The 57,279-nt window shown below is 39.2% G+C and carries 54 protein-coding genes, 7 tRNA genes, 1 pseudogene and 1 other annotated feature (2 of these 63 only partly in view); of the genes and pseudogenes, 29 read left to right on the forward strand and 33 right to left on the reverse strand.

Features of this window, described 5'->3' with window-relative positions; all coding sequences use genetic code 11:
• From hisD to L5B83_RS05790, 4 genes are all read right to left on the reverse strand, one after another.
• Window positions 1–539, reverse strand: partial view of a histidinol dehydrogenase gene (gene hisD / locus L5B83_RS05775; protein WP_265777846.1) — the 5' portion only. The gene continues 757 nt to the left of window position 1, outside the view; 539 of the gene's 1,296 nt are visible here — the first part of the coding sequence; it begins with the start codon at window positions 537–539; its stop codon lies off the left edge, out of view.
• Between the two features lie 37 nt (window positions 540–576).
• Window positions 577–1,476 carry an ATP phosphoribosyltransferase gene (hisG, locus tag L5B83_RS05780; RefSeq protein WP_250351553.1) on the reverse strand — a complete coding sequence of 300 codons (900 nt, stop codon included), beginning with the start codon at window positions 1,474–1,476 and terminating at the stop codon, window positions 577–579.
• 30 nt (window positions 1,477–1,506) lie between these two features.
• Window positions 1,507–1,635, reverse strand: a sequence feature (His leader region).
• Between the two features lie 71 nt (window positions 1,636–1,706).
• Window positions 1,707–2,471 (reverse strand): class I SAM-dependent methyltransferase, encoded by a 765-nt coding sequence (locus tag L5B83_RS05785; protein ID WP_250364053.1) that lies wholly within the window; start codon window positions 2,469–2,471, stop codon window positions 1,707–1,709.
• Between the two features lie 74 nt (window positions 2,472–2,545).
• The gene (locus L5B83_RS05790) at window positions 2,546–3,790 is read right to left on the reverse strand and encodes an aromatic amino acid transporter (RefSeq protein WP_250364054.1); all 1,245 of its coding nucleotides are present in this window, start codon (window positions 3,788–3,790) and stop codon (window positions 2,546–2,548) included.
• Window positions 3,791–3,950: 160 nt separating this feature from the next.
• On the opposite strand from L5B83_RS05790, the gene ppa reads away from it, so the two are divergent.
• From ppa to L5B83_RS05830, 8 genes are all read left to right on the forward strand, one after another.
• Entirely contained in the window at window positions 3,951–4,478 is a 528-nt protein-coding gene (gene ppa, locus L5B83_RS05795) for an inorganic diphosphatase (RefSeq protein ID WP_250351556.1), read from the forward strand.
• A gap of 73 nt (window positions 4,479–4,551) precedes the next feature.
• Window positions 4,552–5,322, forward strand: coding sequence for a M48 family metallopeptidase (locus L5B83_RS05800; RefSeq protein WP_265777847.1), 771 nt, complete (start codon window positions 4,552–4,554; stop codon window positions 5,320–5,322).
• A gap of 358 nt (window positions 5,323–5,680) precedes the next feature.
• Window positions 5,681–6,904 carry an ROK family transcriptional regulator gene (locus tag L5B83_RS05805; protein ID WP_265777848.1) on the forward strand — a complete coding sequence of 408 codons (1,224 nt, stop codon included), beginning with the start codon at window positions 5,681–5,683 and terminating at the stop codon, window positions 6,902–6,904.
• 145 nt (window positions 6,905–7,049) lie between these two features.
• A tRNA-Met gene (locus tag L5B83_RS05810) sits at window positions 7,050–7,126 on the forward strand.
• Window positions 7,127–7,131: 5 nt separating this feature from the next.
• A tRNA-Leu gene (locus L5B83_RS05815) sits at window positions 7,132–7,216 on the forward strand.
• A 27-nt stretch (window positions 7,217–7,243) separates the two neighbouring features.
• A tRNA-Gln gene (locus L5B83_RS05820) sits at window positions 7,244–7,318 on the forward strand.
• A gap of 45 nt (window positions 7,319–7,363) precedes the next feature.
• Window positions 7,364–7,435 (forward strand) — tRNA-Gln (locus tag L5B83_RS05825).
• Window positions 7,436–7,727: 292 nt separating this feature from the next.
• Entirely contained in the window at window positions 7,728–8,990 is a 1,263-nt protein-coding gene (locus L5B83_RS05830) for an NRAMP family divalent metal transporter (protein ID WP_265777849.1), read from the forward strand.
• 269 nt (window positions 8,991–9,259) lie between these two features.
• Here the strand turns inward: L5B83_RS05830 and L5B83_RS05835 are convergent, their stop codons facing one another.
• On the reverse strand, window positions 9,260–10,396 hold the full coding sequence (locus L5B83_RS05835; RefSeq protein WP_265777850.1) for a glycerate kinase: 1,137 nt from the start codon (window positions 10,394–10,396) through the stop codon (window positions 9,260–9,262).
• A gap of 170 nt (window positions 10,397–10,566) precedes the next feature.
• Between L5B83_RS05835 and rpsO the strand changes: the two genes are divergently transcribed.
• Window positions 10,567–10,836, forward strand: coding sequence for a 30S ribosomal protein S15 (gene rpsO / locus L5B83_RS05840; RefSeq protein ID WP_250349684.1), 270 nt, complete (start codon window positions 10,567–10,569; stop codon window positions 10,834–10,836).
• Between the two features lie 296 nt (window positions 10,837–11,132).
• On the opposite strand, the gene apbC is transcribed toward rpsO, so the two are convergent.
• On the reverse strand, window positions 11,133–12,257 hold the full coding sequence (gene apbC / locus L5B83_RS05845; protein ID WP_265778388.1) for an iron-sulfur cluster carrier protein ApbC: 1,125 nt from the start codon (window positions 12,255–12,257) through the stop codon (window positions 11,133–11,135).
• A 179-nt stretch (window positions 12,258–12,436) separates the two neighbouring features.
• Here apbC and metG point away from each other — a divergent pair, with 179 nt between their 5' ends.
• Entirely contained in the window at window positions 12,437–14,488 is a 2,052-nt protein-coding gene (gene metG / locus L5B83_RS05850) for a methionine--tRNA ligase (protein ID WP_265777851.1), read from the forward strand.
• 53 nt (window positions 14,489–14,541) lie between these two features.
• On the opposite strand, the gene mnmC is transcribed toward metG, so the two are convergent.
• Window positions 14,542–16,593 (reverse strand): bifunctional tRNA (5-methylaminomethyl-2-thiouridine)(34)-methyltransferase MnmD/FAD-dependent 5-carboxymethylaminomethyl-2-thiouridine(34) oxidoreductase MnmC, encoded by a 2,052-nt coding sequence (mnmC, locus tag L5B83_RS05855; protein WP_265777852.1) that lies wholly within the window; start codon window positions 16,591–16,593, stop codon window positions 14,542–14,544.
• Between the two features lie 157 nt (window positions 16,594–16,750).
• On the opposite strand from mnmC, the gene fabB reads away from it, so the two are divergent.
• The gene (fabB, locus tag L5B83_RS05860; RefSeq protein WP_250349687.1) at window positions 16,751–17,971 is read left to right on the forward strand and encodes a beta-ketoacyl-ACP synthase I; all 1,221 of its coding nucleotides are present in this window, start codon (window positions 16,751–16,753) and stop codon (window positions 17,969–17,971) included.
• Between the two features lie 78 nt (window positions 17,972–18,049).
• On the opposite strand, the gene L5B83_RS05865 is transcribed toward fabB, so the two are convergent.
• From L5B83_RS05865 to L5B83_RS12420, 3 genes and pseudogenes are all read right to left on the reverse strand, one after another.
• Window positions 18,050–18,742 (reverse strand): HEPN domain-containing protein, encoded by a 693-nt coding sequence (locus L5B83_RS05865; protein ID WP_265777853.1) that lies wholly within the window; start codon window positions 18,740–18,742, stop codon window positions 18,050–18,052.
• Window positions 18,743–18,748: 6 nt separating this feature from the next.
• Window positions 18,749–19,957: an IS256 family transposase gene (locus L5B83_RS05870; protein ID WP_265777854.1), complete on the reverse strand. Its 1,209-nt coding sequence runs from the start codon at window positions 19,955–19,957 to the stop codon at window positions 18,749–18,751.
• Window positions 19,958–20,271: 314 nt separating this feature from the next.
• Window positions 20,272–20,445, reverse strand: a pseudogene (locus tag L5B83_RS12420) (IS5/IS1182 family transposase); the annotation flags it as partial.
• Window positions 20,446–20,532: 87 nt separating this feature from the next.
• Between L5B83_RS12420 and L5B83_RS05875 the strand changes: the two are divergent.
• From L5B83_RS05875 to L5B83_RS05885, 3 genes are all read left to right on the forward strand, one after another.
• Window positions 20,533–21,090, forward strand: coding sequence for a hypothetical protein (locus L5B83_RS05875; protein ID WP_265777855.1), 558 nt, complete (start codon window positions 20,533–20,535; stop codon window positions 21,088–21,090).
• A 110-nt stretch (window positions 21,091–21,200) separates the two neighbouring features.
• The gene (locus tag L5B83_RS05880) at window positions 21,201–22,409 is read left to right on the forward strand and encodes an IS256 family transposase (RefSeq protein WP_265777856.1); all 1,209 of its coding nucleotides are present in this window, start codon (window positions 21,201–21,203) and stop codon (window positions 22,407–22,409) included.
• Between the two features lie 429 nt (window positions 22,410–22,838).
• On the forward strand, window positions 22,839–23,189 hold the full coding sequence (locus L5B83_RS05885; RefSeq protein WP_250349696.1) for a helix-turn-helix domain-containing protein: 351 nt from the start codon (window positions 22,839–22,841) through the stop codon (window positions 23,187–23,189).
• 26 nt (window positions 23,190–23,215) lie between these two features.
• On the opposite strand, the gene priC is transcribed toward L5B83_RS05885, so the two are convergent.
• From priC to L5B83_RS05910, 5 genes are all read right to left on the reverse strand, one after another.
• Window positions 23,216–23,776, reverse strand: a complete 561-nt coding sequence (priC, locus tag L5B83_RS05890) for a primosomal replication protein PriC (protein WP_265777857.1) — start codon at window positions 23,774–23,776, stop codon at window positions 23,216–23,218.
• A 107-nt stretch (window positions 23,777–23,883) separates the two neighbouring features.
• Window positions 23,884–25,242 carry a Na+/H+ antiporter family protein gene (locus L5B83_RS05895; protein WP_265777858.1) on the reverse strand — a complete coding sequence of 453 codons (1,359 nt, stop codon included), beginning with the start codon at window positions 25,240–25,242 and terminating at the stop codon, window positions 23,884–23,886.
• A 53-nt stretch (window positions 25,243–25,295) separates the two neighbouring features.
• Entirely contained in the window at window positions 25,296–25,949 is a 654-nt protein-coding gene (gene rnt, locus L5B83_RS05900; RefSeq protein WP_250351661.1) for a ribonuclease T, read from the reverse strand.
• A 77-nt stretch (window positions 25,950–26,026) separates the two neighbouring features.
• Window positions 26,027–26,434 (reverse strand): lactoylglutathione lyase, encoded by a 408-nt coding sequence (gloA, locus tag L5B83_RS05905; protein ID WP_250349699.1) that lies wholly within the window; start codon window positions 26,432–26,434, stop codon window positions 26,027–26,029.
• A 70-nt stretch (window positions 26,435–26,504) separates the two neighbouring features.
• Window positions 26,505–27,206 carry a YggS family pyridoxal phosphate-dependent enzyme gene (locus L5B83_RS05910; RefSeq protein ID WP_265777859.1) on the reverse strand — a complete coding sequence of 234 codons (702 nt, stop codon included), beginning with the start codon at window positions 27,204–27,206 and terminating at the stop codon, window positions 26,505–26,507.
• A 290-nt stretch (window positions 27,207–27,496) separates the two neighbouring features.
• Here L5B83_RS05910 and thrA point away from each other — a divergent pair, with 290 nt between their 5' ends.
• From thrA to cpdA, 9 genes are all read left to right on the forward strand, one after another.
• Entirely contained in the window at window positions 27,497–29,944 is a 2,448-nt protein-coding gene (gene thrA, locus L5B83_RS05915; RefSeq protein WP_265777860.1) for a bifunctional aspartate kinase/homoserine dehydrogenase I, read from the forward strand.
• Between the two features lie 9 nt (window positions 29,945–29,953).
• Window positions 29,954–30,898 (forward strand): homoserine kinase, encoded by a 945-nt coding sequence (gene thrB / locus L5B83_RS05920; RefSeq protein ID WP_250363424.1) that lies wholly within the window; start codon window positions 29,954–29,956, stop codon window positions 30,896–30,898.
• A 174-nt stretch (window positions 30,899–31,072) separates the two neighbouring features.
• Window positions 31,073–32,347, forward strand: coding sequence for a threonine synthase (gene thrC, locus L5B83_RS05925; RefSeq protein ID WP_265777861.1), 1,275 nt, complete (start codon window positions 31,073–31,075; stop codon window positions 32,345–32,347).
• A gap of 179 nt (window positions 32,348–32,526) precedes the next feature.
• Window positions 32,527–32,874: an ArsC family reductase gene (locus L5B83_RS05930; RefSeq protein ID WP_265777862.1), complete on the forward strand. Its 348-nt coding sequence runs from the start codon at window positions 32,527–32,529 to the stop codon at window positions 32,872–32,874.
• Window positions 32,875–32,887: 13 nt separating this feature from the next.
• Entirely contained in the window at window positions 32,888–34,024 is a 1,137-nt protein-coding gene (gene dapE, locus L5B83_RS05935) for a succinyl-diaminopimelate desuccinylase (RefSeq protein WP_265777863.1), read from the forward strand.
• 9 nt (window positions 34,025–34,033) lie between these two features.
• A complete protein-coding gene (locus L5B83_RS05940) occupies window positions 34,034–34,720 on the forward strand; it encodes a M15 family metallopeptidase (protein ID WP_265777864.1) in 687 nt (228 codons plus the stop codon).
• A 10-nt stretch (window positions 34,721–34,730) separates the two neighbouring features.
• Window positions 34,731–35,138 carry a phosphate-starvation-inducible protein PsiE gene (psiE, locus tag L5B83_RS05945; RefSeq protein ID WP_250363416.1) on the forward strand — a complete coding sequence of 136 codons (408 nt, stop codon included), beginning with the start codon at window positions 34,731–34,733 and terminating at the stop codon, window positions 35,136–35,138.
• A 120-nt stretch (window positions 35,139–35,258) separates the two neighbouring features.
• Window positions 35,259–35,888: an ADP-ribose diphosphatase gene (nudF, locus tag L5B83_RS05950; protein WP_265777865.1), complete on the forward strand. Its 630-nt coding sequence runs from the start codon at window positions 35,259–35,261 to the stop codon at window positions 35,886–35,888.
• A gap of 143 nt (window positions 35,889–36,031) precedes the next feature.
• Complete coding sequence (gene cpdA, locus L5B83_RS05955) at window positions 36,032–36,862, forward strand: 3',5'-cyclic-AMP phosphodiesterase (protein WP_250349709.1); 831 nt, start codon at window positions 36,032–36,034, stop codon at window positions 36,860–36,862.
• Window positions 36,863–36,933: 71 nt separating this feature from the next.
• Here cpdA and phoR read toward each other — a convergent pair whose 3' ends face one another.
• From phoR to L5B83_RS05990, 7 genes are all read right to left on the reverse strand, one after another.
• Window positions 36,934–38,208: a phosphate regulon sensor histidine kinase PhoR gene (gene phoR / locus L5B83_RS05960; RefSeq protein WP_265777866.1), complete on the reverse strand. Its 1,275-nt coding sequence runs from the start codon at window positions 38,206–38,208 to the stop codon at window positions 36,934–36,936.
• 2 nt (window positions 38,209–38,210) lie between these two features.
• Complete coding sequence (gene phoB, locus L5B83_RS05965; RefSeq protein WP_265777867.1) at window positions 38,211–38,900, reverse strand: phosphate regulon transcriptional regulator PhoB; 690 nt, start codon at window positions 38,898–38,900, stop codon at window positions 38,211–38,213.
• A 39-nt stretch (window positions 38,901–38,939) separates the two neighbouring features.
• The gene (gene pstB / locus L5B83_RS05970) at window positions 38,940–39,707 is read right to left on the reverse strand and encodes a phosphate ABC transporter ATP-binding protein PstB (RefSeq protein WP_265777868.1); all 768 of its coding nucleotides are present in this window, start codon (window positions 39,705–39,707) and stop codon (window positions 38,940–38,942) included.
• A gap of 9 nt (window positions 39,708–39,716) precedes the next feature.
• Window positions 39,717–40,568 carry a phosphate ABC transporter permease PstA gene (gene pstA / locus L5B83_RS05975; RefSeq protein WP_265777869.1) on the reverse strand — a complete coding sequence of 284 codons (852 nt, stop codon included), beginning with the start codon at window positions 40,566–40,568 and terminating at the stop codon, window positions 39,717–39,719.
• A gap of 2 nt (window positions 40,569–40,570) precedes the next feature.
• Window positions 40,571–41,521, reverse strand: coding sequence for a phosphate ABC transporter permease subunit PstC (gene pstC / locus L5B83_RS05980; RefSeq protein WP_265777870.1), 951 nt, complete (start codon window positions 41,519–41,521; stop codon window positions 40,571–40,573).
• Between the two features lie 73 nt (window positions 41,522–41,594).
• Window positions 41,595–42,635, reverse strand: a complete 1,041-nt coding sequence (gene pstS / locus L5B83_RS05985) for a phosphate ABC transporter substrate-binding protein PstS (RefSeq protein WP_265777871.1) — start codon at window positions 42,633–42,635, stop codon at window positions 41,595–41,597.
• A 125-nt stretch (window positions 42,636–42,760) separates the two neighbouring features.
• On the reverse strand, window positions 42,761–43,933 hold the full coding sequence (locus L5B83_RS05990; RefSeq protein ID WP_265777872.1) for an FAD-dependent monooxygenase: 1,173 nt from the start codon (window positions 43,931–43,933) through the stop codon (window positions 42,761–42,763).
• A gap of 200 nt (window positions 43,934–44,133) precedes the next feature.
• Between L5B83_RS05990 and miaB the strand changes: the two genes are divergently transcribed.
• Complete coding sequence (gene miaB / locus L5B83_RS05995; RefSeq protein ID WP_265777873.1) at window positions 44,134–45,558, forward strand: tRNA (N6-isopentenyl adenosine(37)-C2)-methylthiotransferase MiaB; 1,425 nt, start codon at window positions 44,134–44,136, stop codon at window positions 45,556–45,558.
• Between the two features lie 119 nt (window positions 45,559–45,677).
• Here the strand turns inward: miaB and L5B83_RS06000 are convergent, their stop codons facing one another.
• The 6 genes from L5B83_RS06000 to L5B83_RS06025 all read right to left on the reverse strand — a co-directional run bounded on the left by L5B83_RS06000 (window position 45,678) and on the right by L5B83_RS06025 (window position 49,697).
• Window positions 45,678–46,625, reverse strand: coding sequence for a ribose-phosphate pyrophosphokinase (locus tag L5B83_RS06000; protein ID WP_250349712.1), 948 nt, complete (start codon window positions 46,623–46,625; stop codon window positions 45,678–45,680).
• A 51-nt stretch (window positions 46,626–46,676) separates the two neighbouring features.
• A complete protein-coding gene (gene ispE, locus L5B83_RS06005) occupies window positions 46,677–47,570 on the reverse strand; it encodes a 4-(cytidine 5'-diphospho)-2-C-methyl-D-erythritol kinase (protein WP_265777874.1) in 894 nt (297 codons plus the stop codon).
• Window positions 47,570–48,199, reverse strand: a complete 630-nt coding sequence (gene lolB / locus L5B83_RS06010) for a lipoprotein insertase outer membrane protein LolB (protein ID WP_265762700.1) — start codon at window positions 48,197–48,199, stop codon at window positions 47,570–47,572. Before lolB ends, ispE begins: the two co-directional genes overlap by 1 nt.
• Before the next feature lie 140 nt (window positions 48,200–48,339).
• Window positions 48,340–49,053, reverse strand: a complete 714-nt coding sequence (gene arcA / locus L5B83_RS06015) for a two-component system response regulator ArcA (protein ID WP_250363410.1) — start codon at window positions 49,051–49,053, stop codon at window positions 48,340–48,342.
• A 224-nt stretch (window positions 49,054–49,277) separates the two neighbouring features.
• Window positions 49,278–49,421, reverse strand: coding sequence for a type B 50S ribosomal protein L36 (ykgO, locus tag L5B83_RS06020; RefSeq protein WP_017806982.1), 144 nt, complete (start codon window positions 49,419–49,421; stop codon window positions 49,278–49,280).
• A 9-nt stretch (window positions 49,422–49,430) separates the two neighbouring features.
• Window positions 49,431–49,697, reverse strand: coding sequence for a type B 50S ribosomal protein L31 (locus L5B83_RS06025; RefSeq protein ID WP_103852717.1), 267 nt, complete (start codon window positions 49,695–49,697; stop codon window positions 49,431–49,433).
• A 239-nt stretch (window positions 49,698–49,936) separates the two neighbouring features.
• On the opposite strand from L5B83_RS06025, the gene L5B83_RS06030 reads away from it, so the two are divergent.
• A complete protein-coding gene (locus L5B83_RS06030) occupies window positions 49,937–51,652 on the forward strand; it encodes a protein-disulfide reductase DsbD (protein WP_265777875.1) in 1,716 nt (571 codons plus the stop codon).
• Window positions 51,653–51,769: 117 nt separating this feature from the next.
• Here the strand turns inward: L5B83_RS06030 and trxA are convergent, their stop codons facing one another.
• The 3 genes from trxA to L5B83_RS06045 all read right to left on the reverse strand — a co-directional run bounded on the left by trxA (window position 51,770) and on the right by L5B83_RS06045 (window position 54,325).
• A complete protein-coding gene (gene trxA, locus L5B83_RS06035) occupies window positions 51,770–52,093 on the reverse strand; it encodes a thioredoxin (RefSeq protein ID WP_250349717.1) in 324 nt (107 codons plus the stop codon).
• 108 nt (window positions 52,094–52,201) lie between these two features.
• The gene (locus tag L5B83_RS06040) at window positions 52,202–53,197 is read right to left on the reverse strand and encodes a 2-hydroxyacid dehydrogenase (protein ID WP_265777876.1); all 996 of its coding nucleotides are present in this window, start codon (window positions 53,195–53,197) and stop codon (window positions 52,202–52,204) included.
• A 15-nt stretch (window positions 53,198–53,212) separates the two neighbouring features.
• Window positions 53,213–54,325 (reverse strand): methionine biosynthesis PLP-dependent protein, encoded by a 1,113-nt coding sequence (locus L5B83_RS06045; protein WP_265777877.1) that lies wholly within the window; start codon window positions 54,323–54,325, stop codon window positions 53,213–53,215.
• 324 nt (window positions 54,326–54,649) lie between these two features.
• Between L5B83_RS06045 and L5B83_RS06050 the strand changes: the two genes are divergently transcribed.
• The 4 genes from L5B83_RS06050 to L5B83_RS06065 all read left to right on the forward strand — a co-directional run bounded on the left by L5B83_RS06050 (window position 54,650) and on the right by L5B83_RS06065 (window position 56,163).
• A tRNA-Gly gene (locus tag L5B83_RS06050) sits at window positions 54,650–54,725 on the forward strand.
• An 11-nt stretch (window positions 54,726–54,736) separates the two neighbouring features.
• Window positions 54,737–54,810: transfer RNA gene (locus L5B83_RS06055), tRNA-Cys, on the forward strand.
• 29 nt (window positions 54,811–54,839) lie between these two features.
• Window positions 54,840–54,926, forward strand: a tRNA-Leu gene (locus L5B83_RS06060).
• 82 nt (window positions 54,927–55,008) lie between these two features.
• The gene (locus tag L5B83_RS06065; protein WP_265777878.1) at window positions 55,009–56,163 is read left to right on the forward strand and encodes a 3-phenylpropionate MFS transporter; all 1,155 of its coding nucleotides are present in this window, start codon (window positions 55,009–55,011) and stop codon (window positions 56,161–56,163) included.
• 39 nt (window positions 56,164–56,202) lie between these two features.
• On the opposite strand, the gene L5B83_RS06070 is transcribed toward L5B83_RS06065, so the two are convergent.
• Window positions 56,203–56,949: an SDR family oxidoreductase gene (locus tag L5B83_RS06070; protein WP_265777879.1), complete on the reverse strand. Its 747-nt coding sequence runs from the start codon at window positions 56,947–56,949 to the stop codon at window positions 56,203–56,205.
• Window positions 56,950–56,962: 13 nt separating this feature from the next.
• On the reverse strand, window positions 56,963–57,279 hold the end of the coding sequence (gene mtgA / locus L5B83_RS06075) for a monofunctional biosynthetic peptidoglycan transglycosylase (RefSeq protein WP_250350015.1). It continues 403 nt past the right edge of the window; 317 of the gene's 720 nt are visible here — the last part of the coding sequence; its start codon lies off the right edge, out of view; it ends in the stop codon at window positions 56,963–56,965.

The following is a 57,279-nucleotide window of genomic DNA, read 5'->3' on the forward strand; positions in this document are numbered from 1 at the left end:
GGGTAAATGGTATCAATGCCACATAGGCTTGCCGTATAAAGAATTTCATCTGCAATAGGCGGCGGGCTACAAAGTACAATTTTTTTACAACCTGCAATTTTAGCAGGGATTGCGAGCATCAATACGGTCGAAAAAAGTGGTGCCGATCCCCCCGGGATATATAGCCCTACACGGTTAATTGGGCGAGTAACCACCTGACAACGCACGCCAGCTTGTGTTTCGATATCCACAGGTTGCGGAATTTGTGCTTGGTGGAAGCGTTCAATATTACGTTTAGCATTTTGAATGGCTGTTTTTAATTCCTGAGTGAGGCGTTGAGAGGCGGCATCAATTTCCTGTGGAGAAATCGTCAGACGGGTTAATTTCACCTTATCAAATTTTTCACCTAGCTCAAATAATGCTTGGTCGCCATTGCTTTGCACCTGCTCACGAATAGCCTCAACGGCCTCTTGAATGGACTGTGCGGCAGAAATCGCTGGTCGCATTAATGCGTCTTTTCGCGCTTGTTGTGTTAAATTTTTCCAAATTAGTGTTTGCATAATTTTTCCTTAAAACGTTTTAAATTCTGACCGCACTTTACGCGAGCATTTTTTCAATAGGTAATACTAATACCGAACTGGCGCCCTGTGCTTTGAGTTCTTCCATCGTTTCCCAGAATAAGGTTTCTTGGCTTACTGCGTGTAATGCAACGCGGCTTTCATCGTGCGCAAGTGGTAAAATTGTGGGATTTTCCACACCGGGAAGCAGATTAATAATCTGTTCCAATTGTGCTTTGGGGGCGTGAAGCATAATATATTTTGATTCTCCAGCTTGTTGTATGCCTTGAATCCGCGTTAATAATTTATCTACTAAGGCTTGTTTTTCGGCAGATAACGCCTCTTGACGTTGAATTAAACACGCAGTTGAACGATAAATGACTTCCACTTCTTTTAATCCATTTGCTTCTAAGGTTGCTCCCGAAGAAACAAGGTCGCAGATAGCATCAGCCAATCCTGCGGAAGGGGCAACTTCAACGGAGCCGTTTAATAAGGTGCTTTTGAAAGGAACACCTTGTTCATTCATATAACGTTTTAATAAATTAGGGTAGGAGGTTGCGATGCGAGAATCGGCAAAGTCTTGCACGCCATTATAGGAACGATCTCGTTCAATGGCTAAAGATAAACGGCAACCGCCGAAATCAAGTGTGCGTAATTTTTTATAACTTACGTTTTCGCCTGTTGCGATACGACCAAGCTCCTCTTCTTCAAGGACATTCTCCCCGATAATGCCAAGATCAACCACGCCATCAAAAACCAACCCCGGAATATCATCATCACGCACCCGTAAAATTTCAATGGGCATATTTTCCGCGTAAGCAATCAGACGTTGTTCATTCCAATTAATTTTTACCCCACATTGTTTCAATAACTCAGCACAATCTTTACTAAGACGGCCTTTTTTTTGTAAAGCAATACGTAAACGTGTTGTGTTAGCCATAATTTTTCCTTCTAAATCAAAATTTAAGTATAAAAAAACCTCTCGAAATTAACTTCCGAGAGGTTTATGTGTTTTGGTATCAGCAATACTCACTCGGAAGCTTATCTTCCAAGCAATCGCCATCGCCCGAAAGATTATTCAGGGTGATGGTGATGATGAGTATTACGATTAAAATTCATTTTATTTTGCTCCAAAAATTGCTTAGCCATTACTCTACGCAAAAAAAATTTTTATGCAAGCAAATTTTTTATTTTTTTCGCTTTGATAAAAAGCAGCACGGGGCGATGTTGTAGATCTTTAAATTCTTGTTGCCATTCGGGTTGTTCAGCGAGCATTGGTTCTACCATTTTTTCTATTTGAAACCCGCCATTGATAAGATCATTAATAATGCTTGAAAGTGTTCGATGGTAGGTTTTAAATGGTTGTTTAAACCAGTTTCGTTGCCGTTCACCTTCATCGCGATAATAATTAAGTCGATAAGCCACTTGTTGTTTATGCTGATCTTTTTCCCAACGCTCTCCCCCTTGATAGCAAGTAACAATCGGATGTTCTTGAGAGAAAATCAGCCAGCCATTAGGTTTAAGTTTTGCCTGAATATGGGCTAATAACTGGGGAAAATCTTGTATATAGTGAAATGCAAAAGAACTCGTAATGACATCAAAATTTCCATCAGGTAATTCATTAAGTTGCTCCATTGCCAGTTGATGCAAAGCAAAGTGCGGTCGTTTTTCAGCGAGATTTTTTGCTGCTTGCTGTAACATCGCTTGAGATAAATCCATTCCGACCACAAATGCTGCACCTTGTTGCAAATAAAGTTGTAAATGCTCTCCCATTCCGCAACCGAGATCGAGCAATTTTTTCCCCGTTAAATCAGGCAGTAAACTTAACATTGTGGGTTTTTCCACAATTTCATTTAAACTAGATGGGTTCTGGCGTAATTTTTGGTAAAGCTCAAAAAAGCCTTCTTTATCGTAAACAGAGGTTTTCATTATCATCTTAACGGTAAAAAAATTAGCACGGTTATCCGTGCTAATTGTGTCTATTTTCTGTTATTTTAAGGGATTTTCAACTATCTTCCAAATACTGGTAACCAGCCAACTAAATCAGCGAGTTGAACAAGAATATTAATTAATCCAAATAAGATAACAAAATAAATCATCGCTGAACCACCATACACTTGGTAAGTTTGATTTGGATATCTAGCCCGACTTGCTTTAGCCAATAATGCAGGCGTAATGACCGCCCAAATTGTTGCTGCTAATCCTGCGTAACCAATGGCGATAACAAAACCGTATGGGAAAAGTAAGCTTAAAATCAACGGTGGTAAGAAGGTGATTAATGCGGTTTTGCTTCTGCCTACACTACTGTTGTCGAATTTAAATAAATCCGCAATGTAATCAAATAAGCCGAGAGTTACCCCAAGGAACGAGCTAGCAATCGCCATATAGGCAAAAAAGCGTAACATTAAGCCGACAAAATCCGTTTGAATTTGACTATTTAAGGCTTCCAGTAGCACCGCAATATCGCCCCCTTTTTGGATAACCGGGATAAATTCATTACGTGGTAAATTGCCTTGAATAGCAAGTTGCCATAGCATATAGATGATTAAGGCAATGAATGTACCGTAAACAATCGATTTTGTCACTTTGCTGCTGTTGCGATCATAATATTTCACAAGGCTTGGCACGTTTTGGTGAAAACCGAACGAAACTAAGCAAACTGGCAAGGCAGCAAGGGCGAAAGGCAAGTATTGGCTATCCCCTGTGCTATCAAGCAGAATATCGGTGTTTACCATACCTAATAAATTGGTAACCGAAAGGAAAAATGCCACCACCATTCCAGCAATTAAAATGGTACTAAAACGATCCACCGCTTTTGTTGAGAACCATACGAAAAAGGCGAGAACCGCACAGAAAATCAGTGAGCCAGAAATGCGTCCAATTTCCACCGCACTTTGTTCGCTACTCAGTAATTGATTAAGAAAACTTTCTGTTAAACCGCCACCAGAAGTAATATATGCATAGGTGAGAATATAGAGAACAAATGCAACGGAAAGCCCATTTAGCACATTCCAGCCTTTACCAAGCAAGTCTTTTACAATGGTGTCAAAACTTGCACCAGTAGGATAATGTAAGTTTGCTTCAAGTAGCATTAAGCCTGATGTGGTCATACAAAACCAAGTGTAGCAGAGGATCAAAATTGAACCGATAAACCACACGCCAGAGGTGGCAATAGGGTTTGCGAGCATACCCGCACCAATTGTACCGCCTGCGATAATCATCGCACCACCAAATAAGGAAGTATTTTTTTTCATAAATTCACCTATAAGTTTTATATTGGTATTAGTGAACTATTATAATAGTGCAAAATAAAAACACAATGCCAAAATTGCCCATTTAGCTTGGCAAAAGTAAAAAAATCAAGCTATAATTCAAGCGTTTTATTACCATTCATTAACTAGAAGGAAAGAGCAAATGGGCTTAGAAAGTGTTCCAGCAGGAAAAGAACTTCCTGATGATATTTATGTTGTGATTGAGATTCCAGCAAACTCAGATCCAATCAAATATGAAGTGGATAAAGAAACGGGTACCTTATTTGTTGATCGTTTTATGGCGACAGCAATGTTCTACCCAGCAAACTATGGCTATATTAACCACACCTTATCGTTAGATGGCGATCCTGTTGATGTATTAGTACCAACCCCTTATCCCTTACAACCGGGTTCAGTGATTCGTTGTCGTCCAGTGGGCGTATTAAAAATGACCGATGAATCGGGTCAAGATGCTAAAGTTATTGCAGTACCACATACAAAATTAAGCAAAGAATACGATCACATTAAAGATGTTGGTGATTTACCGGCATTGCTAAAAGCACAGATTCAACATTTCTTTGAAAGCTACAAAGCCTTAGAAGCCGGGAAATGGGTGAAAGTTGATGGTTGGGAAGATGCTGCGGCTGCACGTAAAGAAATTTTAGACTCTTTTGAGCGTGCAAAAAAATAATTCTTAACTTGTTCTTTTTAAATACCGCGTTACCTAATGCGGTATTTTTCTATGTTTAACCTAAGGAGTGAATATGTTAAAAACAATGAAAAAAATCACCGCACTTTGCATTTTTACCCTAATGCTTAATGCTTGTGCCGATTCTGCAAGTGTTAATCAACAAGCGGCGACAAGTTACCTACAAACGGTAAATGAAGCAAAACAAAAAGGGGTTGTAGATACAAGTTCAACAACATCAAAACGCATTCATCAAGTATTTAATAAAATGTACCCTTATGCCAATCGTGAAAATAATACGGGGCAGCCATTTAATTGGCAAATTACCGTAATTAAATCAAATGAACTCAATGCGTGGGCGATGCCGGGCGGTAAAATGGCATTTTATACAGGGCTTGTGGATAAATTACACTTAAATGATGATGAAATTGCCACCGTAATGGGGCACGAAATGGCACACGCACTGAAAGAACACGGCAAAAAGAAAGTGAATATGGGAACATTCACGAATGTGGTCGCACAGGTTGCGCATATTGCACTTTCCACACAAATTGGTTCAGAAGGAAGTGGGTTAATTATCGGTATCACCAAAGATTGGGCATTAGATAAGCCTTATTCTCGTAGTGCAGAAACGGAAGCGGATGAAGTGGGACTATTTTTAATGGCAAAAGCAGGTTATAACCCAGAGGCAGCACCAAAATTATGGGAAAAAATGCAGACAGCTTCTTCAGGAAATAGCGGTGTATTCGCGGCGCTTTCTTCCACTCACCCGAGTGATAAAGATCGCCAAGCCAATTTACTTCGTTTAATGCCTGAGGCTGTGGCAATTTATAAAGGTCGTCAATAAACTATCGCTGTTGAAAAGAGTAAATAGCCACTGATATTCAACATCACCTTTATTCTATTCAACTTAAATGCAATAAAAGTGCGGTTGAAAAATCGCTCTTTTTTATAGATAGGTCAATTTTATAAAAAGTTAGGGGGATATCAGTGGGGGGATGTGCAGAAATATGCTTCAACTGCATTCAAATTTCATCTCATTTAGCAAGTTTCATCAAATCATACTATAAATATCTAGCTATTTAAAATCATTCTTAAGAAGATTATAGGCTACCTTTTTATTTAGCCTGTTTTCTCAGCTAGGCATTTTGTTCAATTCATTTTAAAATACCCCCATTATCGGTTTTATGATGTAGGAAAAGAGAATGTGGGATCATCATCAAATTGCAAATGTTGATTTTGTTAAACAAATGAATAGTGCAGTGGTTTATAAATTAATTGATCAACAAGGACCAATTTCTCGTATTCAAATTTCAGAATTAAGCCAGCTTGCACCAGCCAGTGTGACAAAAATTACGCGAAATTTACTCGCGCGCGGTTTGATTAAAGAAGTTGAGCAACAAGAATCAACAGGGGGACGCCGAGCAACGTCGATTATTGCGGAATATAAGGCATTTCGAGCCATTCTAATCCGGTTGGGGCAAGAGCATATTACCTTTGCAATAATGGATCTTTCTACAAAATTATTAAAGAAAACCGTGATTGATTTGCCAGAGATGAATAGTGCCGCTGAAATCGAAGCATTTTTATGTACTCACTTAAAGCAATTCATTGAAGCCAATCAGCATCGCCGTAGTGAATTTATTGCAATTGGTGTTACTGTATCAGGCTTTGTTGATAGCAAAACAAACGCGATTGAACATTTATCTTATCTTAAGTTAGATGAACCTTGGTTATTAGCGCAAAAAATAGCACGGGAATTTCAATTGATGACCTTTATTGGGCATGATGTGCGTAGCCTTGCTTTAGCAGAACATTATTTCGGTGTAACAAAAGATTGCTATGATTCTTTATTACTACGTATTCATCGTGGTGTTGGTGCTGGCATTGTGATTAATCACGAAGTATTCCTTGGTTATAAAAATAATGTGGGGGAAATTGGGCATATTCAGGTTGATCCTTTAGGTAAACGCTGTTTGTGTGGCAATGTAGGTTGTTTGGAAACCGTGGTCAGTAATGCGGCAATTGAAGAAAAAATGCAACGTTTACTTGAAGATGGTTATCAAAGCAAATGGATTTCTTTAGAAAGTCATGATATTGAAGCGATTTGTAAGGCGGTGAATAAACAAGATACCGTGGCAGTAGAGTTGATTGAACACGTAGGTATCCAAATTGGACGCGTACTTGCGATGAGTGTGAATATGTTTAACCCTGAAAAAATCGTGATTTCAGGAGAAATCACGCAAGCTAAGGATGTGCTGTTTTCCGCTATTCGCCGCACCTTGGATAATTTGGCATTGCCTGCTTTTGTGAAAAATACACCACTGGTGGCTTCTGAACTACAAAATGAAGATGTTATCGGCGCATTTGCGCTGATTAAACAAGCCTTATTCGATGGTAGATTGCTCCAACATCTATTAGCAGAGTAAAGTGCGGTTGCTTTTACGCCGATTTGTATAATCTCTATGCGAATGAGAAAGAATTTAGAAAAAAGCGTAAAAAAAGAGTTGACGAAGGGGAGTCAGATCAGCATAATTAGCCCCGCAAAGCCGATGAGGTGAATGCAAAATGTTTGGCTATGTAGCTCAGTTGGTTAGAGCACAACACTCATAATGTTGGGGTCACAGGTTCGAATCCCGTCATAGCCACCATATTTGCGGGACTGGCGAAATTGGTAGACGCACCAGATTTAGGTTCTGGCGCCGCGAGGTGTGTGGGTTCAAGTCCCTCGTCCCGCACCATTCATTAGCTTGCAGTTCTTTAGTAGGTGGGGTATCGCCAAGCGGTAAGGCACCGGGTTTTGATCTCGGCATCCCTAGGTTCGAATCCTAGTACCCCAGCCATACTATCTGATTTCTTATCAAAAATTCTAATTATAGAATTCCTAATGGGGTATCGCCAAGCGGTAAGGCACCGGGTTTTGATCTCGGCATCCCTAGGTTCGAATCCTAGTACCCCAGTCATCATTATTCATTTTCTATTTCATTTTTAGTTTTTAATAGAAACAGATTTACCTATACTTTTCTGATGTAAGCTTAAGAATTAAATATCTTACTATTAAATTATATTGGAGTTTTATTCTGTTTTTTATCGTTTTTATAGTGTTAAATATCTGAAATTTATTCTATTTGTCTTTTTTAATCTTTTTCTCAGTTTTTTATACTAAAAATGAGTCTTTTACTTTCGTCCTTGCTGTGTTATTGTGTGCATCCATCATTGTTGTAGATGACGTAATAAAAAGGAATATAACAAATGACAACGACTTCAAATTTCAATGCTTCTACGTGGCGTTCTAAATTTTCGGCTTTAGGTCCCGGTATTTTAATGGCTTCCGCTGCGGTTGGGGGATCGCATCTTATTGCGTCAACGCAAGCTGGGGCGATTTATGGCTGGCAATTAGCGATTATTATTCTTCTTGCAAATTTATTCAAATACCCTTTTTTCCGTTTTGGTACTCAGTACACTTTAAGTACAGGGAAAACCTTGCTAGAGGGTTATAAAGAAAAAGGATATTTTTATTTATTAATTTTTTTCTTGCTTAATGTTTTTGCGACAGCGATTAATACAGCTGGAGTAGGCATTGTAACTGCAGCGATTTTAAGTTTTATTTTACCTAAAGAATGGGGATTAAGTATTTCTCAGGTGAGTACGGTTATTATTGTGCTAACTTGGGGTATTTTATTGCTTGGTAAATACCGCTTTTTAGATCGTTTATCGAAATGGATTATGATTGCATTGACTACGGCAACTGTAACAGCAGTAATTATTGCCGTTTTCAAGGAAAAAGTCATTGCGCCAGACTTTATTGAGCCATCCCCTTGGAATATGCTTTCGCTTGGTTTTATTGTTGCCTTAATGGGCTGGATGCCAGCACCTATTGAAATTTCTGCAATTAACTCAATGTGGGTTGTGGCCAAAAGACGTTTTACCCATATAAATTATAAAGATGGACTGTTTGATTTTAATGTAGGCTTTATTGGTACCGCTATTCTAGCAATGGTATTTTTAGCATTAGGGGCGCTCATTCAGTATGGTTCTGGAGAAGCCGTGGAACAAGCTGGTGTGAAATATATTGCGCAATTAATTAAAATGTATGCTTATGCTATTGGAGATTGGTCTCGCTTATTAATTGCATTTATTGCATTAATGTGTATGTTTGGAACCACAATCACGGTGATCGATGGTTATTCCCGAGCGAATGCTGAGGCTCTACGTTTATTATTAAATCATAAAGAGCAGTCACCAAAACAATTGGCTTTATGGATGACCTTTGCCGCATTAGCAGGCATAATTATCATTAGTTTCTTTATGAGTGATGTCGCAACAATGTTGCGCTTTGCTATGATTTGCTCTTTTGTTTCAACGCCTATTTTTGCCTATCTTAACCTTTCTCTCGTCTTAAAAGGTGAACATAAGGTTAAAGGTGGTTTATTATGGCTTTCTTTTATTGGTTTAGCATATTTAGCAAGTTTTACATTATTGTTTATTATTTTTCAATTAGGCTTACTGAGTTAAAGAGTTATTCTAAACTAAATAAGGAGACACACATATTAAGATTAGTTTAGAGCCTGTATTATAAAGGTAACTATTTATCATGTTACATAGGCTAATTTAACGACTACTACTCATATTGTGGTGTTTTAAATATAAAGTAACTCTACGGATCACCGTATGAGTTACTTATTTTTTATTTATGATTCAAATTATATGAATAAAGTTGGCAGTAAATATCTAAATTTTACTCTATCCAATCTTAATTTTATTATTTTTTACTACACTTATTTTCATTTCATTATTAACTGATAAAATCGGGCAACATTCTGTGCGGTTGAAATCAGATTTTCTTTTCCTGATCGTAAGGTGTTTTCCAAGCTATCTAGCTGACGAATAATAGGAAATACCGCATCAATACCCTGCTCATACACCACTTCGTAATCTTCTCGTAGGCAACCTACGATAGCAATAACAGGTTTGCCAAATTGTTTGGCTACTTTAGCGACGCCAATTGGCGTTTTTCCGTATGCACTTTGCCCATCCATTCTGCCTTCACCTGTAATCACTAAATCCGCATTTTGTACTTGTGTGGCAAAATTTAAGGTTTCTAATACAATATTTACCCCTTTTTTCAACCGCACTTTAGGGAGAAGCAATAATCCACCGCCCATTCCTCCTGCCGCGCCAGCTCCCGCTTGGTTAGCAATATCAATACCAAGTTGTTGCCGCACGCTTTGTGCAAAATGTGCAAGGGCGACATCCAGTTGCTGAACCATTTGAGGTGTTGCCCCTTTTTGTGGCCCGAATACTGCTGATGCCCCTGTCTTACCACACATTGGATTGCTCACATCACAAGCAACCTCAATTTGTACTTGGGCTAAACGCGGATCAAGCTGGTGTAAATCAATATGAACGATGTTAATTAACTGCTCGCCACCATAGCCTAAAAGCTGATTTTCACCATTGAGAATACGTGCGCCTAAGGCTTGCAACATTCCTACACCTGCGTCATTGGTTGCACTCCCTCCAATACCTAGAATAATTTTTTTTACGCCATAATTTAATGCCTCTAAAATCAATTCTCCCGTACCAAAACTGGTGGTTTTCAATGGATTGCGTGCTTCCATTGGTACAAGATGCAATCCAGAAGCCGCTGCCATTTCAATGAATGCGGTTTTACCATCACCAGAAAGCCCCCAAAATGCATTAATTTTATTACCTAACGGGGCAGTGACAGTACATCGAATTAGCTTTCCTTTGGTGGCATCCACCAAGGATTGCACCGTACCTTCACCACCATCAGCCATTGGGATTTTACAATATTGTGCTTGTGGAAAAATCTTTTTAAAGCCAATTTCAATCGCTTCCGCTACTTCAAGAGCGGTTAAGCTTTCTTTGAATGAGTCTGGTGCAATGAGTATTTTCATTATCAATTCCTTCATAAAAACCTATTGTTATACTACCTTGCTAACCGAAAAAATCCCAAGATATTTATTGCATTTTTTTGCTTAACCGCTACAATTATCGCTCCTTGTCAGCGCTGAATTAGAGATCGGCGTTTGATGTATGATTAACCCCTATAATTGAGGATTTAACTATGTCTCTAAGTACAGAAAAAAAAGCAGAAATCGTTGCTGAGTTTGGTCGTGATGCAAAAGATACTGGTTCTTCAGAAGTTCAAATTGCATTATTAACAGCGCAAATTAACCACTTACAAGGTCATTTTGCTGTTCATAAAAAAGATCACCACGGTCGTCGTGGTTTGTTACGTATGGTTTCTCGTCGTCGTAAATTATTAGATTACTTAAAACGTACTGATTTAGCTAAATATAGCGAAATTATCGCGCGTTTAGGTTTACGTCGCTAATCATTAAATTAAGTAAAGAAAACGCTCAAGAGATTGAGCGTTTTTTTATGCCCGGGATTGGGAGATATGCAGAATGAATTTTCTTTTATGCGTAAAATTGCCGAAAAAAACACCGCACTAATGTATGAGAGAATAAGGCAATTTTACATCGTATGGTACAGGCTTAGTGCTTTATCGCCAGTCGTTTTTTAGTTAAGCGATATAAGGGCGAATACATCAAACCGCCCTTATATTGAAATTAGATGCGTTGAAAAACTTGTGAAAAAAGCACCGCACTTGGTGAAGTGCGAATAGGTTTATTCCACTGCTTTAAATAAAATTTCGCTTGGAATAATCTCACCTTGCCAATAAAGTTCGCTGGCAACGTTTTCTGCTAACTGTAAGAAAGATTGGGCAATTTCGCTGTCTGGGGCAGAAATCACCGTAGGTTTACCGTTATCCATATCTTCACGTAGGCGGATATGTAATGGCTGTTGTGCGAGGACTTTTACTTGATATTTTTCTGCCATTTTTTCAGCACCACCAGTGCCGAAAATCGGTTCGTGATGACCACAGTGGCTACAAATATGCACCGACATATTTTCCACAATACCAAGCACAGGGACAGAAACACGCTGGAACATTGAAATCCCTTTAATCGCATCAATTAAGGCGATATCTTGTGGGGTCGTAACCACAATCGCCCCGGTTACAGGGATTTGTTGTGAGAGCGTAAGCTGAATATCTCCCGTTCCCGGCGGCATATCAATCACTAAATAATCCAGCTCTACGCCATCTTTTGCCCATAGGGTTTCTTGCAAAAGTTGGCTTAATGCACTGCTTGCCATAGGCCCACGCCAAATGGTGGCATTATCTGGTTCCATTAAATAGCCAATTGAATTGGTTCGTAGGCCATATACTTCAATAGGATTAATGTGTTTGTTATCTGGCGAGGTTGGGCGTTGATCTGCGACGCCAAGCATATGAGGTACGGAAGGACCATAAATATCGGCATCAAGTAATCCAACTTTTGCTCCTTGCGCTTGTAAGGCTAAAGCTAAATTTACTGAAACCGTGGACTTGCCCACACCACCTTTGCCTGAACTCACCGCAATGATATTTTTAATACCTTTCACTGCCGGGTGGTTATTGGCACGTTTTAATGTGGCGATTTGATAGTTCAGCACCCATTTTACTTCTTGTGCTTGGGTAATTTTTTCTAATTCCTTAGTTAGGGTAGCTTTTAATTGTTCAAAACCGCTATTCCAAGCAAAAGGCATCGCAATTTCAATGCGTAAAACGCCTGCACCGAGTTCTACTTTTTTGATTGCATTGAGGTTAATTAAATCACGCTGTAAGCTTTGCTGTTTAAATTGTTGGAATCGTTGTTGAATCTCGGCTTGTTGCGCCTCGTTTAAATTCGCTGAAAAATGAATGCTCATCATTATTTCCTATTGTTAAGTCGATCGTAAGTAAATAGTTGAGTAAATTTGTTGGTATATTTAAACACGGCAACGCGGTGCTGTTAAGTATAAATTGAGATAAACTGCCTTGAACTGGAAAAAATACCGTCAATAAGGTAAAATTCGGCACAATTTTTCTGATGATAAAGGAACAGATAATGTCAAATTCACCTCGTAAAATTTTAGTCACTTGTGCATTGCCTTATGCCAATGGCCCTATCCATTTAGGACATATGCTTGAACATATCCAAGCCGATATTTGGGTGCGTTTCCAACGTATGCGTGGCAACGAAATTTATTTTGTTTGTGCCGATGATGCGCACGGCACGCCAATTATGTTGAAAGCTGATCAAATGGGTATTACGCCTGAGCAGTTAATTGCCGATGTACAGAAGAAACATATTGCAGATTTTGAAGGCTTTAATATTAGCTTTGATAACTATCATTCTACCCATAGTGAAGAAAATCGTGAATTGGCACAATGTATTTATCGCAAATTAAAAGAAAATGGTTTTATCAAAAGCCGTACTATTTCACAATTATTCGATCCTGAAAAACAAATGTTCTTGCCTGATCGATTTGTTAAAGGGACTTGCCCAAAATGTAAATCCCCTGATCAATATGGTGATAATTGCGAAGTTTGTTCTGCCACATATAGCCCAACAGAATTAATTAATCCACGCTCTACGGTTTCAGGTGCAACGCCAGTGTTGAAAGAGAGTGAGCATTTTTTCTTTGATTTACCAAGTTTTGAAGCAATGTTGAAAGAGTGGATTCGCTCTGGATCTTTGCAACAGGAAGTGGCGAACAAAATGCAAGAATGGTTTGAAGCGGGTTTACAACAGTGGGATATTTCTCGTGATGCTCCTTATTTTGGCTTTAAAATTCCTGATACAGAAAACAAATATTTCTATGTTTGGCTTGATGCGCCAATTGGTTATATGGCATCGTTTAAAAACCTCTGTGAGCGTAAAGGGGATTTAGACTTTAACGATTTTTGGCGACAAGACAGCCAAACGGAACTTTATCATTTGATTGGTAAAGATATTATGTATTTTCACTCCTTGTTTTGGCCCGCTATGTTAGAAGGGGCAGAATTGCGTAAACCAGATAATATTTTTGTTCACGGCTATGTTACCGTAAATGGCGAAAAAATGTCGAAATCTCGTGGCACATTTATCCAAGCGGCAACTTACTTAAAACATTTAGATCCAGAGTATTTACGCTATTATTATGCGGCGAAATTGGGGAATAGAATTGACGATCTTGATCTCAATTTAGAGGATTTTGTTCAACGAGTAAACACCGATGTGGTGAATAAATTAGTTAATCTTGCTTCACGCAATGCAGGGTTTATTCAAAAACGTTTTGATGGCGAGCTTGCTGCAACCTTGCAAGATCCACAATTATTTGCTGAATTTACCGCACAATCTGAACAAATTGCAGACTATTATGAAAATCGCGAATTTGGTAAAGCGATCCGCGAAATTATGGCATTAACGGATAAAGCGAATAAATATATTGATGAAAAAGCACCTTGGGTTATTGCCAAAGAAGAAGGGCGAGAGCAAGAATTACAGCAAGTTTGTTCAATGGGTATCCAACTTTTCCGTGTATTAATGGGGTATTTAAAACCGGTGTTACCGAAATTGGCAGAGCGTGCCGAAGCCTTTTTGCAAGCCGAAATTACTTGGGATAACCTTGCAACGCCTTTGCTCGCGCATAAAATTGCACCATTTAAGGCATTGTTCTCTCGTTTAGAGATGAAACAAATTGAACAAATGATTGAGGCATCTAAAGCTGAAAATGCACAATTACTTCCACAATCCCATAGTGAGAAAAGTGCGGTGGAAAATTTACAAGATATTGAGCCTTTTGAAGACACGATCAGCATTGATGATTTTGCCAAATTAGATTTGCGCGTTGCCAAAGTGCTAAAATGTGAAGCCGTGCCTGAAAGTAACAAATTGTTGAAATTTATCTTAGATTTAGGCGTTGAACAACGCCAAGTTTTCTCTGGGATTAAGGCGGCTTACAATAAACCTGAAGAATTAGAGGGGCGTATGGTGATTATGGTTGCCAACCTCGCACCGCGTAAAATGAAATTTGGTATGTCAGAAGGAATGATTCTTTCTGCGGGCAGTGGCGGAGCAGATTTATTCTTACTTGATGTCGATTCTGGTGCAAAAGCAGGGGCGCGCGTGAAGTAATCGAGCGTAAGAGGAAATAGCGAAAAGGCGAACATCAGGTTCGCCTTTTTTGTTTATGCAACGGGCGTGCCTTTTAGCAATTTCCTTATCCAACTACGATTTGGGCTGAGTTGATGCAAAATATCTTCACTTAATGGCAGGGGTTCGCCGTAAATTAATGATGCAAGGACTTCGCCAAGTAAAGGGGCGGAAGTTAATCCCCTTGAGCCTAATGCCCCGATTAAATAAAGATTACGATGTATTGCGGCTGGTGGAATGGGCTGTTTGCGGCGGCGAAGATTGAACAAATTATTGTAGTCTGCTACTTGTTGAGTAAAATCTGGCACGTTACCGACCATTGGAATACGATCTCGCACCGCACAACGCACGCCAACACGGGCAAGATTGTCAGATGTATCGATCGCGTTCACCCATTCAGCCCCCGCAAGATTATGTTGAATTTTATATTGATTTTGTTGCTGTTCTTGTGAGCTGAATTGACGATCTTGATTATCGCGAACGTGGCTCGCCCCAATGCAATGGCTCGTTTGATGTTGATCGGCAGGGGTGAGATAACCGTCATAGCAAAGCACGGCATTCAGTTGCTTTAATTGTGGTGTTGTGGGAATTTGGCTCACTTGCCCACGCACGGGATAAACCGGCAATTCTTTCGTTTGATGAAAGTTTTTTAGCTGATGTCCATTGGCAATAATGGCAATGTGATGAGAAAAGGTTTCACCCTGTGCATTGGTCAATTGCCAATTTTCATCTTGCAGTGAAAGTGCGGTAATTTTTTGCGATGTTTTTATGCTTACGCCCTGTTCGGCTAGATAGCTAAATAAATTTTGCACTAATTGACGAGGAGCAAGCCAAGCCCCTTGTGGAAGAAATGCCCCACCACAAGGCAGTGGTAAACCGACTTTTTCGCTTAATTCAGTTTGGGAAAGTGGTTGGAATAAGGTTTCAGGCAAATCTAACGCAGAAATTTTATCTAATTTTACCGCACTTTTATGATCATAAGCACAAAGGGCAACGCCACAAAAAGCGTGTTCAAATTCGATCCCCTGTTTAATAGCCCAATGTAATTGCTGTTGCCCATATAAAAATGCGTGGATATAAAAACGAATATTACGTTTATCATCATCACTCAGTTGTGGATAAAATGCCCCTTGTTTATTGCCAGAAGCATTGAGGGCGGTTTGTTCGTCTTCGCAATATAAGGTGATGTTTGCGCCTCGTTGTAATAAAGACAGCGCAGTAAAGGCGGAAGCAATTCCCCCGCCGACAATGGCAATATCTTGTTGATCTACTTTGCTAGGGCGCTGTTTGCTCAGCCGAGCTGATTGAGCCAAATACCAAGGGGTTAAGATTGCCAAAGTGCGGTGATTTTTTTTGTCATTTTCTGGTTTTACGCCAGCTAAACATTCACGCTTTTTGCCATAGCCTTTGCGTTTATGTACGCAAAACCCTGCATTTTCTAACCCTTTTCGCACCGCACTGGCTGCCGTAAAGGTGGCAAATGTTCCATTAGGTTTACAATAATTGAACATTGCAGTATAAAGTTGCGCGTTCCACATTTGCGGGTTTTTACTCGGAGAAAAGCCATCTAAAAACCACGCATCAATACGGTTTTGCATATAATCACCAAGTTGCGGTAAGTTGTCTGCGATATCGCCAAACCAAACATCTAATGTGCTTTCATTAAAATGAAAACGCTGGCAGCCACTAATCATTGGTTGCCAGTGTTGGCAAAGTTGCTGGCTTAACTCAGTAAACTCCGCATAAGGCAGGTGCGTTTCGGCTAACTGGGTTTGATTCAATGGATATTTTTCAAAAGAAATAAAGAACAGACGTTTTAATGGGCTATGGGGGTGAGCTTGTCTAAATTGGCGAAAGAGCGTGGTTACGGCAAAAAAATTCAGCCCTGTACCAAAGCCTGTTTCTCCGATCACAAAATGAGATTGTTCAAAATCTTGCCAACGTTGCCACAATTGATTTCCTTCTTGAAAAACATAGCGACTTTCTGCCAATCCATCTTGATTAGAGAAATAAACATCATCAAATGTAGCGGAAACAGGTGTTTTTTCTTGGTTAAAATAAATCTCGGCGTGATTAAGTTTAAACATCGGTGTGGTTATCTTTGTTGTACTGATTGAGTTTGCTATAATAACGGAATTTTCTGGATTGGTCGAACCTTCAAAGAAATGCTTGCAATATTTTCATTTCGTAGTAAGTTAGCGACCGACAAATCTATTTACTCTTTCAACCCAAAAGGAATAATTTATGAAAAGAGCGGTAATTACTGGTTTCGGCGTCATTTCTAGTATCGGTAACAATAAAGAAGAAGTGCTAGCTTCATTAAAAGCGGGCAAATCAGGCATTGAATTAGTGCCAGAATTTGTCGAAATGGGTATGCGTAGCCATATCGCAGGAACACTTAAAATTACTCCTTCAGAATTAATTGACCGTAAAGTTTACCGTTTTATGGGCGATGCAGCCGCTTATGCGTATCTTTCAATGAAAGAAGCCATTGAAGATGCCGGATTAACAGAAGAACAGGTTTCTAACGATCGTACAGGCTTGGTCATTGGTGCTGGAACAGGTTCAGCACATAACCAATTAATCGCGTGTGATGCTGTGCGTGGGCCTCGTGGTGTAAAAGCCGTTGGGCCTTATGCGGTAACCAAAACAATGGCATCAAGCGTTTCAGCCTGTTTAGCGACCCCTTATAAAATTCGTGGTGTTAATTACAGCATTAGTTCAGCTTGTGCGACTTCAGCACATTGTATTGGACACGCACTAGAATTAATCCAATTAGGCAAACAAGATATCGTATTTGCAGGTGGTGCAGAGGAACTTTCTTGGGAATGTGCAACAGAGTTTGATGCAATGGGTGCGGTTTCGACAAAATATAATGATACGCCAGAGAAAGCTTCTCGCGCTTATGATGCAAACCGTGATGGTTTTGTTATCGCAGGTGGTGGCGCGGTGGTTGTCGTTGAAGAATTAGAACACGCCCTTGCTCGTGGTGCAAAAATTTATGCAGAAATCGTAGGCTATGGCGCAACTTCAGATGGTTATGATATGGTCGCTCCGAGTGGAGAAGGGGCAGAGCGTTGTATGAAACAAGCAATGGCAACCGTAGATACTCCGATTGATTACATCAACGTACACGGCACGTCAACACCCGTTGGTGATGTGAAAGAACTTGGTGCAATTAAAAACGTATTCGGTGAAAGCCAACCTGCGATTTCGTCCACAAAATCAATGACAGGACACTCCTTAGGTGCTGCAGGTGCGCACGAAGCCATCTACACATTATTAATGTTAGATAACGATTTTATTGCCCCAAGCATTAACATTGAAACCCTTGATCCACAAGCTGAAGGGATGAATATCGTAACAAAAACCAAAGAAAATGCGGGCTTAAATACCGTGATGTCAAACAGCTTTGGTTTTGGCGGCACCAATGCAACCTTAGTTTTTAGACGTTATACAAAATAATATTCATTAAAAATGACATAAATATAAAGCAGGGTTAAATACCTGCTTTATTTTTTTTGTATGATTAGTGATGCGCTTTTATTTATTTTTTATCAATGGATAAAACGGTTTACCCCAATCTAATTTATCGTAGTTATTCATCATAATTTCAAGCATTGTGGGTAAAAATAAAGAAAGAAGTTGGCAACTTACCTTTAATTGCTCACGGTTAACAGAACTATTAAAAGTTGCACCACCGTGAATAATCTGATTTCTTAGCGTATAAAGACGCCCAAATAATATAGACAAAATTTGAGGTGTATTTTGTTTTTCTAATGCAGAAAGCAAATGTCTTTGTTCATCTTTCTCTTCTTTAAGGTATTGCCGTTCGGTAATATCGCCATTATGAAAACGCCAAAATGGCTGAAAAATAAATTGATTATTTGTAAGTAAACGAATAGGCTGGGAAAAATTTTTCCATACTAGAGTATAAATAGTTTGCTCTTCATCTAAACTACAAATTCGTAATAAAAACTCATTTAAATTAACCCGCTCTTTATTTTCTAAATTCTTAATTTCTTTAGCATAGGCAGAATTAAATGCTATCCAAAGAAAAATAAATTTAGTATCTAAATCTTCAGTGGCTTCAGCCTGCTTCAACCAACTTAATGCGCGGTGGATACGGAGTTTAAAGTTGTCGGAGTAGTTTTGGGTATCTCGGTTTTGTTTGAAGTGAGTGATAAGATTAGGAAGATTAATCGACCCTATCCCAAATTCTGTGTAAACACCCATTTCAACTTAACGGTGATCGTCGAGGCGATCACCAAAATCAATCATAAAACGATTCATTGCCTGTTTCCAGTTTTGAATCGGCATTGTCCATTTCTTTGACACATCTTTCATCGCCAGCCATATTACCTTGAACACCGACTCATCCGTCGGGAATACATTGCGTTTTTTAATGACTCGCCGAATCACGCTATTGAGTGACTCCACCGCATTGGTGGTATAAATCGCTTTGCGAATATCCGACGGATAATCAAAAAATGTCGCGATATTCGCCCAATTCTCCTCCCAACCTCTCGCTACAAGCGGGTATTTTTCCTGCCATTTTTGCGAAAGTGCGGTCAAATTCTCGCGTGCTTGCATCTCCGTCGGGGCTTGATACACCTGTTTTAAATCCGCAGTCACCGCCTTGTAATCTTTCCATGACACATATTTCAAACTATTACGCACCAAATGCACAATGCAAAGCTGAATCTTGGTTTGGGGATAAACGGCATTAATGGCGTCAGGAAAGCCTTTTAAACCGTCCACACACGCAATTAAAATGTCTTTTAAACCGCGATTTTGCAGCTCTGTTAGCACGTTTGCCCAGAACTTCGCGCCTTCGTTTTCGGCAATCCAGAGTCCGAGTAATTCTTTATGCCCCTCCAAATTCACACCCAACGCCACAAAGACGGACTTGTTGATAATCCGCCCGTCTTGACGCACTTTGACCACGATGCAATCCAAATAAACAATCGGATACACCGCATCAAGCGGGCGATTTTGCCATTCCAAGACGCGCTCTTTAACCGAATCTGTCACGCGAGAAATCAAGCTCGTTGACACATCAGCATCATAGAGTTCTTTGAACATTTCGACGATTTCTTGATTGCTTAAGCCTTTGGCATATAAGGCGATAATCTGCTCGTCCATTCCGGTAATTCGGGTTTGGTTTTTCTTGATAAGCTGCGGTTCAAAGGTACCCTCACGGTCACGAGGGGTATCAATTTCCATTTCACCCTCATCACACATCACAGTTTTGGACGTATAGCCGTTACGCGCATTTTTGCCTTTTCGTGGCTGATGTTTTTCATAACCAAGGTGGTCAGTCAGTTCCACGTTTAGGGCGGCTTCGACCGTGATTTTTTTGAGCATTCGAGAAAACTGATTAAGGTCTTCCGGCGTTTTGAGGTTTTTGGCAAATTCTGCTGCCAAGGCGTGGAGTTGTTTTTCGTTCATAATAAAATACCTGTATCTAATGTATTATCTCAGAAACAGGCATTTACACAAATTGTGGGAGAGGCTCGATTTTTAAAATAACAAAAAACACCATCATCTAAGAAGTTTTTAAATAAACTCCTCTTTCTTTTTGAAAAAAGTAAAAATGAATAAATGATTTTTAGTTTGAAACGTAACGGCAACCCAATTTTCAGACGGCATTTGTGTAAAATACGTTTTTTGTTCTTTAAAAATTAACTCAATAGTACGCCGTGCAAGCGATCGGATTTTTCTAATATTTTACACCATAAACCCTTTAAGGTGTCGGTCTATTACCATTTTCGATAATGGTAATAGACCGATTGCCACGAAAGTGTTTTTTCTTTGAAAATAATAGCATTTACCACTTCTTCTAAAGGAACCGTTATTTGAAAGCCTCTTTTTGCTCGTGGCAAATGTGGAATTATTTCATTTTTTATTGTATCTTTGTCGAGTATTTTATACATCATAGGGATGACTTTGAAATGATTAGGTTTTGCAATACAAATTTCGCCAACCCTTTTTTATTTTCCAAAAAAAGTTTAAATAACTTCAATATGAAACAATATAATAGTCAATATGAGTTTAAAGCTTTAACAATAAGCAAGCTGATTTTAGCAATGTCAGTTTGGATAGTCCTTTTTTTCTTAATAGCTCCTTTTATTGAACAAATATTTAATTATGACATTGTCAAAAAACCTTCTGTTATTGATATTTCTAAAGTTTATGGGCTTATACTTGGTATTTCCTTTATACTTCTTCTTATAATAAACCAATTTGTCATAAGTTCAAAATATAGCATAAAACTTTATGAAGATTCAATCATTGTTTTCAAAAATAGACAAATATGTCATCACATTCCTCTAGAGAATATAAATTCTATTGTATTGAAAATTTCAAATAAACCTGTAGTAGGATTTATTCAAATCTCTCATAATAATAAATTAAACCTTAGATTATTTAATGGCTTTATATTCACATTTTTCAAAGAAAAAAGAATACTTGAAAAAATAATCATTGATGAAATTAATCCTTATTTTGATAATAAAACATCATTTAAATTAGACAAAAAAGAAAATAGTGACAGTATCACATATATTTATATAAAAAAATAGAAGTCATTTAAACTTTTTAAGGGTTATGACTATAAATGCTAAAGAGCCTCTCCCACAATTTGTGTAAATGCCTGTTTCTGAGATAATACATTAGATACAGGTATTTTATTATGAACGAAAAACAACTCCACGCCTTGGCAGCAGAATTTGCCAAAAACCTCAAAACGCCGGAAGACCTTAATCAGTTTTCTCGAATGCTCAAAAAAATCACGGTCGAAGCCGCCCTAAACGTGGAACTGACTGACCACCTTGGTTATGAAAAACATCAGCCACGAAAAGGCAAAAATGCGCGTAACGGCTATACGTCCAAAACTGTGATGTGTGATGAGGGTGAAATGGAAATTGATACCCCTCGTGACCGTGAGGGTACCTTTGAACCGCAGCTTATCAAGAAAAACCAAACCCGAATTACCGGAATGGACGAGCAGATTATCGCCTTATATGCCAAAGGCTTAAGCAATCAAGAAATCGTCGAAATGTTCAAAGAACTCTATGATGCTGATGTGTCAACGAGCTTGATTTCTCGCGTGACAGATTCGGTTAAAGAGCGCGTCTTGGAATGGCAAAATCGCCCGCTTGATGCGGTGTATCCGATTGTTTATTTGGATTGCATCGTGGTCAAAGTGCGTCAAGACGGGCGGATTATCAACAAGTCCGTCTTTGTGGCGTTGGGTGTGAATTTGGAGGGGCATAAAGAATTACTCGGACTCTGGATTGCCGAAAACGAAGGCGCGAAGTTCTGGGCAAACGTGCTAACAGAGCTGCAAAATCGCGGTTTAAAAGACATTTTAATTGCGTGTGTGGACGGTTTAAAAGGCTTTCCTGACGCCATTAATGCCGTTTATCCCCAAACCAAGATTCAGCTTTGCATTGTGCATTTGGTGCGTAATAGTTTGAAATATGTGTCATGGAAAGATTACAAGGCGGTGACTGCGGATTTAAAACAGGTGTATCAAGCCCCGACGGAGATGCAAGCACGCGAGAATTTGACCGCACTTTCGCAAAAATGGCAGGAAAAATACCCGCTTGTAGCGAGAGGTTGGGAAGAGAATTGGGCGAATATCGCGACATTTTTTGATTATCCGTCGGATATTCGCAAAGCGATTTATACCACCAATGCGGTGGAGTCACTCAATAGCGTGATTCGGCGAGTCATTAAAAAACGCAATGTATTCCCGACGGATGAGTCGGTGTTCAAGGTAATATGGCTGGCGATGAAAGATGCGTCAAAGAAATGGACAATGCCGATTCAAAACTGGAAACAGGCAATGAATCGTTTTATGATTGATTTTGGTGATCGCCTCGACGATCACCGTTAAGTTGAAATGGGTGTTTACACAGAATTTGGGATAGGGTCTCATTAATATCAAGACGTTTTCCCAAATTGAGCTGGGATAAAATTATGCTTAAGCGTTGTGCAAGCTGATGCGTTTTCTTCATAACTTTTCACTTATGGGCTACTCATTAAAAGTTATTTTAAATTAAGTTAAAAAAGACTTGCGTCAGGTTGTGTCGTCCAATAAAAATTTTTTCGCTTTTCGCTTTTCGCTTTTCGCTTTTCGCTTTTCGCTTTTCGCTTTTCGCTTTTCGCTTTTCGCTTTTCGCTTTTCGCTTTTCGCTTTTCGCTCAAAAATAGATTTGTAATAAATATGATATTAGATGTTAAGGATCTAATGTAAGTATGTTCCGCTATTTATGTATAGAAGTCAATATCTATTATTCTCTCTTTATTATAAGGAGAGGGAACAATGCTTGATAAAGATGAACAGCTACTACTTACAATAGGTCAAGCGATTGCAAAATATCGTCAAGCAGTAGGATTGACCCAAGCACAGTTGGCAGAAATTTTAGATATTAGTAATGATGCGGTGTCAAGAATGGAACGAGGCAAGTCTGTACCTAATATTTTGCGTTTATTAGAATTATCAGAAATCTTTCATTGTGAAATTGCGGATTTATTAACAAGTAGTAGTAATCGTTCAATGGATCAAGCAAGACAATTAGAACAATTATTGCACGGTTTAGATAGTTATGAACGCGCAGAATTAATCACAATTATTGAGCGAATGTTAAAATGGAAAGCCTATTCTGAAAAATAAAGCCCGTGTTTTGATACGGAGATTTTCTATTGCGTATTATCTAAATGCTCTTCTAATAATTCAATCGCTTCTAAACAACGGGTACGGCGTTGTTCTGTGTGGCGGATAAGTTGCTGAAGTTGTTGTTTTTTTAATTCGTTTTGTGTTTGGATATATTGATCTTGTTGGTGAGCGATTTTTTGGTTTAATGCTTGTAAGGCTTCGTAATATTTAGCTAATCGTTCTCTTGGTGGAAGACGATGGATGGCGTGCTGTTGTTTGTTTTGAGCTGATTGTGGAGAAGGATTAGTAAAGGTTTTTTTATCTCTTCTTTTGTGTTGTTTGAGGGCATCTAATAAGGCTTGCAGCTGGGCGAGCAGTTTTTCAGTATAAAATTGACACTGAGTGTGTTCGTTTTCTTGCAGGCGTTCTATTTGGGCGAGTGTGTTGTTTAATTCTGCGCGATAAAATTTGAAATGTTGAAAATCTTCACTAAATAAAGTGCGGTCAAATTTTGCATAGATTTTTTGTGTGTCTGATACGGGATATTGTTGGTAGCATTGTGCTATTTTTTGGCGTAATGCTTGAATAAGTTGGGTTTTGTTCATCTTTCTGTTCAATATTGATTTAGTGAGATTTACGCAGTGGGAAATTATCGCATAAAAAAGGACATCTTGTGATGTCCTTTTGTAGCTTATTTTGTGTATAACATAATTTATAAATACATTGCAGCAATCCAACCAAAAATAATGAGTGGGATATTGTAGTGAATAAAGGTAGGGACAACGGAATCCCAAATGTGATCGTGTTTGCCATCCATATTTAAGCCTGACGTTGGGCCTAATGTAGAATCCGAAGCCGGTGAGCCTGCATCACCAAGTGCCGCTGCGACACCAACAATAGAGACTGTTGCAAGTGGGCTGAAGCCAAGGGTTAAGCAAAGTGGCACATAGATTGAGGTAATAATTGGTACCGTTGAGAAAGATGAGCCAATGCCCATTGTGATAAATAATCCAACGATTAACATTAAGAATGCGGCTAATCCTTTATTGTTTGCCCCTAAACCTTGGCTGAAGGTTTGAACTAATTCAGTTACGCCACCTGTGGCATTGATCACCGCTGCGAAACCTGAGGCTGCAATCATCACAAAGCCAATCATTGCCATAAGGCGTAAGCCTTGTTGGAAAATATCGTTACTTTCTTTGAGTTTGAAAATACCACATAGGGCAAAAATGACTAAACCAGCTAAACCGCCAATAATGGTGGAATCGGTAAACAACTGTAAGCCAAAGGTAACCACAATCGCAATGAGGCTTGCGATGACGTGGAAAGGTTTAATATTTGCAATATGCTGTTCAATTTCAGCGGTGCTAAGTGTTTTGTCTGCCACCGCATATTCTCTCGGTTTGCGATAAGTAATAAATACGGCAGTGAGCAAGCCTAAGATCATTCCGATAACAGGTAAGCCCATAGCCAGAGAGACTTCGCCAACACTGGTGTGTAAGCCTAGTGGTTCGCCAACCTGATTAATATTTTTTACTAAAATGCTTTCAATAAAGATTTTCCCAAATCCCACCGGTAAAAGCATATAGGTTGCGGTTAAACCAAAGGTTAGCACGCAAGCAACCGCACGGCGATCTAGCTTAAGTTTATTGAAAATAGCTAAAAGTGGAGGAATAACAATGGGAATAAAGGCAATATGCACAGGCAATAAGTTTTGTGATGAAATAGAGAAAATCACAAGCACGGCTAAAATAAAATATTTAAAGCTCGCCATTGAAAGCCCTGTTGGCGAATGGCCTAATTTTTGGATAACTTTAAAGGCAAGGAGATCGGTGATGCCCGATTTCGAGATTGCAACAGCAAAAGCACCTAAAATAGCATAGTTCATTGCCACTTCGGCACCGCCACCTAAGCCACCTGTGAAGGTTTGAATCGTTTGGCTAAGATCAAGATTACTGCATAAACCAGCCGTTAATGCGGAAATAATCAAGGCGATAACCACATTGATACGCAATAGGCTTAATGCAAGCAATACAATGATCGAGATAACAACAGGGTTAGAGAGTAACATTGCATAGTCCTTATTTAAAATAATAGAAAAAATAAATAAAAAAATTACCGCACTTATTCTGTGATATGGTGAGGGAAACCACCAAGTTGTTTAAGGTGATTGACCATATAACAGAATAATTCCGTTGTGCGTTCTGTATCATATAAAGCTGAATGTGCTTGTTTATGATCAAAGGGGATATTTGCCGCTTGGCACGCTTTTACCAAAACAGTTTGTCCAAACATAAAACCACTTAAGGTTGCGGTATCAAACATTGCGAAAGGGTGAAAAGGGTTACGCTTTGCCTTTACACGTTCTGCCGCTGCCATCAGAAAACTTTGGTCAAAGGTGGCATTATGCGCCACAATAATTGCACGTTGGCATTCTGCTTGTTTTTGTGCTTGACGAACCATTTTGAATAATTCACTGATTGCGATATTTTCGGAAATTGCCCCTCGCAATGGGTTATCAATATCAATGCCATTAAATTTTAATGAGTCTGGGTTAATATTCGCCCCTTCAAACGGCTTAATATGAAAATGACATTTTTGGTCAGGGATCAGTAACCCCTCATCGTCCATTTTTAGTGTAATCGCGGCTAATTCTAACAACGCATCTGTTTGTGGATTAAAGCCTGCGGTTTCTACATCAATCACAACAGGGAGATAACCACGAAAGCGGTGCTTTAATAAATTATAGTTTATCGGTTCTGTGGGGGTATCAGTCATCATATTATTTATTAATAAAAAGTGCGGTGTAAAATTTAAGTGAAATTTTCACCGCACTTTGTATAACTCTTAAGGGGTTAATTGCCTAAGCCAGCTTGAGCGTTTTTATTTTCGATAAATTCAATTTTATAACCATCGGGATCTTCAACAAACGCGATCACGGTTTTCCCGCCTTTTACAGGGCCGGGTTCACGGGTTACTTTACCGCCAGCTTGACGCACGGCTTCACAAGTAGCATAAATGTCATCAACACCAATAGCAATATGACCATAGGCATTACCTAGCTCGTATTCATTGACGCCCCAGTTATAAGTCAGCTCAAGAACGGAAGACGTCTCTTCATCACCATAGCCAAGGAATGCAAGGGTATATTTATATTCGGGATTCTCACTGGTACGTAGCAAACGCATACCTAATACATCTTGATAAAATTTGATTGAACGATCTAAATCGCCTACGCGTAACATTGTATGTAAAATTCGCATTATTTATCCCCTTATTTGCTTAAACGAACAGGCATTATGCCATAGCGTGAATAAAAAAGCATTATACAGTTTAGGCTTTATAATCTCTTGCCCCAAAAATTGCTGTTCCGACGCGAACCATTGTTGCGCCATATTCAATGGCACAATGCAGATCATCAGACATTCCCATGGAAAGGGTATCAATTTGACATTCAGGCAACGCCTGCTGTAATTGCTGGAATAACTGTTGCATTTGTTGAAAGGCGTGTTTTTGCTGTGCAATATCGGTGGTCTGTGCAGGAATTGCCATTAACCCTCGTAAACATAAGTGCGGTAAGTTTTTGATATGCTCTGCGAGAGGCAACATTTCCGTAGGCTGAATACCTGATTTGCTTTTTTCATCACTGATATTTATTTGAATAAGGACATTCAGTGGTTTTTTATAATGAGGACGCTGTTCATTTAAACGATCTGCAATTTTGCTACGATCAAGGGTTTGCATCCAATCAAAATGTTCCGCAACAAGACGTGTTTTGTTTGATTGCAATGGGCCAATAAAATGCCATTCTAGATCTAAATGGTTGTCAGCAAGCTGTTGAATTTTTTCTACCCCTTCTTGCACATAATTTTCACCAAATTGACGTTGTCCAGCTTGATAAGCCGTAAGAATGGCTTCGACCGGTTTGGTTTTGCTCACAGCAAGGAGGGTAATTTCTGCTGAATGACGTTGTGCTTGTTGGCAAGCGTGCTGAATATGTTGTTGTACCTGTTGCAAATTATGTTGAATATCCATTGTCGGGAATAACCTATTTTTTATAAACCTTAAGGAAATATTCTATATTATTCATTTTCTATTTGACAAGGCGTGAAAATTTCGGTATTTCTAACAGCACATTTTTTATTAAGAAAAAATTAACAATGCAACGTACTATCACAATGCTTACCACCACGATGATTACCATTATTACAATGAATGGGGCGGGGTAGTGCGTTAAACACAGGAACACAAGAAACCCGCATTCTAAAGTGCGGGTTTTTTTATAAGTATTTTAACTTTCACAACATTATTTTTAGGAGATTTCTATGCGCGTTTTAAAATTCGGTGGCACATCGCTTGCCAATCCAGAACGCTTTTCGCAAGCAGCCCGATTGATTGAAAAAGCTCATTTAGAAGAGCAAGCAGCAGGGGTATTATCCGCGCCTGCGAAGATTACAAATTATCTTGTTGCCCTTTCTGAAAAAGCCAGCCAAAACCTTCCTACCGATACCGATTTTAATCAAGCACTTGAAATTTTCTATACCATTATTAATGGCTTATATGCAGAAAATGAGAAGTTTGATCTTGCCGGTTGTAAGGCCGTGATTGATGCAGAATTTGCACAAATTGCAGAATTATTAGCCGAAATTCGTGCCAAAGGCGTGTTAGACGATGCGGTAAAAGCAACCATTGATTGCCGTGGTGAAAAATTATCTATTGCAATGATGAAAGCGTGGTTTGAAGCACGTGGTTACGAAGTAACGGTGATTAATCCGGTGGAAAAATTATTGGCACAAGGAAGTTATTTAGAATCCTCTGTGGATATTGAGGAATCGACCAAACGTATTGATGCCACTCGTATTCCAAAGAAAAATGTTGTGTTAATGGCAGGGTTTACCGCAGGTAATGCTCAGGGGGAACTTGTACTATTAGGACGTAATGGGTCGGATTATTCTGCTGCCTGTTTAGCTGCGTGTTTGAATGCTTCTGTCTGTGAAATTTGGACGGATGTAGATGGTGTGTTTACTTGCGATCCTCGTTTGGTTCCTGATGCACGCCTATTGCCAAGTCTTTCTTATCGTGAGGCAATGGAACTTTCTTACTTTGGCGCAAAAGTGATCCACCCACGGACTATCGGACCGCTTGTCCAAGCTAATATCCCTTGTTTAATTAAAAATACCGGTAACCCTGAAGCCAAAGGGTCAATTATTGATGGCAATGCACAATCTGAACAATTACAAGTAAAAGGGATCACGAATTTAGATAATTTAGCGATGTTCAATGTATCAGGGCCGGGAATGCAAGGAATGGTGGGAATGGCAGCGCGCGTGTTCTCAACAATGTCTAAAGCAAAAGTGTCGGTTATTTTGATTACGCAGTCGTCTTCTGAATATAGCATTAGTTTCTGTGTGCCGGTAAAAGCGGTTGATATTGCTAAAAATGCCTTAGAAGTGGAATTTGCACAAGAGCTTAAAAATCAAGATCTGGAAGAGATTGAGGTGATTAAAGATCTTTCGATTATTTCTGTCGTGGGCGAAGGAATGCGACAAGCGAAAGGGATTGCCGCGCGTTTCTTTTCTGCCCTAGCCCAAGCGAATATCAGTATTGTTGCAATCGCACAAGGATCTTCTGAGCGGTCAATTTCTGCCGTTGTTCCGCAAAATAAAGCGATTGAAGCGGTAAAAGCAACTCACCAAGCACTTTTTAACAATAAAAAAGTGGTAGATATTTTTCTTGTCGGTGTCGGCGGTGTGGGAAGTGAGTTAATTGAACAAGTAAAAAATCAGCGTGATTATTTAGCAAAGAAGGACATTGAGATTCGGGTTTGCGCTATTGCAAATTCAAATAAAATGCTACTTGATGCAAATGGGCTAAATTTAGCGCATTGGCAAGAGGATCTCGAAAATGCGACACAGCCTTCTGATTTTGACGTGTTACTTTCTTTCATTAAATTACATCACGTGGTGAATCCGGTTTTTGTTGATTGTACTTCTGCTGAAAGTGTGGCAGGGCTTTATGCCCGGGCATTAAGTGAAGGCTTTCACGTGGTTACACCAAATAAAAAAGCCAACACAAGAGAACTTGCCTATTATCATTTAATGCGTGAGAACGCACGCCAAAGCCAGCATAAATTCTTATATGAAACAAATGTTGGGGCAGGTTTACCTGTGATTGAAAATCTGCAAAATTTACTCGCAGCAGGTGATGAGTTAATTCGTTTTAGCGGTATTTTATCAGGCTCACTTTCCTTTATTTTTGGTAAGTTAGAAGAAGGTTTGTCATTATCTGAAGTAACCACACTCGCACGAGAAAAAGGCTTTACTGAACCCGATCCACGAGATGATTTATCAGGGCAAGATGTGGCACGTAAATTGCTTATTTTAGCACGTGAAGCTGGAATGCAATTGGAATTAACCGATGTAGAGGTAGAAGGTGTGTTACCAAAAGGATTTGCGGAAGGTAAATCGGTGAATGAATTTATGGCAATGTTACCACAGCTTGATGCCGAGTTTAATGATCGTGTAGAAAAAGCAAAAGCAGAGGGTAAAGTTTTGCGTTATGTCGGACAAATTGAAAATGGAAAATGTAAAGTGTCTATTGTGGCAGTAGGGCAAGATGATCCGCTATATAAAGTGAAAAATGGCGAAAATGCCCTTGCATTTTACACCCGTTATTATCAACCTATTCCATTATTATTACGTGGTTATGGGGCGGGGAATGCCGTTACAGCAGCCGGTATTTTTGCGGATATTTTAAGAACATTACATCATTAAGGAGCATTTATGTTACGAATTTACGCCCCAGCTTCAAGTGCGAATATTAGTGTCGGGTTTGATACTTTGGGTGCGGCTGTATCACCTATTGATGGCTCATTACTGGGTGATGTCGTACAAATAGAAGAAATCAAGCAAGGCTTTGAATTAGAAAGTGCGGGGTATTTTGTGCGTAAATTGCCAAAAGAACCGCAAAAAAATATTGTTTATCAAGCCTATGTATTATTTAGTGAACGGTTAAAACTACGCAATGGCACAATCAAGCCGTTACGCCTAACATTGGAAAAAAATATGCCAATTGGCTCAGGTTTAGGCTCAAGTGCTTGTTCTATTGTGGCGGCGTTGGTGGCATTAAATAAATTTCATAATGAGCCTTTTTCTAAAATGGAACTTTTAGAAATGATGGGGGAACTGGAAGGGCGTATTTCAGGTTCAATTCATTATGATAATGTTGCCCCTTGTTATTTAGGTGGGGTGCAATTAATGGTACAATCTCTCGGCAATATTTGTCAGCAATTACCTTTTTTTGACAATTGGTATTGGGTGTTGGCCTACCCGGGTATTGAAGTTTCAACCTCTGAAGCACGCGCGATTTTACCGAAGAGCTACACACGTCAAGATGTGATTACGCATGGTCGTCATTTAGGTAGTTTTGTTCACGCTTGTCATACACAGCAAGAAGCACTCGCTGCATATATGATGAAAGATGTGATTGCAGAACCTTATCGTGAAGCATTATTACCTAATTTTGCGGAAGTAAAACAAGCGGTACGTGATTTGGGCGCATTAGCCTCTGGTATTTCTGGATCAGGGCCAACAATGTTTGCTATTGCCCCTGATTTAGGAACGGCAAGTAAAGTGGCCACTTATTTAGAAAACCATTATTTACAAAACAACGAAGGCTTCGTCCATGTTTGTAAGGTAGATAATCAGGGCGCAAGGGAATTGGGCTAAAATCCCAGATAAATTGCCAAATGGCAATAAAACGAGAAAAGAGGTTTGGACAGGTTCCCTTTTCTTTGCTTACCTTCTTTTGGGTAAGCAAAAGAAACTAAATCGCTTAACCAGCGAAACCTGTTATCAATTATCAAAGATAAAAAATTTTAGACAAAATCAAACGGATTAATTATGAATTTATATAACATCAAACATCCCGAAGAACAAGTGAATTTCGCACAGGCAGTTCGTCAAGGATTAGGCAAAGATCAAGGCTTATTTTTTCCGCAAATTATTCCGCACCTAGATAATATTGATGCTTTGCTTGATTTACCGCTTGTTGAGCGTAGTCAAAAAATTCTAGGGGCGTTAATTGGTGATGAAATTCCAGCGGATAAATTGGCCCAAATGGTTAAAAATGCCTTTACTTTTCCTGCACCAGTAGAAAAAGTTGAAGATCATATTTATGCTTTAGAATTATTTCATGGACCTACCCTTGCATTTAAAGATTTTGGTGGACGCTTTATGGCACAAGCGCTCGCGACTGTGCGTGGAGATGGCAAAATCACCATTTTAACGGCAACATCAGGCGATACAGGGGCAGCAGTGGCGCACGCTTTCTATGGTTTAGAAAATATTGATGTGGTGATTTTATATCCAAAAGGAAAAATCAGCCCACTACAAGAAAAATTATTCTGTACCCTAGGTGGAAATATTCGTACTATCGCCATTAATGGTGATTTTGATGCTTGCCAAGCCTTAGTAAAACAAGCATTTGATGATGCGGAGCTACGTCAAGCGATTGGTTTAAATTCAGCCAACTCAATTAATATTAGTCGTTTATTGGCACAAGTTTGTTATTATTTTGAAGCGGTGGCGCAACTTCCTAAAGCAGCGCGTGAAAATCTTGTGATTTCTGTACCAAGTGGCAATTTTGGTAACCTTACAGCAGGATTAATCGCTAAAACAATGGGATTACCAATTAAACGTTTTATCGCCGCAACTAATGCGAATGACACGGTACCACGTTATTTACGCACTGGCGAATGGGCGCCAAATGACACCGTTGCAACCTTATCCAATGCGATGGATGTGAGTCGTCCGAATAACTGGCCACGTGTAGAAGAGTTATTTAAACGCAATCATTGGGGATTATCTGATCTTCATTCTACGGCAATGAATGATGAACAGACCGAACAAACATTACGTGCAATGAATAACCAAGGCTATTTATGTGAACCACACGGTGCAATTGCCTATGGCGTATTGAAACAAGATTTACAACCGGGAGAAACGGGGTTATTCCTTTGTACCGCACATCCAGCAAAATTCAAAGAAAGTGTCGAACGAATTTTATCCCTTGAACTTCCATTACCTGAAGCGTTGGATAAACACAATAAATTGCCATTACTTTCTGATGAAATGGACAATGATTTTGCGACATTAAAAGCATATTTGTTGAAATAATACTTTTAAGGGCAGATAGGTCCGCCCCTAGGCGAGATTTTGCGTGGTAACATTCGTTTGATTAAGGTTTGCTAAACAGAATTTTGTTACAAAGAATATTTTGATAAATGAATAATTAATATGTAAGGGCGGGCCTGTGTGTCCGCCCGTTAGCTAATAAAAAGGACATAGGACAAAAAATGATTACAGTTTATGGTATAAAAAACTGCGATACAGTGAAAAAAGCCTTGAAATGGCTAATAGATAATGGGATTGAACATCGTTTACACGATTATCGTGTAGAGGGATTAGAACAGGCTTGGTTGGAAAAAGCAGAAAGCCAATTTGGTTGGGAAAATTTGCTGAATAAACGCAGTACTACTTGGCGTAATTTAGCGGAAGAGGTGAAAAAAAATCTATCAAAAAGCACCGCACTTATGGTATTAGCAGAGCAGCCTACGCTAATTAAACGTCCAATTATTTTACAAGATAACATTGCGTTAATCGGTTTTGACGTTGCAGCATACGCAAAGGCTTTTGGTAAATAAGAAAGGTTAAATAATGAAAAACACAATTGTTACTTTAGCACAGCAGTTGATCCAACGTCCTTCTATTAGTCCAGATGACCGAGGTTGTCAGCAACTTATTGCTACGCGCTTAGAAGCATTGGGCTTTGAGATTGAATGGCTACCTTTTAATGATACATTAAATCTATGGGCAAAACACGGTTCAACAAGCCCTGTGGTTGCCTTTGCAGGACATACTGATGTGGTGCCAGTGGGTGATGAAACGCAATGGGATTATCCCCCTTTCTCCGCACAAATTGTTGATGATATGCTTTATGGACGTGGTGCAGCTGATATGAAAGGCTCATTAGCCGCAATGGTGGTGGCAGCAGAGCAATATGTGAAAGCCAATCCAAATCACCCCGGAACGATTGCATTGCTAATTACGTCTGATGAAGAAGCAGCGGCAAAAGATGGTACAGTACGCGTGGTGGAAACCCTGATGGAACGAGGTGAACTGATTGATTATTGTTTAGTTGGTGAGCCTTCAAGTGCTGAAAAATTAGGTGATGTAGTAAAAAATGGTCGCCGTGGTTCGATTACAGGTAACCTTTATATTCAAGGTGTACAAGGACACGTTGCGTATCCTCATTTAGCGGATAACCCCGTGCATAAAGCCGTTGATTTTTTAAAAGCATTAACCACTTACCAATGGGATCAGGGTAATGAATTTTTCCCGCCAACTAGCTTACAAATCGCCAATATTCAAGCAGGAACAGGCAGTAATAATGTGATCCCCGGCGAGCTTTATGTGCAGTTTAATTTACGCTATTGCACTGAAGTAACGGACGAGCTGATTAAGCAAACCGTAAAGCAAATGCTAGAAAAGCATCAACTTGATTATCGCATTGAGTGGAATTTATCGGGTAAACCTTTTTTAACAAAGCTGGGTAAATTAGTGAATGCTGTCGTGGATAGCTTAGAAAAAATTGCCAAAATTACCCCCGCACTTGAAACGGGAGGTGGCACCTCCGATGGCCGTTTTATCGCCTTAATGGGCGCCGAAGTGGTGGAACTTGGGCCATTAAATGCCACGATTCATAAAGTCAACGAATGTGTAAGTTGCCAAGATCTTGCCACATTAGGTGATGTGTATCAGCAAATGCTCATCAATTTGCTAAATGCGGAATAAGGAGAAGTTATGGCAAAAACATTAACATCTGCGATGCTCACGGGAAAATCTCGTGAGCATTTAGTTTCTTTACCTTGTCCGTTTTCGCTTCAACATTTCCTTCAGCCTGATGCGGTAAAGGCCTTTCAAGCATTACAGCAAAGTGCGGTCAAAAATGGCTTTAATTTACAGCCTGCCAGTAGTTTTCGGGATTTTCAGCGACAACAGCGAATTTGGAATGAAAAATTTGAAGGAAAACGAAAGGTGCATAATGATCAGGGGGAAGCCTTAGCGCTAGCGAATTATTCTGATTGGCAAAAGTGTCAAGCCATTTTACGCTGGTCAGCATTACCGGGCGGAAGTCGACACCATTGGGGAACTGAAATTGATGTTTTTGATCCTCATTTATTACCCCAACATCAGCAGTTACAATTAGAGCCTTGGGAATATGAACAAGGGGGATATTTTGCGGAACTGAGTCAATGGTTACAAGAAAATGTACAAACCTTTGATTTTTATTTCCCTTTTTCTAATATGCCAGCACGTTTGCAGATTGGCGATGAACCTTGGCATATTAGCTATTTACCTTTAGCCGAGCAGGCTCGCCAAATGTTTAGCCCTGAAATATTATTGCAAGCTTGGCAAGATGAAGAGGTGGCAGGAAAAGCTTTACTGATTGAACGCCTACCACAAATTTTTACTCACTTTTTTATTTGATTGAATCACGATGAATGAAAAAAATTATTTCCCACAAGCAATTTCTTCGCTTTTACAGTGGACATTAAACATTTCCTTATTAATTCTTGCCTTAATTTTGGTAATTTTTCTTGCCAAAGAAACCTATGGCTTAGCATTAGTGCTATTTGAGCATTCAGAAGAAGCCTCCTATTTGTTGGTCGAAAAAATCGTTGTGTATTTTTTATATTTTGAGTTTCTTGCCCTGATCGTGAAATATTTTAAAACTGACTATCATTTTCCGTTACGCTATTTTTTATATATCGGAATTACTGCAATGGTGCGATTAATTATTGTCGATCATTCTAGCCCAGTGAATACATTACTCTTTTCTGGATCGATTTTGCTAATGGTTGTGGCATTATTTTTAGTCAGTTCAGATCGATTGAGAAAAAGTTAGCCTATTAAGAAAAAATTTTGTGAACAAGGTCAAATTTTTCAACAAAAGTAAGAAGAATTACATTTTTTTTTGTAAAAAACTGGCGTATTCTTAGCAAACAATTTATAACGAGGATTGTTTATGTCTGATTTGCAACAATTTACTCAGCAAGATATTCAAATTATCAAGGAAGAACCGCTTTATGACGGTTTTTTTAATTTAAAGAAGGTCTATTTTAAGCATAAACTTTTTGCTGGTGGTGAAAGTGGGGTGGTAACCCGTGAATTGCTCGTAAAAGGTGCGGCCTCTGTGGTGGTCGCTTATGATCCTGATGTGGATAGTGTGGTGATGGTGGAGCAAGTACGCATAGGGGCTTATAATCCACAGCTTAGTCAATCTCCTTGGCTATTAGAACTTATTGCAGGTATGGTTGAAGACGGTGAGTTGCCTAATGAGGTCGCCCAACGAGAAAGCCAAGAAGAAGCAGGCGTACAAGTAGAACATTTGCGTGAAGTGATGCAGTTTTGGGATAGCCCCGGTGGCATTGTAGAGCGTATTCATTTATTTGTAGGCAAGGTAGATAGTGGTAAGGCACAAGGCATTCATGGATTGGCTGATGAAAATGAAGATATTCGTGTTCACGTGATCCCCCGTCAAACCGCTTATGAATGGATTTGCAATGGTAAGATTGATAATGGACTTGCGGTTACAGGCTTATTATGGCTACAACTAAATTACCTTGATTTGCAGAAACAATGGAAAAAAATGTGAGCTGAATCGAATTTTCATCAGAAATTTAGCCATAAACTATGATCCAGTTAACATTTTTCAGATTTAGGTAATGCAAATTTTTTTGAAGTTTGTAACGTATAGCGATGTATTATTATAAATTAACAAGAGGAGAGGGTATTTTTATGAATACTTATACATACCCAACGGAAGAAGAAGTTGTCCGTTTGGTGCAGATTACAGATCCTCATTTGTTTAAGGATGAAAGTGGTGAGTTACTTGGTATTAATACACAAGCCAGTTTCAGCCAAGTGTTAAGTGAAATTAAACAAAGCAATTTTAATTATGAACTTGTCCTTGCAACAGGGGATTTAGTACAAGATAGCAGTAGTGAGGGGTATCTCCGTTTCTGTAAAATGGTGCAAACACTTGAGAAAATGGTGTTTTGGATCCCCGGCAATCACGATTTTCAGCCAAAAATGTTTGATATTTTGAATCATACTCATGGCAATATTAACCCATTCAAACATTTGTTAATTGGCGAACATTGGCAAATTTTAATGCTTGATAGCCAAGTTTTTGGTGTGCCTCACGGACAGTTAGGACAATATCAAATTGATTGGTTATTGTCCAAGCTAAAAGATTATCCTGAACGTTATTCTTTGGTGGTGCTACATCATCATATTTTATCAACCAACTCTGCTTGGCTAGATCAGCATAATTTACGCAATTCTTTAGATTTAGCCTATGCGTTATCGCCATTTAATAATGTGAAAGGCATTTTATATGGTCATATTCACCAAGCGGTAGATAGCGAATGGAAAGGCTACAAAGTAATGGCAACGCCATCTACCTGTATCCAATTTAAGCCTGATAGCAATAGCTTTGCCTTGGATACGCTACAACCGGGCTGGCGTGAAATTGAATTGTATAGTGATGGACGTATTGAAACACGTGTCAAACGAATCCAACAAGCTCAATTTTTGCCGAATCTGTTAGGTGAAGGCTATGAATAAATAAAGATAAAGTGCGGTTGTTTTTTGATGCAAATATATGATCTTGAGACGTAATAAGATACTTAATTGCTTTATTTAACTAAATAACGGTTTTTAATAATAAAAGAGAAACAACTGCCTTTTCCTTGCTCGCTTTCTATGAGTAACGTTGAATGATGCTGTTCTAAAGCATGTTTAACAATAGCTAGCCCTAAACCACTTCCACCAGTTTGTTTATTTCTTGATTCATCAACACGGTAGAAACGTTCTGTTAAATGCGGTAGGTGTTTTTCTGCAATGCCAATGCCATCATCAGACACACAGAATTTCGCCCCTTCTTCACAAGGCTTCCAGCTGATATGAATATTGGCATGTTTACCTGAATGTTGAATGGCATTATAAATCAAGTTTGATGTGGCACTTTGTAGTTGTCCTTCATCACCTAATACTTGTAAATTAGGTGTGATCTCGAAAGTGATCTTTTGGGAGTTATCACCTAAAATCGCAAGATTTTTCTTTATTGAATCCAATATATTAGAGAGGTTAACGGGATAATGGGGTTTATTAGACTGTTCAATTTTGGCTAATAAGCTGAGTTGCTCAAGCAAATGTGCCATTCGATGTGTTTGTTCTAACATTGTTTGCAGTGGTTTTTTATAATATGGCTCATTTTTCATATTTTCATCTAAGAATTCTAAATACCCTTGTAGTACCGTTAATGGTGTGCGTAGTTCGTGATTGACATTAGATAAGAATGTTTGTCGAGTGTGTAATAAGCGGATAATTTGGGTAACATCACGCATAATAACGAGATATTTTGAACTATCATAAAGATTAAGATTAATTTCAATATAACGTTGATCTGTGGTAAAGAGTACGAGCGGATGTTGATCAATATGATGATGAAAATAAGTTTTAAATTCAGGGTAGAAAATAACATTAAAAATATTCTTATGCGTTTTTTTATGCCAATAAAAGGAGAAAATTTCTTGTGCAGTATTATTACACCAGTTAATTTCTCCATTTTGTTGGCAAATAATTACCCCATCTGGGAGATATTTAATATTTTTATTAAGTTTGGAAAGTAAACGTAGTGTTTTGATTTTTTCTTTACGATTTTTTCTTTCCCAGTAGGCTTGGGTGGGAGAGAGGTATTCTAGTAAACTTCTTTGGGATTTAGCTTTGGCTTTAGGATAAAGTATTTCTAATAATTTAAATTCATTGCGGTGATGCCAAATAAGAGCAAGAATTAGACTGATAACTAACCAGAAATGAAAATCTTTAGCAAAAAGACTAAAGATAAAAGAAAAACTTAGAATTAAAAGGGTTTCAAGAAAAATATGTTTGTAAGATAAACGAATTTTCATTTTTATTCCCAAAGTCGATTAGAAAAACGATAACCACTACCGCGAATTGTTTGAATATAGCGATCCAAATGATAAGGCGCTAACCCTTTACGCAAGCGACGGATATAGACATCAACCGTCCGATCTTCTACATAAATTTGATTCCCCCAAATGAAATCAAGAAGTTGCTCTCGACTATATACTTTTTCTGGGTGCTGCATAAAAAATAATAATAATTTATATTCTGTTGAGCTGAGATTTATTTCATTGTTTTGATAGCGAACACGTTTAGATTCTGTTTCGAGAATTAGACCATCAATTTCCAATATAGAGGAAGATTGTTCGTAAGTTCGGCGTAATAAGGCATCAATACGGGCTAATAAGATTTTGGGTGAAAAAGGTTTGGTAACATAATCATCAGCGCCTGCATTTAAGCAGGTTATACAATCTTCCTCGGCACTACGGGCGGTTAGCATAATAATAGGAATCGTAGCAAATTTAGGTGTTTTTTTCATATATTGGATTAGCTGTACCCCTGATCTGCCTGGTAGCATCCAATCTAATAGAATAAGTTTCGGATTTTCTTCTAATTTTTTCACCGCACTTTGATAATCAAAGGCTTCAATCACATCATAACGTTGTTGAGTTAAAAATAACACAATCATTTCACGAATAGCTTGTTCATCTTCAATTACTAATATTTTCATTGTCATTATAAAACCCTATTCTTATGTGCTAAAAAAGAGAAGATATTATCCCATTCTACCACGAATATAATCTTCTGTTCTTTTATCATTAGGTTGTTCAAACAGCATTTTTGTTTCACCAAATTCAACTAACTCGCCTAAATACATATAGGCAGTATAATCTGAGCAACGTGCAGCTTGTTGCATATTATGGGTTACGATAGCAACACTATAATCTTGTTTTAATTCAAGAATCAATTCTTCAATTTTCATTGTTGAAATTGGGTCAAGCGCGGAACAAGGTTCATCTAATAATAGTACTTCGGGTTTTATGGCGATTCCTCGAGCAATACACAAACGTTGTTGTTGCCCTCCTGATAAGCTATCGCCATTTTTATTTAATTTATCTTTTACTTCATTCCATAATGCAGCTTTGGTGAGCGCCCATTCAACCCGATCATTCATTTCTGATTTACTGAGCTTTTCAAATAATTTAATTCCAAAGGCAACATTATCATAAATAGACATAGGGAAAGGCGTTGGTTTTTGGAATACCATTCCCACTTTAGCGCGAATAATTGAGATATCTATTTTAGAGGTAAGGAGATTATCACCATCAAGATTAATTTCACCGGTTGCTTTTTGTGTCGGGTAGAGTTCAAACATTCTATTAAATGTGCGTAATAGCGTTGATTTTCCACAGCCAGAAGGGCCAATAAATGCCGTTACTTTATTACGAGGAATACGTAAATTAATATTTTTTAACGCATGGAAATCACCATAGTAGAAATTAAGATTTTTGATGTCAATTTTTGTATTTTGAATATCAATCATAGCTTGCTCCTATTTTCTTTTATTACTGAAATAAAGGCGAGTAAAAATGTTTAATCCGAGAACAAAGAGGGTAATCAATGTTGCACCAGCCCAGGCCAACTCATTCCAATCTTTAAATGGGCTTGCAGCATATTGATAAATAACAACAGGTAAGTTAGCCATAGGTTCATTCATATTAAATGAGACAAATTGATTAGAGAGCGCTGTGAATAAGAGAGGAGCAGTTTCCCCTGCAATACGTGCAACAGCAAGTAAAACGCCAGTTAAAATGCCTGATTTTACTGCTTTATAGCAAATCATTGTAATGACTTTCCAGCGAGGGCAACCTAAGGCAATGGCTGCTTCACGCAAATTATTTGGAATAAGAAGTAGCATATTTTCAGTTGTTCTAACAACAATTGGAATAACAATTACAGCTAAGGCAAATGCACCAGCCCAACCTGAGAAATGATTGACTTGAGCAACATAGATAGAATAGATAAATAACCCAATAACGATAGAGGGGGCAGAAAGTAAAATATCATTTAGAAAGCGAGTGATACAAGCTAATTTGCTAAACTTGCCATATTCAGCAAGATAAGTGCCAGCAAGTATCCCAATCGGAGAGCCTATCAATATTGCAACGATAAGCATTTGACTAGAACCAATAATTGCATTAAGTAATCCCCCTTGTTCCCCCGGTCCCGGTGTTTTTTCTAGAAAAAGATTAATTGAAAGAGCAGGAATGCCTTTTGTTACTAATGTTGCAATAATCCAGAAGAGCCAAAATAAACCGAACAAGACAGCAAGCATAGCAAGACTCATCATCATTTTATTCATTCTTTTTCGCTGTTTAAAACGTGCTGTTATATAATTTTGCATAATTAGCGTTTCCCCTCTTTTAATGTCATACGTGCAATTAATAAGCGTGAGGCGGCAAGTACAACGGTGGTAATTAAAAATAAAATTAACCCTAATTCCATTAAAGAGGATTTTTGTAGTCCTGCTGCTTCATTAAATTCATTGGCAATTGCTGAGGCAATGGAAGTCGCCGGAGAGAAGACGGAATGAGGTAAATTAAAGGAATTACCGATAACAAAGGTTATCGCCATTGTTTCCCCTAATGCACGTCCAAGTCCAAGCATAATACCGCCTAGCACCCCTGTTTTGGTATAAGGTAAAACGACATGCCAAATCACCTCCCAGGTAGTCGAACCCAGCCCATAAGCGGATTCTTTTAACATTGGTGGTACGACAGAAAACACTTCACGCATTATTGACGCAATAAAAGGGATAATCATAATGGCGAGAACTAATCCTGCCGTGAATAACCCCACTCCGAAGGGCGCGCCAGAAAAAACAACACCAACAAAAGGCAAGCCACCTAGCGTCTCGATTAAATAAGGTTGTAAATGTTCTTGGAATAAGGGAACAAAAACAAACAATCCCCACATTCCGTAAATAATGGAAGGAATTGCGGCAAGCATTTCGACAGCAAGTCCAATCGGTTTTTTCAGCCATTCTGGTGCAAGTTCAGTAAGAAAAGTCGCAATACCAAAAGAAATCGGTACAGCAATAATTAAGGCAAATAATGCGGAAATGAGCGTTCCTACAATGGGAACAATTGCGCCGTAAATATCCTGTGTGGGATTCCATTCATTTGTCCATAAAAAGGCAAGCGAAAATTTTTCGATTGAGTCCCAGCTTCCATAAATTAATGAAACGAGGATTGACGCAAGCATAATTAGTACGATAAAAGCAAAAATGCGCGTTAAATTATGGAAAATAAATTCAAAAATTTTTTGTCGATAACATTTGTGTTCAAGGTTTTTCATAGGCAAGCCTTTATCTATAGTAAGGCTTAGGGCGCGCCTAAGCCTAAAACATTAGGTAAAAAAGACCGCACTTTTAGCGGAGTGCTTTTCCATTTACATCTTTAATTTCAGATTGCCATTTTGCTTTTATTTGCTTAACCACGTCATCAGGCAAAGGAACGTAATCAAGCTCGCTTGCCGCTTGTTTTCCTTGCTGGAATGCCCAATCAAAAAAGTCTAAAACACCTTTTGTTGCTTCTGGTTTATCCGCTGTTTTATGTAATAAAATAAAACTTGCTGCCGTTACAGGCCACGAGTTTTCACCCGATTCATTGGTGAGAACCACGCCCATACCATCTACATCATTCCATTTGGCATTGGCGGCTGCAGAAGTAAAACTTTCTTTTGATGGTTGAACAAAGTTGCCATCTTTATTTTGTAATGATACCCAAGCGAGATGATTTTGTTTGGCATAGGCATATTCAACATAGCTGATAGCATATTTAATCTGTCCAACATAAGCTGCTACGCCTTCATTACCTTTACCGCCTTGACCAGTTGGCCATTTTACAGATTTTCCTTCGCCTACTTTTTCTTTCCATTCAGTGGAAACTTTGGAGAGGTAATTTGTCCAGCCAAATGTTGTGCCAGAGCCATCTGAACGATAAATAACAATGATATCTTTCGCCGGTAGTGTGAGATCAGCATTTAATGTTTGAATCGCCGGATCATTCCATTTTTTAATTTTTCCTAAAAAAATGTCAGCAAGTACCTGTCCAGAAAGTTTTAATTTACCAGCGGAAACATCAGGAATATTGATAACAGGTACTGTTCCACCAATAATGGCAGGGAATTGGAGAAGTTGATGCTCATTAAGTAGCGAAGCTTTCATTGGATCATCAGATGCACCAAAATCAATCGTTTTGGCAATAATCTGACGCTGTCCACCGCCAGAACCAATGGATTGATAATTTACTCGATTACCTGTTTCTTTTTCATAGAGTGAGGCCCATTTAGCATAAATTGGATAAGGGAATGAAGCGCCAGCACCGGTTACAGTTTGAGCCTGCGCAACATTGAATAAACCAAGTGAAAATCCTAATATTAGTGCGGTTTTTAAAAGCGGTTTTTTCATATTTTCTCTCCATTATGGTTGTGTCAGTGATTTGACAATGGAGAGTGTAATCAAACAATGTTACAGTTTTATGACAAGATAAGATTTTATATATGAACTACTCAGCCTTTACCCCCTATGAAGGCTTACAATCCCAAGGCATACTTCAATGCTTGTTTTTTTAGTGGCGTAGCTTTTCCAGCAAGGAATAAGGCTAAGTTACGGGCTACTTTAACTGGCAATAACTCGGTTTTAAAACCTTTATAAAATAAATCCATCGCGGATTGCATCAGTAAATTATCTTTCATACGCAAATTTTGATAGCGTTTTAATACTTCATCAGAAGCCAAATTTTGTTGATTTTGTCGCGCATTTTCAATGACTTGTAATAGGGCTTTGACATCTTTAAAGCCTAAGTTTACGCCTTGGCCAGCCAATGGATTTATCGTGTGGGCAGCATCCCCTACGAGGACAATGCCTTGGCGATAATAGTGTTGAGCGTGGCGACGGGTGAGCGCAAAACTGCCCGTTTGTTGCACCTTAATGCGACCTAATCGAGCAGGGAAGGCTTGTTCAATGGCTTGGGCTAATTTTTCTTTGGATAATTGTTTCAGCTGGTTGATTTTTTCAGGACTGTCATACCACACAAGACAAGCTTGTTTCCCCTCGAGGGGTAAAAAGGCTCTTGGGCCTGAAGGGAAAAATTGCTGCCAAGTGGTATCTTGTTGTGGCAATTCCGTATCCACTAAAATCAATAAACAATCTTGCCTATATTGCCAGCCAGTTACACCAATGCCAGCTATTTGGCGAAGTTGCGAGTTTGCCCCGTCTGCGGCAATCACTAAAGGGGCGGAATACTGTTCGCCATTGGTTAAAAAAATCTGCCAATTTTCACCGCACTTTTCTGCACGTTCTATTTTCGCTTGTAAGCGACTTTGCACGTTTTCAAGTGATGAAAAGGCTTGCCATAAACCAAGCTGGATAACATTATTTTCTACCATATAACCAAGTTCGGAATGCGCTAATTCTTCGCAATGAAAGTAGGTCGAAAACCCATCAATTTCCCACGTTTCTAAGGCTCGATAGGGACAAAGACGCATTTTTTCGATATATTGCCAGCTTTGTAATTGTTGCAATAATTGCACTGAGGCAAGACTAATGGCGGAAATGCGTAAATCATAAGGCGAGTTTGCACAAAAGGTTGGTAAGGGCGCGCTTTCAATCAGTTGCACATTTAATCCTTGTTGCCCTAATCCCACGGCACAAGCGGCGCCTACCATTCCACCACCAACAATAATTACATCGCGTTGTGTATCCATTTTTGCCTCTTTTTATTCTAGCTAAAAGTGCGGTGGTTTTTTTCGTTATTTTTATACCGCACAGACCTTTTTCATTGCCCGTTAGTTTACCTTTTATGAGTAAAATTCAAAAGAAAAGATTATTTTAACTAGCCACCATTCGCACAAGTCGGTAAAATAGCCAGTTGATTTTTACAGGTTAAACGATTTTAAAGCAAATTATGACGCAAAAATTACATATTAAAACGTGGGGCTGCCAGATGAATGAGTATGATAGCTCAAAAATGGCAGATTTATTAAATAGTACACATGGTTTGGAATTAACTGAGATTCCTGAAGAAGCAGATGTGTTGCTGTTAAACACCTGTTCTATTCGTGAAAAAGCGCAGGAAAAAGTGTTTCATCAGTTAGGACGTTGGAAAGAATTAAAGAAAACAAATCCTGCTTTAGTGATTGGCGTGGGGGGGTGTGTGGCTTCACAAGAAGGCGAGCATATTCGTAGCCGTGCGCCTTATGTTGATATTGTCTTTGGCCCACAAACTTTGCACCGCCTGCCTGAAATGATCAATCAGATTCGTGGCGGGAAAAGTTCCGTGGTGGACGTGAGTTTCCCTGAAATTGAAAAATTTGACCGTTTACCAGAACCGCGTGCTGAAGGGCCAACGGCCTTTGTGTCGATTATGGAAGGTTGTAATAAATATTGCACTTTCTGTGTTGTGCCTTATACCCGTGGGGAAGAAGTGAGCCGTCCGCTAGATGATGTGCTATTTGAGATCGCACAGCTAGCCGAACAAGGCGTACGTGAAGTGAATTTATTAGGGCAAAATGTGAATGCGTACCGCGGGCCAACGCACGATGGGGGGATTTGTTCTTTTGCTGAATTATTGCGTTTAGTGGCGGCGATTGATGGCATTGATCGTGTGCGTTTTACCACGAGCCACCCGATTGAATTTACGGATGATATTATTGAGGTTTATGCGGATACCCCTGAATTAGTTAGCTTTTTACATTTACCTGTACAAAGTGGTTCAGATCGTATTCTAAATCAAATGAAGCGTGGGCATACGGCATTAGAATATAAATCCATTATTCGCAAATTACGCAAAGTACGCCCGGATATTCAGATTAGCTCTGACTTTATTGTTGGTTTCCCCGGCGAAACAGAGCAAGATTTTGAAGATACAATGAATCTGATTGCACAAGTAAATTTCGATATGAGCTTTAGCTTCATCTATTCTGCACGTCCAGGAACACCAGCAGCGGATATTCTTGATGATGTGAGCGAAGAGGAGAAAAAACAACGCCTATATGTGCTACAACAACGCATTAACAATCAAGCGGCACAATTTAGCCGAGCAATGCTTGGCACAGAACAGCGCGTGTTAGTGGAAGGCCCCTCTAAAAAAGATATTATGGAATTGACTGGTCGAACTGAAACGAATCGGATTGTGAATTTTGTCGGAACACCAGATATGATTGGTAAGTTTGTTGATATTAAAATCACCGATGTATTCACCAACTCTCTGCGTGGTGATGTTGTGCGTACCGAAGATCAAATGGGGTTGCGTGTCGTGCAATCCCCACAAGCCGTGATTAACCGCACGCGCAAGGAAGATGAACTTGGTGTAGGGCATTATCAAGGCTAACTCGCTGAACCTGTGGGGATAATGTCAATTTTTAAGCACTGAGATATTGATGAAAAAAAAGCTGATTACAATGTAATCAGCTTTTTGTTTTGTTGTTTCTGTTTTGTGTATCTATGCAACTAGCTAAACATTGCAGAGATCGATTCTTCGTTACTAATACGGCGAATGGCTTCAGCAAGCATACTTGAAAGCGTAAGCACCCGCACTTTACCTAACGCTTTGATTTCAGGAATAAGTGGGATTGTGTCGGTTACGACGATTTCATCAAGGGCATCACTGGCAAGGTTTTTCGCGGCTGACCCAGAGAATACTGCGTGGGTTGCGTAAGCAAAGACACGTCTCGCACCACGTTCTTTTAAGGCTTCCGCTGCTTTGCATAGCGTTCCCCCTGTATCGATCATATCATCAACAAGAATACAATCACGTCCAGCCACATCACCAATAATATGCATTACTTGTGCGACATTCGCTTTCGGACGACGTTTATCAATGATTGCCATATCGGTATCGTTGAGCAATTTAGCAACTGCACGAGCGCGAACCACACCGCCAATATCAGGCGAAACAACGATTGGATTTTCAAGATCGGTTTTCTTTAAAATATCGTGAATTAACACTGGGGAACCAAATACGTTATCCACTGGTACATCAAAGAAACCTTGAATTTGTTCCGCGTGAAGATCACAAGTTAAAACGCGATCCACCCCAACGCTTGATAAGAAATCTGCCACGACTTTTGCCGTGATTGGAACACGAGCAGAGCGTACACGGCGATCTTGACGCGCATAGCCGAAATAAGGGATTACCGCAGTGATACGGCCTGCTGATGCACGGCGTAAGGCATCAACCATCACAAGTAATTCCATTAGGTTGTCATTTGTTGGCGCGCAGGTTGATTGAATAATGAAAACATCACTACCACGCACGTTTTCATTGATCTGAACTTGAATTTCTCCATCACTAAAACGTCCCACAGTGGCATCACCCAGTGAGAGATATAAGCGTTCAGAAATTCGTTTTGCTAGTTCTGGCGTTGCATTACCAGCGAAAAGTTTTATGTCAGGCATTGTAAAATTAACCTCAGAATTTTAGATGGAAGAATGTGTAACATATTGATCTTATTTGAATAAATGTTTCATCACTTGATGCAATGGCGAAACATTCACTCCTTGTGCAACAAAACCAAAACAGTCTTTTGGCTTATTTAGAAATACTGCTTGAGCAGATTGAGCATCGTCAAATTCTGCGAAAACACAAGCCCCTGTTCCCGTTAGTCTTGCGGGGGAATATTGTAACAACCAGCCTAGTAGTTCTTCAACCTCTGGATAATGATCTCGCACAATTTTTTCGCAATCGTTTGTATAATTTTCAGCTAAAAGTTGTGAAAGAGGCTTTTTGGGGGTATTGCGTGGCAAATGAGGATCTTGAAAAATAAGCTCTGTTGAAATAGAAACCTCAGGTTTTAGCACCACATACCATTTTTCTGGTGGATGACAATAATCAATTTTTTCTCCTACTCCTTCAGCAAAAGCCGCTTTACCGTGAACAAAGATTGGCACATCTGCCCCCAGTTGTAAGCCTAATTCCGCTAAGTCTTTAAGAGAGCATTGGGTATTCCACAACGTATTAAGTGCTACCAGTGTCGTCGCCGCATTTGATGAGCCTCCGCCAACGCCGCCTCCCATTGGCAAGATTTTATCCAAGTGAATCTTCGCGCCTAGTTGGCAACCTGTATGCTGTTGGAGTAAACGCGCGGCACGATAAATGAGATTCTCTTCTTGTTTTAATTGAGGTATCTCTGGTGAGAGAAGAATCTGTGAATCCTCCCTTACCTCAATGTCTAGCCAATCGCCAAAATCCAGAAATTGGAACAGGGTTTGCAATTCGTGGTAACCATTTTCCAAGCGTCCATTAATATAAAGAAACAAATTTAATTTTGCAGGGCTAGGAAAGCGGTATCGTCCATTTTTTGGTGGATTTAAAAGTGCGGTGGAAAAATGATAATTTTTCATTAGTATTTCCAATGATTAACGCGAATTTTTAAGGTTTGTTGGGCGTTTTTTAGCAAAATATCTCTCGGCAAGGCGGGCGAGCGTTCTTGGTGATAATTTAAATAATCTACCGTCCATTGTTCACCATTTATGCGATAAGTGAAGTTCGCCAGCAAATGGTTTGTCCCTACGTTGTAATCTTGCTGATTGTTTGGTTCCCCTTTTAGCCAAGTGGCCAGTTGGGTGAGAGGAATATCCATTCCGATAATTTCACGTAATAATCGTTGCGCATCTTTTGCAGAACGCTGATTACCTTTTTCATCAGAAATGGTTAAACCTTGCGCGTGCATTTTGAAGGTAAGTTTTGCGCGGCTTAGGGCGGAAGAAAGCACCAGTGTATAGGCGGTGGGGGTTTGATATTGCCAATCAAAGGCAGTAGAAAAGCGCTGTTTGGTGCTGATATAACCAATTTGCCCTTCTGCGTGATAGGCTTGGATTTGTTGAATTTGTTGCAAATGTTGCTGCCAAGTGCGGTCGTTTTTTTCAATATATTGCACATTGGTTGGGCGGTTCTCATCAATATCAAGCGCACAGCCAGCCAGTAACAAACTGATGATTAAAGGAATAAAAAGGGTTTTTAAGGAGTTCATTATGTGATACCAGAAAAATTTTGGAGCATTTTAAGGGGTTAGTGGAAATTAGTAAAGGCAAGCCGTTTGAAGAGAAAGCAAAAAATGAGTGCGGTGGAAAAATTTTTATTTTTATACCGCACTTAAAAAATTCGCTTATCTTATGCCTCAATTTCCCCACAAAAACGATATCCTTCACCGTGAATGGTGGAGATAAGTTCTGGGGTATCAGGGTGATCTTCAAAATGCTTACGAATGCGGCGAATGGTTACATCCACGGTTCTATCTTGCGGTTTTAGTTCACGCCCAGTCATTTTTTTCAATAATTCTTCACGAGATTGAATTTTCCCCGGGTTTTCGCAAAATTGTAACATCGCACGGAATTCACTACGTGGTAGTTTGTATTCTTCACCTTCTGGATTAATCAATGTGCGGCTGTTGAGATCTAACGTCCAGCCATTAAAACGATATTGTTCCACTTGTTGAGAGGTGTGTTTGGTGTTTTCAGCCATAGTGCGTTGTAATAAATTTCTCGCACGAATCGTTAATTCTCTTGGATTAAATGGCTTGGTGATGTAATCATCCGCGCCAATTTCTAAGCCTAAGATTTTATCCACTTCATTATCACGCCCTGTGAGGAACATTAATGCGGTGTTGGTTGTTTCACGCAATTCTCGTGCAAGCATTAGTCCATTTTTGCCGGGTAAATTAATGTCCATAATGACAAGATTAATTTCTTGGCTGGAAAGAATGTTGTGCATTTGTACGCCGTCATTGGCTTCAAATACGTCATATCCTTCTGCTTCAAAAATGCTTTTTAGCGTGTTCCTTGTAATGGCTTCATCTTCAACGATCAAAACTTTTGCTGTAACCATATTAACGTCTTCCTTTCCAATTTTTATTGGCGATTTAAACTAATAATTCTGAGGTATTCTAAGTTCGCCATTGTATAATTGCAACATTATTGTAACAAGTATAAGTGGTGAATTCTGTTTAATTTTATGATCTAAATCATAGGTTTAATGGATTTAAGGCGATAAGAAAAAAACGCCCTCTAGCAAACTTAGAGGGCGATATGGATAAACAATGTTACAAATAATTAACGCTTTTTCTTTTTTCCACCTTGTCGTGCTTTAAAGCGAGGGTTTTCTTTGCAAATGACATAAACAACACCGTGTCTGCGAACCACTTTACATTTAGGATGGCGTGTTTTTGCGGTTTTTAATGAGGAAAGGACTTGCATAATGTCTCCTTATTTTGATTTGAGTGAGCCGAATTTGCTATATCTGTTCAGGAAGCTACTTGCTCTGCCTTCATTATTAATTTGTCTTGTTTTGCCAGTATAAAATGGGTGCGAGGCAGAGGAGGTATCACACATAAATACGGGATACTCTTTGCCATCTTCCCATTTCATCGTTTGTGTAGTTCTGGCACAAGAACGAATTAAAAAGCCTTGTTTGGCGTTACTGTCATAAAAAAGTACCGTACGGTAATTTTCAGGATGAATTCCTTTTTTCATTTGATAGCCTCTTATTTTTTATTGCGAAATAACTAAGGTGGGCATACTATATCAAATAATAACGATTATCAACTCTTATTTTTCTTTAAGAATTAAGTAAGGTGAAGGTAAGCGAAGAAAATAAGATAAAGTGAAAGAACTCAAGACTTTTTATCCATCTAGCCTGTTGATACTGTGCTAGAATAAGCCCACACAAATGAGCTTTATGTTTTAATATTTAATCAGGGTAGTAAGCGAGAATGAAAAAGATTTTTACCTTTTTGTTTTGTTTTTGTACCGCACTTGTGGCACAGGCAGGGCTGTTTGATAGCAAACCGCGATTTTTGCACGCGGATGAGGCGTTTCAATTTTCTACCCAATCTAATGGGGAGAATTTGCAGTTAATATGGCAAATTGCACCCGATTATTATCTTTATAAAAAAGAAATTTCAGTTGAACAAGCGGAACAAAAAGTCGCACATTTACCGTTTCCACCCGCAGAAAAATATCAAGATGAATTTTTTGGTGAAACGGAAATTTACCGTAATCATTTAGCCTTAACTGTGCCGATTTCATCAACAACACCACACACAGTTAGCGTGACCTACCAAGGTTGCACCAAAGGGTTTTGTTACCCGCCAGAAACCAAAATTGTGCAATGGCAGCCTTCATCATTAGATTTAGTAGAAAAATCTTCGCCCAAAAACACCGCACTTATGCCAGCATTAAATGAACAGCAATCTTTGGCGCAACGTCTCTTTGAAAGCAAATATGCTGTGTTTGGTTTTTTCTTATTAGGCGTTGGTTTGGCATTTACCCCTTGTGTATTGCCAATGTTACCGTTGCTCTCCGCGGTGGTGATTGGTAGCGGGCAACGCCCAAGCACCGTGCGTGCCTTAGGCTTGAGTTTGGCCTATGTACAAGGAATGGCATTGACTTACACTTTGCTTGGTTTAGCGGTGGCTGCGATAGGCTTGCCGTTTCAAATTGCACTGCAAAGTCCTTATGTGCTAATCGGTTTATCGTTGATTTTTATTTTGCTTGCCTTATCAATGTTTGGTGTATTCACCTTACAATTGCCTTCATCATTGCAAACAAAGCTGACCTTATTAAGCCAAAAACAAAAGGGGGGCGCGTTTGGTGGCGTTTTTGTAATGGGAATGATCGCAGGACTTGTGGCATCACCTTGCACTTCCGCGCCATTATCGGGGGCATTACTTTATGTCGCGCAAAGCGGTGATTTATTTACGGGCGCGATTACCCTTTATTTACTTGCCTTAGGAATGGGCGTGCCATTGATTCTAGCCACGGTTTTCGGCAACCGAATCTTGCCAAAATCGGGTGATTGGTTAGACAAAGTGAAAGTGATTTTCGGCTTTGTTATGCTTGCTTTGCCAGTTTTCCTGCTTTCTCGCATTTTGCCCGAAATCTGGGAAAACCGCTTATGGGCGTTGCTTGGTGTGTCTTTCTGCTTATGGGCAGGCTTGCAAATACAGGGGCGAGGCATTGGCTGGGTGTTGCGTATTGGCTTTTTCATCTTAGCAATGATGTTGGTTAAGCCCTTGCAAGGGTGGCTGTGGGCTGAACCTGATTTAGTGCAAGTAACAAACACTCATCAAAATACTTTTCAAAAAGTAAGTACTTATGAAGAGCTGCAAAAAATCTTGCAAAAAAACGACCGCACTTTTGCTATGCTTGATTTGTACGCTGACTGGTGTGTGGCGTGCAAGGAATTTGAAAAATACACTTTTTCTGATCCCAAGGTTCAGCAGGCGTTTGACAATATTTTATTGTTACAAGTTGATATGACAAAAAATAGCAATGAAAACAAAGCATTAATGGAAAAATTAAATGTGCTAGGGTTACCAACCCTTATCTTTTTTGATCAGCAAGGTAATGAAATTGAATCCGCTCGAATTACAGGATTTATGAATGGCGATACATTTTTTCATTGGTTGAAAGAGCGTTTGAAGTAGATAAATTTTGTGTAATTTGGGGAACTTTGCCAAGTTAAGCAAGAGAGAGAATGTAAAATTTCTACTATTGAAGTGAAAATAACCTCATCATTTGATGAGGTTATTTTTTAGAGGAAATTAACTATTTTGTGCAATAAATGCCGCTAATTGATTTTTTGGTAATGCACCTACTTGTGTTGCGACAGCTTTTCCTTCTTTAAACATTAATAATGTTGGAATACTGCGAACGCCAAATTGGGCAGGGGTTGCTTGGTTTTCGTCAATGTTAATTTTTACGATTTTGACTTTATCACCAAGTTCTGCAGCTAATTCATCAAGAATAGGGCCAACCATACGGCAAGGACCACACCAAGGCGCCCAAAAATCTAATAATACAGGGACATCAGATCTTAAAACATCTGCCTCGAAAGTGGCGTCAGTAGTATGTAATACTTCACTCATTTTATTTTCCTTATTTTTTGTTTCTAGCCATATTGGCGTGATTGCTAAAGTGTGGGCATCATAGCATAAAATCAAGTTGCTCACACTAATCAGTTCAATTGTTAAAAGTTAAGAAGGTAACACTAGGTTAGGGCAAGGCTTACCTGTTTGCAAGGTATAAATATTCTCTAAGGTAACATTAGAAATACTGGTTAGCGCTTCTTCGGTAAGAAATGCTTGATGCCCTGTCAAAAGTACATTATGGCACGATGATAAACGTCGGAAGACATCATCTTGAATCACTTCGTTTGATTTATCTTCAAAGAATAGCTCACGTTCATTTTCGTACACATCCATTCCTAATGCGCCAATTTTACGCTGTTTTAACGCATCTATTGCGGCTAGTGTATCAATCAATGTTCCACGACTTGTATTGATAATCATCACCCCATCACGCATTTTAGCAAAGGCATCACGATTGAGTAGATGATAATTTTCTGGCGTAGCAGGGCAGTGCAAAGTGATAATATGTGATTTTGCATACAATTCATCTAATTCAACATATTCTGCGCCTAATTCTTCTGCAATAGGATTTTTAAACGGATCGTAAGCCAAAATATGCATACCAAATCCTTTTAAAATACGCATTACCGCAATGCCGATTTTTCCTGTACCAATCACGCCAACGGTGCGTCCGTGCATATTAAAGCCGGTTAAACCCTCAAGAGAGAAATTCGCTTCTCTTGTTCTTTGATAAGCACGATGAATTTTACGGTTTAGCGTTAGCATTAAACCAACGGTATGCTCAGCCACCGCCTCTGGTGAATAGGCTGGCACACGAACCACTTGAATGCCTAATTCTTGTGCTGCTTTGAGATCGACATTATTAAAACCAGCACAACGCAACGCCACCATTTTTACGCCAAGTGCGGCGAGTTTTTCTAATACTTTTCGACTGCCATCGTCATTCACGAAAATACACACCACATCGCAATGTTCCGCCATTTTCGCTGTCGATTCTGTGAGCATAAAATCAAAAAATTCCAGCTCGAAGCCGTATTTCACATTGACCAATTCTAAATATTTACGATCGTAGCTTTTGGTACTATAAACAGCGACTTTCATTATCTTTTCTCCGTTTTATGAGTTTAATTGGGCAAAGGCTTGCAATAGATCAGCTTTGAGATCTTCCACATCTTCCAATCCCACCGAGAAACGTAGCAGGCAATTACACACACCGCGGGCAATACGTTCTGCTTCTGGAATATCCATATGCGTTTGGGTTGCAGGGTAGGTGATGAAACTTTCTGTACCGCCAAGGCTTTCAGCAAAAGTAATGAGCTTAATTGCTTTTAAGAACGGATTTACCCAAGACTCTTCTTGCAAACGGAAAGAGAGCATTCCGCCTTTATTTGGATAAAGTACATCCTTCACTTGTGGTTGGCTTGCGAGGAATTTCGCTAATTCTTGAGCATTTTTTTGATGGCGTTCCATACGTAATGCTAAGGTTTTCATTCCGCGAATGGTTAAGAAACTATCAAATGGTGAAAGCACAGCGCCCGCCCCATTTTGGATATAGAATAAACGATCACATAATTCTTGCCCATTGGCAACGACTAAACCTACTAACGCATCATTATGCCCGGCAAGATATTTTGTGCCACTATGGATCACGATATCTGCGCCACATTCTAAAGGACGGAAGAGTACTGGCGTTAAGAATGTATTATCAACAATAAGTAACAAATTATGTTTTTTCGCCAATTTAGCAATAGCTGGCACATCGCATTCTTCCATTAACGGATTTGAAGGGGTTTCCACAAAAATCGCTTTGGTGTTTGGCGTAATGACCTGCTCAATGGCATCAAGAGAGGCTGTATTGACATAAACAGGTTTCACCCCGTGCGTATTTTTATAGGCGAAATCTAATAAACGATAAGTACCGCCATATACATCACTAGAGACAATCCATTCATCTGGAGAAGCAAATAACTGCATAATTAACTGAATAGCAGCCATACCTGAGGCGCAAGCAAAGCCCCTTTCACCGCCTTCTAATTTTGCAATAGTTTCTTCTAAAACGGTACGGGTTGGGTTTTTTGTTCGGGTATAATCATAACCAGTACTTTCACCAATACCATGATGGCCATAGGCAGTGGAAAGAAAAATTGGTGTGGAAACGGCACCGGTTCTTTCATCTGTGCGATTGCCTGCTTGCGCGAGTAATGTTTCAATCTTATATTGTTGTGTCATATTCTTCCTCGTAAAAATTACAAAAAATTGCACCGCACTTTGTATTCATAAAGAAAACAATTTTGTGCAGTCTTGATAAATAGAATAGCGCCATTTTGGCATAAAGGATCGCCTGTTGAAAGTAGATTTTAAATTTAGTTTGCTGATAAGACACAAGGATTAAAAACGATCTAAAATTATCCATAAATCGCTTTGTTTTAAAGCAAGTTTGTTAGCTTTGCATTTTTTTTCATCAATCAATAATGTTTTTTCATATTTTTAATTGACAGCGTTCAAGAAGTTAGTAAAATGCACGCCACTGACAGCGAATGTGTTGCAGCGAAAGCGGGAATAGCTCAGTTGGTAGAGCACGACCTTGCCAAGGTCGGGGTCGCGAGTTCGAGCCTCGTTTCCCGCTCCAATTTACGCTACGGCGTGTTAGCAAAGCGGTTATGCACTGGATTGCAAATCCATGTAGCTCGGTTCGACTCCGGGACACGCCTCCATATTTCAACCGCAGTCAGCATATCACTCAGCCCGAGTGGTGAAATCGGTAGACACAAGGGATTTAAAATCCCTCGACTTTCGAGTCGTGGCGGTTCAAGTCCGCCCTCGGGCACCATTTAAAGTTATAAAGAAATCAATAAGATAGTCGCCAAGAGCGGCTTTTTTTGTATCTGAAAATCAAAGTTGGGGCTTTCCCTATGTTGAAACTCACTCCCTTTCAATGGTCATCATTTAACTTTTTTGGTTTTTATTGTGCTTATGGTGTGATTGTGCCATTTTTACCAATCTGGTTAGCACAGTATGGCTATGATGTGGAATTAATTGGAACATTAATTTCCCTTGGGTATCTTTGTCGTTTTGCTGGCGCAATCTTTTTTACTAAAAGTGTTCATCATCTCGATCAGCTTATTCCATTAAGTCGTCTTCTTACTTGGCTTAGTGTATTGGTTCTCATCGCTGTTGCTTGGGCAGTGCAGTCTCTTTGGTGGTTAATTCCCATTCTTGCGTTATTTCATATGTTAAATGGGGGAATTATGCCGGTTTGCGATACCATTGCAACGAGTTGGCATCAACAGTTAGGAATGGATTATGGTAAAAGTCGTTTATTTGGTTCACTTGCTTTTATTATTGGTTCAATTACTGCAGGCTATTTGCTCGGTTGGCTAGGTAAAAGTGCCATCATCGGTATTATTATTGGCTATCTTGTTTTTTGGGGGCTGGGGATTAGTTTAAATCCTACGCAAAGATTTAATCAGCAGGAAAAACAAAACACGACAGTAAGTGCAAGCTATCAAGAATTATTGCGAAATCCAACAACGGTCAGAATGATTATTGCAACAGCGCTTATTCAGGGTTCACACGCGGCTTGTTATGCCTATGGCACAATTTATTGGTCTGCAAATGGCATTAGCACTTCGCAAATTAGCTGGCTGTGGAGCTTGGGGGTAATCGCTGAAGTGGTCTTTTTCTTCTTTTCTAAACGTTTTTTTAGGACTTGGAAGATTCATTATTTGACTTTATTTTCAGCATTCGCAGCGGTTATTCGTTGGACAACCCTTGCGTATACGACAAATTTTACTTTGCTGATTTTCGCCCAAATATTGCACGCATTTACTTATGCAATGGGGCATTTTGCGATGATTCGTTATATTACCTCTCAGCCAAGTGAGAGAATTCCGAAATTGCAAGGCATCTATTTTGCAAGTTCTAGCTGTATTATGATGGCGCTTTTTACGTTCATTTCTGGATTAGTTTATCCTGTTTCTGCGCAGATGAGCTTTGCCTTAATGGCGATTTTTGTTCTGCCTGCAATTTTCCTTGTACCAAAGACCTTTTCAAATACAGTAAAATAAAAAAGATAGGCAATAGTGCCTATCTTTTATTTCTTAAATTTACTTTCTCACCACATTCAATGTGGAGAAGCTTTGTGCTACAGGCATTATTTCAATACGGTTAATATTAACGTGAGCAGGTTGTTGGTAGATCCATAAGGCAGTGTTTGCAATATCTATTGGTTCAATGGGGTGCACGTTTGCATATACACTAGCAGCTTTAGCGTCATCACCTTTGAAACGTACATTTGAAAATTCTGTACCACCGCATAGGCCGGGTTCAATATTGGTGACGCGCACATTGGTACCCGCTAAATCAGCACGCAGATTTAAGCTAAATTGTTCGACAAAAGCCTTAGTTGCACCGTAAACATTACCGCCCGGGTAAGGATATGTCCCTGCGATTGAACCTAGGTTGATAATATGCCCTTGCTGGCGTTCCACCATTTGAGGTAACACTTTTCGGGTGAGATAGGTTAAACCGATGATATTGGTATTAATCATTGTTAGCCAATCGTCAAAATTTGCTTGATGGGCTGGCTCTAAACCCAGTGCTAGCCCCGCATTATTTACTAAGAGGTCAATGCAACGAAAGGCTTCAGGTAAATTAGAAAGTGCGGTATTAATTTGTTCTAAATTATTCATATCCATTTGTAATGGAAAGAAATTTTCGCCTAATTCTGCGTGTAGTTTTTGCAGTTTGTCTAAACGGCGAGCTGCACCAATAACGTGATAGCCTGATTTAATGAATACTTCGCACATTGCTTTACCAAAGCCTGCAGATGCGCCTGTAATTAATACTGCCATATTATCCCCCTATTTAGTTCAGTTGTGTTAAATATCCCTTACCTAAGGCATTCATTTGTCGCATAATCCAACGTTGTCTTTTTTGTACAAAAGCACTGGGTTTATTTGCCTTAAATAAGATTGGATTAGGTAAGACTGCCGCTAATAGGGCAGCTTCTTGTTGATTAAGTTGTTTTGCCGATTTTTTGAAATAGGCTTGGCTTGCCGCTTCTACGCCAAAAATACCATAGCCAAATTCGGCAATGTTTAAATAGACTTCTAGAATCCGTTTTTTCGACCATAATTGTTCTAGCATTAAGGTCGTTGGCAATTCAATGGCTTTGCGTAGCC

The organism is Avibacterium sp. 21-599 (assembly GCF_026226765.1).
In the GTDB taxonomy this organism is placed as follows: Bacteria; Pseudomonadota; Gammaproteobacteria; order Enterobacterales; family Pasteurellaceae; genus Avibacterium.

Excerpts from the sequence above, each read along its gene's own strand:
- hisG (WP_250351553.1), bottom strand. The coding sequence starts at position 1,476 with ATGGCTAACACAACACGTTTACGTATTGCTTTACAAAAAAAAGGCCGT.
- L5B83_RS05785 (WP_250364053.1), bottom strand. The coding sequence starts at position 2,471 with ATGATAATGAAAACCTCTGTTTACGATAAAGAAGGCTTTTTTGAGCTT.
- L5B83_RS05790 (WP_250364054.1), bottom strand. The coding sequence starts at position 3,790 with ATGAAAAAAAATACTTCCTTATTTGGTGGTGCGATGATTATCGCAGGC.
- ppa (WP_250351556.1), top strand. The coding sequence starts at position 3,951 with ATGGGCTTAGAAAGTGTTCCAGCAGGAAAAGAACTTCCTGATGATATT.
- L5B83_RS05800 (WP_265777847.1), top strand. The coding sequence starts at position 4,552 with ATGTTAAAAACAATGAAAAAAATCACCGCACTTTGCATTTTTACCCTA.
- L5B83_RS05805 (WP_265777848.1), top strand. The coding sequence starts at position 5,681 with ATGTGGGATCATCATCAAATTGCAAATGTTGATTTTGTTAAACAAATG.
- L5B83_RS05830 (WP_265777849.1), top strand. The coding sequence starts at position 7,728 with ATGACAACGACTTCAAATTTCAATGCTTCTACGTGGCGTTCTAAATTT.
- L5B83_RS05835 (WP_265777850.1), bottom strand. The coding sequence starts at position 10,396 with ATGAAAATACTCATTGCACCAGACTCATTCAAAGAAAGCTTAACCGCT.
- rpsO (WP_250349684.1), top strand. The coding sequence starts at position 10,567 with ATGTCTCTAAGTACAGAAAAAAAAGCAGAAATCGTTGCTGAGTTTGGT.
- apbC (WP_265778388.1), bottom strand. The coding sequence starts at position 12,257 with ATGAGCATTCATTTTTCAGCGAATTTAAACGAGGCGCAACAAGCCGAG.
- metG (WP_265777851.1), top strand. The coding sequence starts at position 12,437 with ATGTCAAATTCACCTCGTAAAATTTTAGTCACTTGTGCATTGCCTTAT.
- mnmC (WP_265777852.1), bottom strand. The coding sequence starts at position 16,593 with ATGTTTAAACTTAATCACGCCGAGATTTATTTTAACCAAGAAAAAACA.
- fabB (WP_250349687.1), top strand. The coding sequence starts at position 16,751 with ATGAAAAGAGCGGTAATTACTGGTTTCGGCGTCATTTCTAGTATCGGT.
- L5B83_RS05865 (WP_265777853.1), bottom strand. The coding sequence starts at position 18,742 with ATGGGTGTTTACACAGAATTTGGGATAGGGTCGATTAATCTTCCTAAT.
- L5B83_RS05870 (WP_265777854.1), bottom strand. The coding sequence starts at position 19,957 with ATGAACGAAAAACAACTCCACGCCTTGGCAGCAGAATTTGCCAAAAAC.
- L5B83_RS05875 (WP_265777855.1), top strand. The coding sequence starts at position 20,533 with ATGAAACAATATAATAGTCAATATGAGTTTAAAGCTTTAACAATAAGC.
- L5B83_RS05880 (WP_265777856.1), top strand. The coding sequence starts at position 21,201 with ATGAACGAAAAACAACTCCACGCCTTGGCAGCAGAATTTGCCAAAAAC.
- L5B83_RS05885 (WP_250349696.1), top strand. The coding sequence starts at position 22,839 with ATGCTTGATAAAGATGAACAGCTACTACTTACAATAGGTCAAGCGATT.
- priC (WP_265777857.1), bottom strand. The coding sequence starts at position 23,776 with ATGAACAAAACCCAACTTATTCAAGCATTACGCCAAAAAATAGCACAA.
- L5B83_RS05895 (WP_265777858.1), bottom strand. The coding sequence starts at position 25,242 with ATGTTACTCTCTAACCCTGTTGTTATCTCGATCATTGTATTGCTTGCA.
- rnt (WP_250351661.1), bottom strand. The coding sequence starts at position 25,949 with ATGACTGATACCCCCACAGAACCGATAAACTATAATTTATTAAAGCAC.
- gloA (WP_250349699.1), bottom strand. The coding sequence starts at position 26,434 with ATGCGAATTTTACATACAATGTTACGCGTAGGCGATTTAGATCGTTCA.
- L5B83_RS05910 (WP_265777859.1), bottom strand. The coding sequence starts at position 27,206 with ATGGATATTCAACATAATTTGCAACAGGTACAACAACATATTCAGCAC.
- thrA (WP_265777860.1), top strand. The coding sequence starts at position 27,497 with ATGCGCGTTTTAAAATTCGGTGGCACATCGCTTGCCAATCCAGAACGC.
- thrB (WP_250363424.1), top strand. The coding sequence starts at position 29,954 with ATGTTACGAATTTACGCCCCAGCTTCAAGTGCGAATATTAGTGTCGGG.
- thrC (WP_265777861.1), top strand. The coding sequence starts at position 31,073 with ATGAATTTATATAACATCAAACATCCCGAAGAACAAGTGAATTTCGCA.
- L5B83_RS05930 (WP_265777862.1), top strand. The coding sequence starts at position 32,527 with ATGATTACAGTTTATGGTATAAAAAACTGCGATACAGTGAAAAAAGCC.
- dapE (WP_265777863.1), top strand. The coding sequence starts at position 32,888 with ATGAAAAACACAATTGTTACTTTAGCACAGCAGTTGATCCAACGTCCT.
- L5B83_RS05940 (WP_265777864.1), top strand. The coding sequence starts at position 34,034 with ATGGCAAAAACATTAACATCTGCGATGCTCACGGGAAAATCTCGTGAG.
- psiE (WP_250363416.1), top strand. The coding sequence starts at position 34,731 with ATGAATGAAAAAAATTATTTCCCACAAGCAATTTCTTCGCTTTTACAG.
- nudF (WP_265777865.1), top strand. The coding sequence starts at position 35,259 with ATGTCTGATTTGCAACAATTTACTCAGCAAGATATTCAAATTATCAAG.
- cpdA (WP_250349709.1), top strand. The coding sequence starts at position 36,032 with ATGAATACTTATACATACCCAACGGAAGAAGAAGTTGTCCGTTTGGTG.
- phoR (WP_265777866.1), bottom strand. The coding sequence starts at position 38,208 with ATGAAAATTCGTTTATCTTACAAACATATTTTTCTTGAAACCCTTTTA.
- phoB (WP_265777867.1), bottom strand. The coding sequence starts at position 38,900 with ATGACAATGAAAATATTAGTAATTGAAGATGAACAAGCTATTCGTGAA.
- pstB (WP_265777868.1), bottom strand. The coding sequence starts at position 39,707 with ATGATTGATATTCAAAATACAAAAATTGACATCAAAAATCTTAATTTC.
- pstA (WP_265777869.1), bottom strand. The coding sequence starts at position 40,568 with ATGCAAAATTATATAACAGCACGTTTTAAACAGCGAAAAAGAATGAAT.
- pstC (WP_265777870.1), bottom strand. The coding sequence starts at position 41,521 with ATGAAAAACCTTGAACACAAATGTTATCGACAAAAAATTTTTGAATTT.
- pstS (WP_265777871.1), bottom strand. The coding sequence starts at position 42,635 with ATGAAAAAACCGCTTTTAAAAACCGCACTAATATTAGGATTTTCACTT.
- L5B83_RS05990 (WP_265777872.1), bottom strand. The coding sequence starts at position 43,933 with ATGGATACACAACGCGATGTAATTATTGTTGGTGGTGGAATGGTAGGC.
- miaB (WP_265777873.1), top strand. The coding sequence starts at position 44,134 with ATGACGCAAAAATTACATATTAAAACGTGGGGCTGCCAGATGAATGAG.
- L5B83_RS06000 (WP_250349712.1), bottom strand. The coding sequence starts at position 46,625 with ATGCCTGACATAAAACTTTTCGCTGGTAATGCAACGCCAGAACTAGCA.
- ispE (WP_265777874.1), bottom strand. The coding sequence starts at position 47,570 with ATGAAAAATTATCATTTTTCCACCGCACTTTTAAATCCACCAAAAAAT.
- lolB (WP_265762700.1), bottom strand. The coding sequence starts at position 48,199 with ATGAACTCCTTAAAAACCCTTTTTATTCCTTTAATCATCAGTTTGTTA.
- arcA (WP_250363410.1), bottom strand. The coding sequence starts at position 49,053 with ATGGTTACAGCAAAAGTTTTGATCGTTGAAGATGAAGCCATTACAAGG.
- ykgO (WP_017806982.1), bottom strand. The coding sequence starts at position 49,421 with ATGCAAGTCCTTTCCTCATTAAAAACCGCAAAAACACGCCATCCTAAA.
- L5B83_RS06025 (WP_103852717.1), bottom strand. The coding sequence starts at position 49,697 with ATGAAAAAAGGAATTCATCCTGAAAATTACCGTACGGTACTTTTTTAT.
- L5B83_RS06030 (WP_265777875.1), top strand. The coding sequence starts at position 49,937 with ATGAAAAAGATTTTTACCTTTTTGTTTTGTTTTTGTACCGCACTTGTG.
- trxA (WP_250349717.1), bottom strand. The coding sequence starts at position 52,093 with ATGAGTGAAGTATTACATACTACTGACGCCACTTTCGAGGCAGATGTT.
- L5B83_RS06040 (WP_265777876.1), bottom strand. The coding sequence starts at position 53,197 with ATGAAAGTCGCTGTTTATAGTACCAAAAGCTACGATCGTAAATATTTA.
- L5B83_RS06045 (WP_265777877.1), bottom strand. The coding sequence starts at position 54,325 with ATGACACAACAATATAAGATTGAAACATTACTCGCGCAAGCAGGCAAT.
- L5B83_RS06065 (WP_265777878.1), top strand. The coding sequence starts at position 55,009 with ATGTTGAAACTCACTCCCTTTCAATGGTCATCATTTAACTTTTTTGGT.
- L5B83_RS06070 (WP_265777879.1), bottom strand. The coding sequence starts at position 56,949 with ATGGCAGTATTAATTACAGGCGCATCTGCAGGCTTTGGTAAAGCAATG.